The organism is Polaribacter sp. 11A2H, from assembly GCF_011379025.1.
Taxonomy (GTDB): domain Bacteria; phylum Bacteroidota; class Bacteroidia; order Flavobacteriales; family Flavobacteriaceae; genus Polaribacter.
This window is the reverse complement of record NZ_WTLD01000003.1, coordinates 173015-230685: the sequence shown is the minus strand read 5'-3', so window position 1 is coordinate 230685 and position 57671 is coordinate 173015. Positions and strand designations below refer to the sequence as shown.

General features: G+C 31.2%; 45 protein-coding genes (2 of these 45 running past the window's edge). 30 read left to right on the top strand and 15 right to left on the bottom strand.

All coding sequences use genetic code 11. The annotated features are described in order from the left end of the window. The 3 genes from sprA to GQS58_RS05325 form a co-directional block, all read right to left on the bottom strand. Positions 1 to 2239: the 5' end (the start) of a cell surface protein SprA gene (gene sprA / locus GQS58_RS05335; protein WP_205860388.1), read on the bottom strand. 4877 nt of this gene lie to the left of the window's left edge; 2239 of the gene's 7116 nt are visible here — the first part of the coding sequence; the start codon lies at positions 2237 to 2239; its stop codon lies beyond the left edge, outside the window. A 5-nt stretch (positions 2240 to 2244) separates the two neighbouring features. After that, on the bottom strand, positions 2245 to 2826 hold the full coding sequence (gene ruvA, locus GQS58_RS05330) for a Holliday junction branch migration protein RuvA (RefSeq protein WP_166383627.1): 582 nt from the start codon (positions 2824 to 2826) through the stop codon (positions 2245 to 2247). Between the two features lie 161 nt (positions 2827 to 2987). Beyond that, on the bottom strand, positions 2988 to 5285 hold the full coding sequence (locus GQS58_RS05325) for an NADP-dependent malic enzyme (protein ID WP_166383625.1): 2298 nt from the start codon (positions 5283 to 5285) through the stop codon (positions 2988 to 2990). Positions 5286 to 5508: 223 nt separating this feature from the next. On the opposite strand from GQS58_RS05325, the gene GQS58_RS05320 reads away from it, so the two are divergent. Together GQS58_RS05320 and GQS58_RS05315 are read left to right on the top strand one after the other, a co-directional pair. Beyond that, positions 5509 to 7965 (top strand): DUF5686 and carboxypeptidase regulatory-like domain-containing protein, encoded by a 2457-nt coding sequence (locus tag GQS58_RS05320; protein ID WP_166383623.1) that lies wholly within the window; start codon positions 5509 to 5511, stop codon positions 7963 to 7965. A gap of 12 nt (positions 7966 to 7977) precedes the next feature. Next, positions 7978 to 8220, top strand: a complete 243-nt coding sequence (locus tag GQS58_RS05315) for a MoaD/ThiS family protein (RefSeq protein ID WP_166383621.1) — start codon at positions 7978 to 7980, stop codon at positions 8218 to 8220. A gap of 105 nt (positions 8221 to 8325) precedes the next feature. Here the strand turns inward: GQS58_RS05315 and GQS58_RS05310 are convergent, their stop codons facing one another. Continuing rightward, the gene (locus GQS58_RS05310) at positions 8326 to 8601 is read right to left on the bottom strand and encodes a DUF3817 domain-containing protein (protein ID WP_166383619.1); all 276 of its coding nucleotides are present in this window, start codon (positions 8599 to 8601) and stop codon (positions 8326 to 8328) included. A gap of 141 nt (positions 8602 to 8742) precedes the next feature. Between GQS58_RS05310 and GQS58_RS05305 the strand changes: the two genes are divergently transcribed. Then, positions 8743 to 9165 carry a molybdenum cofactor biosynthesis protein MoaE gene (locus GQS58_RS05305; RefSeq protein ID WP_166383617.1) on the top strand — a complete coding sequence of 141 codons (423 nt, stop codon included), beginning with the start codon at positions 8743 to 8745 and terminating at the stop codon, positions 9163 to 9165. Positions 9166 to 9440: 275 nt separating this feature from the next. Here GQS58_RS05305 and GQS58_RS05300 read toward each other — a convergent pair whose 3' ends face one another. Both GQS58_RS05300 and GQS58_RS05295 read right to left on the bottom strand, forming a co-directional pair. Beyond that, a complete protein-coding gene (locus tag GQS58_RS05300) occupies positions 9441 to 10457 on the bottom strand; it encodes a COX15/CtaA family protein (protein ID WP_166383615.1) in 1017 nt (338 codons plus the stop codon). Between the two features lie 249 nt (positions 10458 to 10706). After that, positions 10707 to 10898 carry a cold-shock protein gene (locus GQS58_RS05295; RefSeq protein WP_166383613.1) on the bottom strand — a complete coding sequence of 64 codons (192 nt, stop codon included), beginning with the start codon at positions 10896 to 10898 and terminating at the stop codon, positions 10707 to 10709. A 387-nt stretch (positions 10899 to 11285) separates the two neighbouring features. Between GQS58_RS05295 and GQS58_RS05290 the strand changes: the two genes are divergently transcribed. Together GQS58_RS05290 and GQS58_RS05285 are read left to right on the top strand one after the other, a co-directional pair. Next, positions 11286 to 12560, top strand: a complete 1275-nt coding sequence (locus tag GQS58_RS05290; RefSeq protein WP_166383936.1) for a ribonucleotide-diphosphate reductase subunit beta — start codon at positions 11286 to 11288, stop codon at positions 12558 to 12560. 3 nt (positions 12561 to 12563) lie between these two features. Beyond that, positions 12564 to 14342 (top strand): ribonucleoside-diphosphate reductase subunit alpha, encoded by a 1779-nt coding sequence (locus GQS58_RS05285; RefSeq protein ID WP_166383611.1) that lies wholly within the window; start codon positions 12564 to 12566, stop codon positions 14340 to 14342. 1162 nt (positions 14343 to 15504) lie between these two features. Here the strand turns inward: GQS58_RS05285 and nhaA are convergent. Both nhaA and GQS58_RS05275 read right to left on the bottom strand, forming a co-directional pair. Continuing rightward, a complete protein-coding gene (gene nhaA / locus GQS58_RS05280; RefSeq protein ID WP_166383609.1) occupies positions 15505 to 16815 on the bottom strand; it encodes a Na+/H+ antiporter NhaA in 1311 nt (436 codons plus the stop codon). Positions 16816 to 16863: 48 nt separating this feature from the next. After that, positions 16864 to 17295: an META domain-containing protein gene (locus GQS58_RS05275; protein ID WP_166383607.1), complete on the bottom strand. Its 432-nt coding sequence runs from the start codon at positions 17293 to 17295 to the stop codon at positions 16864 to 16866. A 159-nt stretch (positions 17296 to 17454) separates the two neighbouring features. Here GQS58_RS05275 and GQS58_RS05270 point away from each other — a divergent pair, with 159 nt between their 5' ends. The 3 genes from GQS58_RS05270 to GQS58_RS05260 all read left to right on the top strand — a co-directional run bounded on the left by GQS58_RS05270 (position 17455) and on the right by GQS58_RS05260 (position 22774). Then, positions 17455 to 18792: a deoxyguanosinetriphosphate triphosphohydrolase gene (locus tag GQS58_RS05270; RefSeq protein ID WP_166383605.1), complete on the top strand. Its 1338-nt coding sequence runs from the start codon at positions 17455 to 17457 to the stop codon at positions 18790 to 18792. A 152-nt stretch (positions 18793 to 18944) separates the two neighbouring features. Next, positions 18945 to 19277 (top strand): hypothetical protein, encoded by a 333-nt coding sequence (locus GQS58_RS05265; RefSeq protein ID WP_166383603.1) that lies wholly within the window; start codon positions 18945 to 18947, stop codon positions 19275 to 19277. Between the two features lie 14 nt (positions 19278 to 19291). Next, on the top strand, positions 19292 to 22774 hold the full coding sequence (locus GQS58_RS05260) for a T9SS type A sorting domain-containing protein (protein ID WP_166383601.1): 3483 nt from the start codon (positions 19292 to 19294) through the stop codon (positions 22772 to 22774). A gap of 50 nt (positions 22775 to 22824) precedes the next feature. Here the strand turns inward: GQS58_RS05260 and GQS58_RS05255 are convergent, their stop codons facing one another. Then, a complete protein-coding gene (locus GQS58_RS05255) occupies positions 22825 to 24594 on the bottom strand; it encodes a 1-deoxy-D-xylulose-5-phosphate synthase (protein ID WP_166383599.1) in 1770 nt (589 codons plus the stop codon). A gap of 60 nt (positions 24595 to 24654) precedes the next feature. On the opposite strand from GQS58_RS05255, the gene GQS58_RS17035 reads away from it, so the two are divergent. The 4 genes from GQS58_RS17035 to GQS58_RS05240 all read left to right on the top strand — a co-directional run bounded on the left by GQS58_RS17035 (position 24655) and on the right by GQS58_RS05240 (position 29120). Continuing rightward, on the top strand, positions 24655 to 24813 hold the full coding sequence (locus GQS58_RS17035) for a hypothetical protein (RefSeq protein ID WP_205860387.1): 159 nt from the start codon (positions 24655 to 24657) through the stop codon (positions 24811 to 24813). A gap of 15 nt (positions 24814 to 24828) precedes the next feature. Then, positions 24829 to 25278, top strand: a complete 450-nt coding sequence (locus GQS58_RS05250) for a nucleoside deaminase (protein WP_166383597.1) — start codon at positions 24829 to 24831, stop codon at positions 25276 to 25278. Between the two features lie 2 nt (positions 25279 to 25280). Then, positions 25281 to 26507 carry an NAD(P)/FAD-dependent oxidoreductase gene (locus tag GQS58_RS05245; RefSeq protein ID WP_205860386.1) on the top strand — a complete coding sequence of 409 codons (1227 nt, stop codon included), beginning with the start codon at positions 25281 to 25283 and terminating at the stop codon, positions 26505 to 26507. Between the two features lie 114 nt (positions 26508 to 26621). Further along, positions 26622 to 29120, top strand: a complete 2499-nt coding sequence (locus GQS58_RS05240; protein WP_166383593.1) for a S9 family peptidase — start codon at positions 26622 to 26624, stop codon at positions 29118 to 29120. A gap of 251 nt (positions 29121 to 29371) precedes the next feature. On the opposite strand, the gene GQS58_RS05235 is transcribed toward GQS58_RS05240, so the two are convergent. The 4 genes from GQS58_RS05235 to GQS58_RS05220 all read right to left on the bottom strand — a co-directional run bounded on the left by GQS58_RS05235 (position 29372) and on the right by GQS58_RS05220 (position 33366). After that, positions 29372 to 29806, bottom strand: coding sequence for a LexA family protein (locus GQS58_RS05235; protein WP_166383591.1), 435 nt, complete (start codon positions 29804 to 29806; stop codon positions 29372 to 29374). A 52-nt stretch (positions 29807 to 29858) separates the two neighbouring features. Beyond that, the gene (locus GQS58_RS05230; RefSeq protein WP_166383589.1) at positions 29859 to 30236 is read right to left on the bottom strand and encodes a DUF2007 domain-containing protein; all 378 of its coding nucleotides are present in this window, start codon (positions 30234 to 30236) and stop codon (positions 29859 to 29861) included. Between the two features lie 136 nt (positions 30237 to 30372). Continuing rightward, positions 30373 to 31629: a Y-family DNA polymerase gene (locus GQS58_RS05225; RefSeq protein WP_166383587.1), complete on the bottom strand. Its 1257-nt coding sequence runs from the start codon at positions 31627 to 31629 to the stop codon at positions 30373 to 30375. 237 nt (positions 31630 to 31866) lie between these two features. Beyond that, positions 31867 to 33366 (bottom strand): PLP-dependent aminotransferase family protein, encoded by a 1500-nt coding sequence (locus GQS58_RS05220; protein WP_166383585.1) that lies wholly within the window; start codon positions 33364 to 33366, stop codon positions 31867 to 31869. A gap of 67 nt (positions 33367 to 33433) precedes the next feature. On the opposite strand from GQS58_RS05220, the gene GQS58_RS05215 reads away from it, so the two are divergent. From GQS58_RS05215 to GQS58_RS05195, 5 genes are all read left to right on the top strand, one after another. Beyond that, positions 33434 to 35260 (top strand): TonB-dependent receptor, encoded by a 1827-nt coding sequence (locus GQS58_RS05215; protein WP_166383583.1) that lies wholly within the window; start codon positions 33434 to 33436, stop codon positions 35258 to 35260. A 13-nt stretch (positions 35261 to 35273) separates the two neighbouring features. Continuing rightward, a complete protein-coding gene (bioB, locus tag GQS58_RS05210) occupies positions 35274 to 36371 on the top strand; it encodes a biotin synthase BioB (RefSeq protein ID WP_166383581.1) in 1098 nt (365 codons plus the stop codon). A 392-nt stretch (positions 36372 to 36763) separates the two neighbouring features. Beyond that, the gene (locus tag GQS58_RS05205; RefSeq protein WP_166383579.1) at positions 36764 to 37336 is read left to right on the top strand and encodes a hypothetical protein; all 573 of its coding nucleotides are present in this window, start codon (positions 36764 to 36766) and stop codon (positions 37334 to 37336) included. 21 nt (positions 37337 to 37357) lie between these two features. Continuing rightward, on the top strand, positions 37358 to 38761 hold the full coding sequence (locus tag GQS58_RS05200) for a flotillin family protein (RefSeq protein ID WP_166383577.1): 1404 nt from the start codon (positions 37358 to 37360) through the stop codon (positions 38759 to 38761). A gap of 181 nt (positions 38762 to 38942) precedes the next feature. Beyond that, the gene (locus GQS58_RS05195) at positions 38943 to 39098 is read left to right on the top strand and encodes a hypothetical protein (RefSeq protein ID WP_166383575.1); all 156 of its coding nucleotides are present in this window, start codon (positions 38943 to 38945) and stop codon (positions 39096 to 39098) included. A 431-nt stretch (positions 39099 to 39529) separates the two neighbouring features. Here the strand turns inward: GQS58_RS05195 and rseP are convergent, their stop codons facing one another. Then, positions 39530 to 40876, bottom strand: coding sequence for an RIP metalloprotease RseP (gene rseP, locus GQS58_RS05190; RefSeq protein ID WP_166383573.1), 1347 nt, complete (start codon positions 40874 to 40876; stop codon positions 39530 to 39532). Between the two features lie 171 nt (positions 40877 to 41047). On the opposite strand from rseP, the gene GQS58_RS05185 reads away from it, so the two are divergent. The 4 genes from GQS58_RS05185 (at position 41048) to GQS58_RS05165 (ending at position 45029) form a co-directional block, all read left to right on the top strand. Continuing rightward, positions 41048 to 41728, top strand: a complete 681-nt coding sequence (locus GQS58_RS05185) for an SCO family protein (RefSeq protein ID WP_166383571.1) — start codon at positions 41048 to 41050, stop codon at positions 41726 to 41728. A gap of 51 nt (positions 41729 to 41779) precedes the next feature. Then, complete coding sequence (locus GQS58_RS05180; RefSeq protein ID WP_166383569.1) at positions 41780 to 42010, top strand: ferrous iron transport protein A; 231 nt, start codon at positions 41780 to 41782, stop codon at positions 42008 to 42010. Next, complete coding sequence (feoB, locus tag GQS58_RS05175) at positions 42010 to 44121, top strand: ferrous iron transport protein B (protein ID WP_166383567.1); 2112 nt, start codon at positions 42010 to 42012, stop codon at positions 44119 to 44121. The genes GQS58_RS05180 and feoB overlap by 1 nt, the downstream gene beginning before the upstream one ends. Positions 44122 to 44459: 338 nt before the next feature. Then, entirely contained in the window at positions 44460 to 45029 is a 570-nt protein-coding gene (locus GQS58_RS05165) for a DUF2911 domain-containing protein (protein WP_166383565.1), read from the top strand. A 191-nt stretch (positions 45030 to 45220) separates the two neighbouring features. Here the strand turns inward: GQS58_RS05165 and GQS58_RS05160 are convergent, their stop codons facing one another. Next, entirely contained in the window at positions 45221 to 45589 is a 369-nt protein-coding gene (locus GQS58_RS05160) for an SPOR domain-containing protein (RefSeq protein WP_166383563.1), read from the bottom strand. Between the two features lie 194 nt (positions 45590 to 45783). Here GQS58_RS05160 and GQS58_RS05155 point away from each other — a divergent pair, with 194 nt between their 5' ends. The 9 genes from GQS58_RS05155 to GQS58_RS05115 form a co-directional block, all read left to right on the top strand. Continuing rightward, complete coding sequence (locus GQS58_RS05155; RefSeq protein WP_166383561.1) at positions 45784 to 47091, top strand: cytochrome c3 family protein; 1308 nt, start codon at positions 45784 to 45786, stop codon at positions 47089 to 47091. 85 nt (positions 47092 to 47176) lie between these two features. Further along, complete coding sequence (locus tag GQS58_RS05150; protein WP_166383559.1) at positions 47177 to 50239, top strand: TAT-variant-translocated molybdopterin oxidoreductase; 3063 nt, start codon at positions 47177 to 47179, stop codon at positions 50237 to 50239. A 77-nt stretch (positions 50240 to 50316) separates the two neighbouring features. Beyond that, positions 50317 to 51771, top strand: a complete 1455-nt coding sequence (gene nrfD, locus GQS58_RS05145; RefSeq protein WP_166383557.1) for an NrfD/PsrC family molybdoenzyme membrane anchor subunit — start codon at positions 50317 to 50319, stop codon at positions 51769 to 51771. A 2-nt stretch (positions 51772 to 51773) separates the two neighbouring features. Continuing rightward, a complete protein-coding gene (locus GQS58_RS05140; protein WP_166383555.1) occupies positions 51774 to 52301 on the top strand; it encodes a DUF3341 domain-containing protein in 528 nt (175 codons plus the stop codon). A 10-nt stretch (positions 52302 to 52311) separates the two neighbouring features. Beyond that, entirely contained in the window at positions 52312 to 52854 is a 543-nt protein-coding gene (locus GQS58_RS05135; RefSeq protein ID WP_205860385.1) for a c-type cytochrome, read from the top strand. A gap of 28 nt (positions 52855 to 52882) precedes the next feature. Further along, complete coding sequence (locus GQS58_RS05130; protein ID WP_166383553.1) at positions 52883 to 54289, top strand: quinol:cytochrome C oxidoreductase; 1407 nt, start codon at positions 52883 to 52885, stop codon at positions 54287 to 54289. A gap of 38 nt (positions 54290 to 54327) precedes the next feature. Next, entirely contained in the window at positions 54328 to 55344 is a 1017-nt protein-coding gene (locus tag GQS58_RS05125; RefSeq protein ID WP_166383551.1) for a cytochrome c oxidase subunit II, read from the top strand. A 25-nt stretch (positions 55345 to 55369) separates the two neighbouring features. Next, on the top strand, positions 55370 to 57151 hold the full coding sequence (locus GQS58_RS05120) for a cbb3-type cytochrome c oxidase subunit I (RefSeq protein WP_166383549.1): 1782 nt from the start codon (positions 55370 to 55372) through the stop codon (positions 57149 to 57151). Positions 57152 to 57583: 432 nt separating this feature from the next. Continuing rightward, positions 57584 to 57671: the beginning of a hypothetical protein gene (locus tag GQS58_RS05115; protein WP_166383547.1), read on the top strand. 92 nt of this gene lie beyond the right edge of the window; the window shows 88 of its 180 coding nt (coding positions 1–88); its start codon is at positions 57584 to 57586; its stop codon lies off the right edge, out of view.

Below are 57671 nucleotides of genomic sequence, written 5' to 3'. Positions count from 1 at the left end.
TAAAGGTTTTACGTTGTTGATTAAAGACTGCATTGTTCTCTGTAGAAACACTAATTGGTGTGCCAGAAGCTTGCAAACCAGTGTCTATAATTTGTACTCGACCTAGTTGATAATCTACCACATAATCTACACCTTCTACCAATTGTCTACCTCCTGCTGTTACGGTTACAGATCCTCTTGGTACGTTAAAAGCACCAATGGGTATTCCTCCAGAATTTTCTGATTTAAAATATCCTTTTAAGAAATACTTGTCTTTATTTTGATAATTGTTTTGTGCGTTTACTTTTGTGTTTAAATAAAGTTCTTTAAATAAATAGTTATTGTCTACCGTTTCATTTAAACCAATATCATTGTTGTTTTTTTGTACTAAATCATTTCCAAAAGGTTCTGGTTCTGGAAAAAATATAAATCCGTTTTGAGAATTTACGGTAATACCTTCTACGTAATCAAAATATCCGTCTGGACTTCTATATTGACTTTGGTCTAATTGGTCTAATTTAAAAACTTGTATTAGTGGCAAGTTAGGAATACCTGCTGTATTTGCATTTTGTAACACGTTAGAAGAAATACCTGTTTGGTCATCTCTATATTGAATTTCGAAATAAAAACCATCTTGCGATAAAGGGAAAGTACCTAAAGCATACACGTTTTTCATCATTAAACGCCATGTAGGAAAAGATTCTGTAATGGTAGCACCATTAACAACTCGATCTCTTTTGGTTTTTAAAATTTCACTGCGTAATAATTTTACAGCCAAAGTTTGTGGAGATAGAATACCATCATTAGAAAATTCACCAACTTTAAAAGAAGTTTTTGTACTCCCAGAAACGCCACCTGCAATTGTATATTCATAAGCAACGGCTAAAACCTCACCATCATTTAACCTTCTGTTTAAAGAAATAAAACCTAATTGAGAATTTAACGTAAACTCATTAGTGCTTAATTTTCTTGCATTTTCTAATACAGAATAATCTGTACCCTCACTCATGTTGTAAGGTTGCAAAGTGCTATTTACGGTAGAAATATTTCTAATACCACTAGTTGTAGTTAGTAAATTAGATAAATTATTCGATTCGTTTGTAGGTATATTTCCACCAGTAGTTGTTGGCGGATTTGTGGGCTGTACTTCTCCTGTTTGGTTTACCAAAACATCTGTATCAGATTCTCCAATATCAGCTAAAGCTACAATACTTCTATAATCTTCTGTACTTGCGTTTCTGTTGGTTATCCAAACTTCTACTCTTGTAATACTAACTTGACTGTTAATTAAAGGATAGTTTTTAAGAGAGTTTGCGTAATTGTCTATAAAATATTGTGATAAGAAAAAGTGACGATCATTATCGTAATCCGTCGCCTTTAATTGAAATTCTTGTATAGAAGCACCACCTTCTGCAACAGTTGTGGTACTTTCTGAGTTTTGTTGAGAGAAAACAGCAGTTATATTAGTGTTCCCAAATTTTAATTGTGTTTTTACCCCAAAAAGACTTTGAGCTCCGTTTATTAAGGAGTTTTTAATGGGCATAGAAACATTACCTGCTTCTATTCCTTGTAAAATATCATCTTCCGTTGGTTCGTAACCAATTTTCACTAAATTCTGAAAATCGAAAGTAGATTGTGTGTCGTAATTTGCCGTAAAATCTAATCGAGTACCTACTTGTGCACGAATACTTGCATTAATTTGTTGATCAAAATCAAATGTAAAACTGCTTCTGTTTTCTTCGGATAATTGCGGGTTTTCTGTATTCTGATAAATAAAACCCAATTTTAAATTTAAACTTCCGGTAGGTGTTACTTTAATTTCACTTCCTCCAAAAATAGTTTTAAATAAGTCAGATTTTACATAGTAGGTTGGTAGTAGATCTTTTTGAGCTTCTATAGAACCTTTTTTCTTAGAGTTTGTAGCGCTAACTTTGTTTTTGTAATACTGCGTCATATCTCGTTTTAAACGATAATCTGCATATTCTTTTTGGGTTAGATATATTGGTGTTTTGGTATAATAGTCACCTATTTTTTCTACAATTACATATCTATTTAAATCTTTATCAAAAATAATTTCTTTCTCTGCCAGATAATCTAAAAACAAACCACCAGTTTGCTCTTTTTTAAAGTTATATCTTAATTTTAGAGTGTCATTTTTTACAGTTATAGAATCTGTATCTCTATCGGTTTGCGCATAAGAGGTGTTTGCTATAAAAGCAAAAGCAAGAAATAAAAATATTTTTTTAAAAAAATTTCTCAAAATTCTTATAAATTTTTTAAGGCTAGTTTTATTAAGTTTTCTACGGTGGCTTCTGGGTTTTCTTTTAAAATAGTAGAGATAACTTTCTCGGACTGTTTTTTATTAAACCCTAAAACTTCTAAAGCAGATAACGCTTCATCCTTATTGGTATTGCTTGTAAAGGTAGAAACTTCATCCATGTTAAAGGTTTTTAAAATTTTATCCTTTAAATCTACAATTACTCTTTGCGCTGTTTTTGCACCAATTCCTTTTACAGATTGTATGAGTGGTACATTTTCAGATGCAATTGCATGTTGTATTTCTTCTGCTGTCATTGATGAGCACATAGTTCTTGCAATACTTGGCCCAACGCCAGAAACAGAAATTAATAGCTTAAAAACTTCTCTCTCTGTTTTTGTAAAAAATCCAAAAAGGGTGTGTGCATCTTCTCTTATAGATAAATGGGTGTATAAAACAACAGCTTCATCATCGGGTAAGCTAGAGAAGGTGTTTAGAGAAATATGTAATAAATAACCAACTCCATTGCAATCTACTACAACCTCTGTTGGGTTTTTTTCTACCAATCTTCCTCTAACTTGTGTAATCATATATTTCTTTTTCTAAGCCTCTAAAGTAAGAATTTATTTTAGGTTTGGTGTGAGTGCAATTTATATTTTATAAATTATAGAGACTAGACTTTAAATGATAATAAATAAATGTCTAATCTCTATTTTATTTAAACTTAATTGATTCTCACATCAAATTAATCTTACACTAAATTATTGTTAATTTTAGTTCTCTTCTCTTTTTCTTGAGCATCTACGGCAGCCAATGCAGCCATATTTACCATTTCATCTACACTAGAACCTAATTGTAAAATATGTACAGGTTTACTCAATCCTAAAATTATTGGACCAATAGATTCTGCGTGGTTTAATTGTTTCATTAGTTTGTAAGTAATGTTTGCTGACTCTAAATTAGGGAAAATTAAAACATTTACTTTTTTACCATTTAATTTAGAAAACGGAAATTCTTTAGCTAACATTTCTGGGTTTAAAGCAAAATCTGCTTGCAATTCTCCATCAATAACAGTGTCTGGAAAATGACGGTGTAAATAAGAAACGGCTTCACTAATTTTCTTAGAAGTTTCAGAATTTGAAGATCCAAAGTTAGAAAAAGATACCATTGCCATATTTGGTTTCATACCAAACATTTTTACAAAATTACCAGTCATTTGAGAAATTTTTACCAATTCTTTAGCCGTAGGGTTTATGTTAATTGTGGTGTCTGCTAAAAATAACGGACCTTGTTTGGTTAACATTAAGTTGGTGGCAGCAATTTTAGTAACTCCTTTATCTTTTTCAATTAGTTCTAAAATTGGTTTTAAAACTGTTGGGTAAGGTCTAGAATATCCTGTAATTAATGCATCTGCTTCTTCTTCATTTACCATCATTGCAGCAAAATAATTACGTTCTCGCATTAATTTTGTTGCTTCAGATAAGGTACGTCCTTTACGTCGTCTATTTTGCCAATAAATTTTACCAAAACGTTCTCTGCGTTCTGTTTCTTCATCGGTTTTTGGATCTATAATTGGCACAATTTCAGTAAAACCTATTTCTGCTTTTAGAGCTAAGATTACTTCTTTTCGTCCTAATAATATTGGGTCACCAATCTTTTCATCATGTACTCTTTGTGCAGCTTTTAAAACATCTATATGGTCTGCTTCTGCAAATACAATACGTTTTCTATTACTTTTTGCTCTGTTGTGTAAAAGTCTAATTTCTTTATTTCCAGAACCAGAACGCTCCATTAATTCTTCTCTATATTTATCCCAATCTTCAATTGGTTCTAGAGCAACACCAGAATCCATTGCAGCTTTTGCAATAGCTGGTGGAATTTCATAAATTAATCTTGGATCAAATGGTTTTGGAATAATATATTCTCTTCCGTACGCTAAACTTACTTCATCATAAACAATATTTACTTGTTCTGGTACCGATTTTTTAGCCAAATCTGCTAAAGCATGAACGGCTGCCATTTTCATTTCCTCATTAATTTTGGTAGCTCTAACATCTAAAGCTCCTCTAAAAATAAATGGAAATCCAAGTACATTATTCACTTGGTTAGGATGGTCAGATCTTCCCGTAGCCATTATAATATCTTTTCTTGTAGCAACTGCTAAATCGTAGTCTATTTCAGCCACAGGGTTTGCCATTGCAAAAACAATTGGGTCTTTAGCCATGGTTAAAAGCATCTGTGGAGTAACTACATTTCCTTTAGATAAACCAATAAATACATCTGCATCATGCATTGCTTCATCTAGCGTGTGTAAATCTCTATCAGTTGCAAATTCTGCTTTTTGAGATGTAAGGTCGTCTCTATCACTTCTAATAACACCTTTACTATCGCACATTACTACGTTTTCTTTCTTTGCACCTAGTTTTAAATATAAAAGTGTACAAGAAATTGCAGCAGCTCCAGCGCCATTAACAACAATTTTTACTTTGCTAATATCTTTATTAGTAATGTCTATGGCGTTTTTTAAGGCTGCAGCAGAAATAATTGCAGTTCCGTGTTGGTCGTCGTGCATTACCGGAATGTCTAATTCCTCTTTTAATCGTCTTTCAATTTCAAAAGCTTCGGGTGCTTTAATATCTTCTAAGTTAATTCCACCAAAGGTAGGTGCAATAGCTTTTACAGTTTGTATAAAAAGTTCTACATCGGTAGCATCTACTTCAATGTCAAAAACATCAATATCTGCAAATATTTTAAATAGTAACCCTTTTCCTTCCATTACTGGTTTAGAAGCTTCCGGACCAATGTCTCCTAAGCCTAAAACTGCAGTTCCATTAGAAATTACAGCAACTAAGTTTCCTTTAGCAGTGTATTTGTATGCATTGTTTTTGTCTTTTGCTATTTCTAAACAAGGTTCTGCAACACCTGGTGAATATGCCAACGCTAAATCGTGTTGAGTGGCGTATTTTTTGGTAGGAACAACCTCAATTTTTCCTGGTTTTGGTTTTGCGTGATATAATAAAGCTTCGTGTCTTTTTCTAGAATCGCTCATATAATAAGTCTTTACTTGTTTAAGCTTACAAATATATGATTTTCAGCGAAAGAGAGAATTTATTTTCTAATCTTCTTAATAAGTGCTATTTTAAGTAAATATTACCTTTGTATTGCTCTAAATAGCTTGATGTTAGATTTCTGTTTTTACTTTGTTTAACATATTTTATATCTTTGATTGTAACTTAAGTCTTAAGTTTACGTCTATATACCAAAGCAATGCTATGCAAAAAAATACTTTTCTTATCCTTTTTTTTACTTCATTTTCATTTTTTGCACAAGTAAAAGGAAAGATAACAGACACCACAAACAGCCCTTTATCTTTTGTAAGTGTTTATTTAGATAATACGGTTACAGGAACCACGTCTAATGACAATGGAGATTACATTTTAAATATGACCCAAAAAGGAAAGCATACCATCGTTTTTCAAATTTTAGGTTACATAACGTTAAAAAAAGAAGTAAATATTACTTCTTTTCCATTTGAATTAAATATTGAATTACAGGAAGAGAATGTGCAATTGGCGGAAATCTCTATCTCTACAAAAGACAATCCTGCAAATAGAATTATTAGAAATGTAATAGCAAATAAGGATAAAAATACAGATAAGTATGCAAAATATACGGCTAAATTTTATTCTCGCGGGCTTTATAAAATCAAAGATGCTCCAGAGAAATTTTTAGGTCAGAATCTGGGAGATTTTGGTGGTGCATTAGATTCTACAAGAAGTGGAATTATTTATCTTTCTGAAACGGTTTCTGAAATTCATTTTCAGAAAAAACCGAAGAAGTTTAAAGAGAAAATTATTGCATCTAAAGTAAGCGGCACAGATAATGGTATTAGTTTTAATAGAGCAGAAGATGCAAATATTAATTTTTATGATGATAGTGTAAACTTTGGAGGTGATTTAATTTCACCAATTTCTACCAATGCTTTTAGTTATTATAAATTTAATTTAGAAGGAAGTTTTTATAATAAGAATGATAAACTTATTAATAAGATAAAAATAATTCCGAAGCGTAAAAATGATCGTGTTTTTAATGGGTATTTATATATAGTAGAAGATGATTGGGCTATTTACGGTGCAGATGTTTCTGTTACTGGAGCGCAAATAAATGTACCTGTTGTAGATGTTTTGTATTTAAAACAAAACTACAATTACTCGGCAGAAAATGATGCTTGGGTGTTAATTAGCCAGAGTATAGACTTTAAGGTAGATGCTTTTGGTTTTAATTTAGACGGACGCTTTTCATCTGCATATTCAGCCTATAATTTTACACCAGAATATAATGAAAATACATTTACCAATGAAGTTTTAACGTTTGAGAAGGAGGCTACAGAAAAAGACACCGTTTATTGGGGTAATTTAAGACCCGTTCCATTAACCATAGAAGAAACTACAGATTATAAATTTAAAGACAGTTTAAAACTTGTTAGAAAATCTAAAAAATATTTAGATTCTGTAAATAAGAAGCAAAATAAGTTTAATTTACTTTCGCCTATAATGGGTCATACACATAGAAATTCCTACGAAAAATGGGCTATTTCTTACAATGGATTAATAAATAATTTTAATTATAATACAGTACAAGGTTTTAATGCTTCTTTAGGTTTTAGTTTTTTTAAAAAACAAAATGAAACAGGCAAATGGTGGAATACCGGAGCAAAAGTAAATTATGGTTTTTCTGATAAACGTATAAGGCCAACCTTCTTTTTCACTAAAAAATGGAATGATATTTCTAGACCAACAATGACAATTTCTGGAGGAGTTGAAACGGCTCAGTTTAACGATAGAAAACCTATCATGAAATTAAATAACACCATTGGATCTTTAGTGAGAAGGTTAAATTATTTAAAAATTTACGATAAAACTTTTGGTAAAATAAGTTATTCAGAAGAAATTAAGAATGGAATTTACTTTTCATCATCGTTAGAGTATGCAAACAGAAAACCACTTTTTAATACTACAGATTATTCCTTTGCAAAGCAAGGGCATAATGGCGGATATACTTCTAATAATCCTTCAAATGTAATTGATGTATTTAAAGAACATGAAATTGCTACTTTAAATGTAGGTGCTACTTTTGTTTTTGGGCAAAAATATTTGTCTTACCCAGATAGAAAAGAAAATATTGGCAATGAGAAATATCCGTCATTAAATATTAATTATAGAAAACGATTTGGTGCTTCTAATTCTGAGTTAAATTCTGATGTGTTTACTGCAATTTTAAAACAAGATATTAATGCCGGAAATTATGGAAACCTAAGTTATTATTTAAGAGGAGGGATGTTTCTAAAAAAGAAAAACATAGCTTTTATGGATTTTTTACAAGCTAATGGAAACCAATTATTATTTCCTTTAAATGGCGAATTAAATAGTTTTGGTATTTTAGAGTATTATAAGTTTTATACCAACGATAAATATGCAGAAGCACATATTGAGCATAATTTTAAAGGAGCTGTTTTAGGGAAGATTCCATTATTAAATAAATTGAATTTTCATTTAGTTGGAGGGGCAAAAACCTTATTTATGGCAAATAAAAAGCCTTATACAGAATATTCTATCGGTTTAGATAATATTGGTTATGGTAAATGGCGCTTTCTAAGAGTAGATTATGTGAGGTCTTTTCATGGAGGTATTAAAAATGATGGTTTATTGTTTAGATTAAGTTTGTTTTAATATTTTTGAAATATGAAAATTCAAGTACTTTTTTTTGGAATTACTACAGATTTAGTAGGTGCTTCTAATTTAGATTTAGAGGTTGCTGATACTTTAAGTGTTTTAGGTTTTAAAAATTTATTAAAAGAAAAACATCCGCAGTTAAAAAACATCAACTCTTATGCGATTGCAGTAAATGAAAGTTATGCAACTGATGAATTGGTGTTAAAAGAAGGTGATGTTATTGCTATAATTCCACCAGTTAGTGGAGGATAAAAGAAGCTCATCTTAACCTTCTAAAAGGCAAGAAACACCCTTTTGTTCTCTTCTTTATGTACTTTTAGTTTCTTCTCTGTGTATCTACGCGTAATAACCAACAACCTATTTCTGACAATACTTTTTATCAATATAAAAAGTGCCAAAAGGAATCACAGAAGCAATTAAAACAATACCTAACGTTTTATTGTTCCAATTCATTTCTTTTTTAATTACAAAAGCTAATACTACGTATAGCATAAAAAGAATTCCATGAGGCATTCCTAACATTTTTACGTAAGTGGCGTCATCCTGTAAATATTTTATAGGTGTAGCAATAAATAATAATAATAGATAAGAAATCCCTTCCAATACACTTACAATTCTAAAAATATTTTTCATAAAGATAACTTTTGGTCAATGCAGCTTATGTCGGTAATCTCTTTTAGAACCATTGTCTTTTAATCAACAGAATACCTCTTGTAATGACGATTTATTTATTTTTGCAAAAATACAACTTTGTTTTCCTATTTTTGTTTAACAATGAAAAGAACTTCAATAAAAATTACTTTAGAAAAATTAGATTTACAAGAATGTTACCGTTTTGTAGAAGATGATTCTTGTGGCGGAATTTCAGCATTTATAGGAACTGTAAGAAATGATACACAAGGAAAAGAAGTTACCCAATTAGACTTTTCTACCTATAAACCAATGGCAATTAAAGAAATGCAAAAGATTGCAGATTTGGCTTTAGAAAAATTTGATATAAAAAAAATAGCCATTCACCACGCAGAAGGAATGTTACAAATCGGAGAAGTTCCTGTAATTATAACCACCTCTTCTAAACATAGAAAAGCTGCTTTTGAAGCTTGTGAATTTGCAATAGATACCTTAAAAGAAACTGTTCCAATCTGGAAAAAAGAATATTTTTCAGACGGGGAGGTTTGGGTGAATGCGCATCCTTAATTTTAGTTTTCGGCTCTTAGTTACAATCTCAATGCTGGTGCGAGCATCTCGCTCGTATCTTTTCTTTAATTATTGTTGAGTAAGTTTGTGGAAATTACTCCATGTGTTATTGGTGTTTGCACGAGCGGGACGCTCGCGCTAGCGGATATCAGATGTCGGCTAAAACAAATTTTAAAGTTTAAAAAACACTGTGTTTTCTATATTGCTATGTCGTCAATCTTGTATTATTCAGCTTACACAACAGTGAGCCACTGAATACTGAGGCTGAATACTGTTTACTTAGTAAGTCTACTTTGCAGCCATAAATAATACTGTAGTCCAAATAATATTGCACCACCCAATAAATGTGTTGCTTGTGTGCCTAAAGGAAACTCTGCGTAATACATTAACATACCAGAAATGGTTTCTAAGAAAATTAATGCAACCACCCAATTTACCAATTTGTAATCTAATTTTTTTACTTGGTTTATATAAAACAAGCCAAAGTTTATTAGCACAATTGCAATGGTAAAAGATCTATGAAAGTAGAATTTAAAACTCGGGTTCATTAAACTATAATCTTTGTTTTCGAAACCATAAAGCTTTACTTGCTCATCTATAAATTGCCTTACTTGGGTTCCTACTGCTATTTGAATTAAAGAAAGTACAGCGGAAACAATAAGTAGTTTACTAAACAGTGAATTGTAATTGTAGTTTTTCTTTTTATCTGAAGCAATAAATTTTACCTGTAATAGAAGCGCTATAATAATTAAACCAATAACCATGTGAATGGTAATTATAGATGGTTTTAAATTACTGTCAACCACTGTTTTTCCTAACCAAGCCTCTACCAACATTAAAAAGAAAGCGGTGTAGGCAAGTATAGGTATTCTCTTGTCTATTTTCCAGAATTTTGAAGCTCCGTAAATTAAAAATAAGAAAACAAAACCTGCTAAAACAGAAGATAATCTGTTAATGTATTCTGTCCAGGAGTGGTATTTGTTAAATTTTGCGTAATCGTGTTTTGTATAAGCAGCCCAATTGCTTTTATTAAATTGTTCTGCTGTTTTAATATCGTGTTCTGCAACAAACAGCGCTTCATCTTTAATAATGATAAAACCTTTTTTAAATTCAGAATTTGGTTTCCAAGTAATTTGTTCTTCCGCTGTAGGCGGAATATAATAACCAAAACATTTTGGCCAATCAGGACATCCCATTCCAGAGCCAGTCATTCTAACAACAGAGCCTGCTAAAAAAATTAAGTAGACAGATATAATGGCAATTTGTACAGTTTTGGTGAAGCTACTTTTCATTATAAATAAATGTTTTTACAAAAATAAGGCAAAAAAAATTCGTTTAAAATAAATTAAACGACTTGTTCTTATAAAAAAGGAAATACTTGCCAATAAGTTTTTAAAAGAGCTTCTTTTTCTAAATAATTAGACTCAATTAATTAAAATAATCGTTTACTTTTTATGTAGGCTTTATCTTATCAAAAAAAATAAGACAAAAAAAAGCCGCTTAAAAAATTAAGCGACTTGTTCTTTTCAAAAAATTTAAAATTATAGAACTCTAACGTCTACTGCATTTAAACCTTTTCTACCTTCTTTAAGGTCGAACTCTACTGCGTCACCTTCTCTTACTTCGTCAATTAATCCTGATACATGTACAAAGTACTCTGTGTTTGAATCATCTTCTGTTACAAATCCAAATCCTTTAGATTCGTTGAAGAATTTTACTGTTCCTTTTTTCAAAATAATATAATATAAATGTTAATAATACTGCAAATATAAGATTATATTAATTGATATTACCAAAATGCGGTTTTAAATAATTGTTTTCTTTTTGTTCGTATAAAGTGACAGATTGTAAGTGAAAAAAAAGCAAATAATTGTTGCAAAAATTATTTAATAGAGGTCTTTTAAGAAACCCAATACCGATAGTAGTTACAGCGGTTTTAGATTGATAATTGTTTGGGAATGAAGTTTTTAAAAAATCATTTTTTTAACCTTAAAATCAGTAAAACTGTTAATTTGTTAAAAACTTCAAGGGTTTTGTGAATAAGTATAACTTTTATTTTGGAGCAAAAAATCCAATCTTTGTTAACACTAAAAATAACACTTAAACACCCTTCATTTACCTTGGAAATTACGCATATTATAAAAAGAGACTCGGAAACAACAATATTTGAGTTAGAGAAAATTATTAATGCTATAGAAAAAGCTATGCTTACCGTTAACAACGGTTCTAGAAATGATGCAATTGCAATTTCTAACATTGTACATGGTACTTTATTAGAGAGAAGGTTAAATGAACCAGATTATATTCCTACAGTAGAACAGGTGCAAGATATTGTAGAGTATAAATTAATGGACAGCCCTTTTCATGACGTTGCAAAGGCTTATATTTTATATAGAGACGAACAAACAAGAAGTAGAAAACCAAATATTTTTGAAAAGAGAATTAACTTAAAACCTTACGATTATCCTGCTTTGGGAGAATATGTAGATGCTATTAGACATTCTTATTGGATTCATACAGAGTTTAATTATACCAGTGATATTCAAGATTTTAAGACTTCTCTTACAGAGATAGAAAAAAATGCGATAAAAAATACTATGTTGGCAATTTCTCAAATAGAAGTTGCTGTTAAAACTTTTTGGGGAGATATTTATAAAAAGATGCCAAAACCAGAAATTGGTTCTGTTGGAGCTACATTTTCAGAAAGTGAAGTACGTCATCATGATGCGTATTCTCATTTATTAGAGATTTTAGGGTTAAACAATGAGTTTAAAAACTTAAAGAAAAACCCTGTTATAATGAAACGTGTTAACTATTTAGAAGCTGCGTTAAAAAATGTAAATAGTGAAGACAATCAAGAGTTTTCTGAGTCTATAATATTGTTCTCTTTATTTATAGAGCACGTATCTTTATTTTCTCAGTTTTTGATTATTATGGCTTTTAATAAGCATAAAAATGTACTAAAAGGAATTTCTAATGTGGTAGAAGCAACTTCTAAAGAAGAGCAGATTCATGGAGATTTTGGTATCGATTTAATTAAAATTATAAAAGAAGAAAATCCAGATTGGTTTAGCGAAGAGCATAATTTATTGGTTCAAGAAACTTGTAAAGAAGCGTTTCTTTCTGAAAGCAAACTAATCGATTGGATTTTTGAAAAAGGAGAATTAGATTTTTTACCTAAAAATGTAATCAAAGAATTTATTAAAAACAGATTTAATAATTCTTTAGAAAGTATTGGTATTGCAAAAATATTTGAGGTAGATCAAAAATTATTAGCAGAAACAGATTGGTTTGATGATGAAATTATTGGAACCAAACATGGAGATTTCTTTGTGAAAAGATCAATCAACTATAGTAAAAGAACAAAAAGTATAACTAGTGACGACTTATTTTAAAATATGAACTTGAACGAAACAAAAACAACAGAACTTACAGAACACGAACAGTTAATTCAAGTTAGAAACGCTGCTAGGAAAGAAATGCTTAAAGGTAAAAACCAACCAGAAATTACATGGTTAACAGAAAATAGTCGTAAATTTTTAGAGTCTGGTTATTTAACAGGAGATACCACACCAGAAGAAAGAATACGTGAAATTGCAGACAATGCAGAACGTATTTTAAAAATGGATGGTTTTTCTGATAAGTTTTATAAATATATGGCAGAGGGTTATTACTCTTTAGCGTCACCAATTTGGTCTAATTTCGGTAAAAAGAGAGGTTTACCAATTAGCTGTTTTGGATCGCATGTGGCAGATGATATGGGAGATATTTTGTTCTCTCAATCAGAAGTTGGTATGATGTCTAAATTAGGAGGAGGAACTTCTGGATACTTTGGTAAGTTGCGTAAAAGAGGTGCCGATGTAAAAAACAACGGTTCATCTTCTGGTTCTGTACACATTATGCAGTTGTTCGAAAAAATGGTAGATGTTGTGAGTCAAGGTTCTGTAAGACGTGGACGTTTTTCTCCATATTTACCAGTAGATCACCCGGATATTAAAGAGTTTTTAGAGATAGGAACAGAAGGAAACCCAATTCAAGAATTAACGCATGGTGTTACCGTTGGTGACGAGTGGATGCAAGCAATGATTGATGGTGATGTAGAAAAAAGAGGTATTTGGGCTAAAATATTACAAAGAAGAGGAGAAATAGGATATCCTTATATACTTTTTAGAGACAACGCAAATAATGGAACGGTAGATGTTTATAAAGACAAAAACCACGAAATTTATGCAAGTAACTTGTGTACAGAAATCATGTTGCCTTCTAATGAAGATTGGTCTTTTGTATGTTGTTTATCATCAGTAAACTTATTACATTATGATAAGTGGAAAGATACCGATGCAGTAGAAACACTTACCTATTTCTTAGATGCAGTAATGCAAGAATTTATCACTAAGTTAGAAGTATATAAAGATTCAGAAGACAGAGACGACCAGTTTACGTTTCGTTTTATGGAAAAAGCGTATAATTTTGCCAAAGAAAATAGAGCTTTAGGTTTAGGTGCGTTAGGATGGCACTCTTTATTACAATCTAAAATGCATGCTTTTGACAGTGCAGAAGCGTATGCTTTAAACAGTGAAATCTTTAAGGTAATTAAAGAAAAATCTTACAAAGCGTCAGAAGAAATGGCTAAGTTGTATGGTGAGCCAGAAGTGTTAAAAGGATACGGAAGACGTAACACCACTTTAAATGCAATTGCACCAACAACATCATCAGCATTTATTTTAGGACAAGTATCTCAAGGAATTGAGCCAATTTGGTCTAATATCTATGTAAAAGATATTGCAAAAATTAAAACAACGATTAAGAACCCAATTTTAGAAGCATTATTGGAAGAAAAAGGACACAATACATCAGATATTTGGAAAAGTATTAGAGATAATGATGGTTCTGTACAACATTTAAGTGTTTTAACAGAAGCAGAAAAAGAGGTGTTTAAAACCTATTCAGAAATTGATCAAAATGTAATTGTATATCAGGCAGCTAATAGACAAAATCATATAGATCAAGGACAGTCTATCAATATTATGGTGCATCCAGATATGCCAATTAAAGAGGTGAATTCGGTTTATATTAATGCTTGGAAATTAGGTGTAAAATCTATGTATTACCAACACAGTATGAATGCTGCACAGAAGTTTAAGCAAAAGAAAGAATGTGCTAGTTGCGAAGGGTAATTAGTAAGAAAATAAATTAGGAGAGAAGTCGAAAGGCTTCTCTTTATTATGAATGATTAAAATATTTTATTTGAGATAAAAACAATAAGCATAAAAAAAAGCGATACTAGACATATCGCTTCTTGGTAATATTTTTTAAATTTTTGCTTCCTAGGGCCAAAATTTTAATCTAAAGAAATGAATTTTGAGATTACTCAATCTCCTTCCCTTTTGTTTTTCAAAATTACAAAATACGATTCTCTTCGCCAAGTTTTATTAATGATTTTTTTAGAGTAAAAAGTGTTTTTAAAACACCTGTGTCTATTACTCTTAAATGAGAACTTATTAACAAAAAAAAATAAAAGTTGATAAGTCTACTAATCCAAATTACATGAATAGAGAATTTTTTAGATTAATCGAGAATAAATTAATAATTAATATTAATTTAAAAATCATAAAAGTAAAGAGTATTTTTTATAGTCTTATCCTTTTAGATATAATACGTGGATTAACAGTAAATATAAACCGTGTTGATATAGATTTTTGGTTATAAACATTTATTAAAAATAAAATTGGGGAGTTTATTCTTGATTTTAAATGAATTATTTAACACAAAGAGAAGTCGAAAAGGCTTCTCTTTTTTTTTGAAGCTATTTCCAGCTTTGTGTTTATCTTGAGCATAGTCGAAAGACAATCGTTTTTTTTTGCTAGAAAAAGACAAAAAAGTACTCAAACAAATGCTTCAATCTGATTTAAACATGTTTGTGTGCTATTTGAGTATAAAGGTTTCTCTTTTAAATCTTCATAGAGATGCTTTAAAATATCACTAAATCTCTAGTATTTTTAAGTGAACTGAGATAAGAAGAAGTGATAAGTTAAAATAAAGCCCATAAGAGGTTTTAAAATTAAAAATCAATAGAGTCTTGTAAAGGTAATAAAAACTTATCTATACATCTAAAATCGCTTTAAAATACAGTTTTATATGCCTGTTGAGGTTTGGTAAGTGTGATTTTTGTGCTACAGAAGTCCATTTGCTTTAATAAACGGCAATAGGAGTGTAAATGCCTTACTGAATTATTACAATCAGAAAAAAGAATCCGTTTTAGAAAACAAGATATAATTTTATAAAAAAAGAGAAGCTTTTAAGCTTCTCTTTTTTTATAAATAATATTTTAAATACTTACTAAATTTTAATAAAGTCTTTAACTGGTGCAAATCTTAAAATAAGATAACCAATTATCGCAGAAATAAGCGAGCCTAAAAGAATACCTATTTTTGCAGAGCTAATAAACTCTGGTGATGTTGAAAAAGCCAAACCAGCAATAAAAATAGCCATAGTAAACCCAATACCAGCAATAAATGAAACTCCTAAAATTTGTATAAAGTGAATGTCTCCAGGTATTTGAATTAAATTTAATTTTTTTGCAACCAATATAACTAGTGGTATACCTAGTCCTTTACCTAATACTAAACAGAGTATAATATGGAATACCAAAGCTGTGTCTATATGTACAGAGCTATCTATTAACACACCTGCATTGGCAAGTGCAAAAACAGGGATTATAAAATAAGCCGACCAATTGTGTAGGTTATGTTCTAAATGCTGTAAAGGAGATTGAAATTTTTTACTCCAATGCGTTAAGTTATTTACCAATTTTAATTGTTCATTAGACAATATAGGTTCCTTTAATACAGGTGCACTTTTAATGCTATTGTAAATACCTTCTAGTTGAGAAAGAAAAGTAGTTGTTTTTATTTCTTGTCTAATTGGTACAGAAAATGCTATTAAAATACCTGCAACAGTAGGGTGTACTCCAGATTTTAAGAACAATACCCAAACAATAATACCTACAACAATCATTACAAATTTAGAGTAATACCCTTTATGAGTTAACACATATAATAGTGCTATTAATGCTAAGCCTATTAATAATAATGTAACTTGAATAGATTCACTGTAAAAAACAGCAATTACTAAAACAGCCTCAATATCATCTACAATTGCAAATGCAGTTAAAAATATTTTTAAACTAAGCGGTATACGTTTTCCTAATGTGTTTAATACAGCTAAAGAGAAAGCAATATCTGTTGCCATAGGAATTCCCCAACCCTTAAATGTTTCTGGGTTTTGATTTAAAAGCATAAATATACCAACCGGAATAAGCGCTCCACCAACAGCTCCAAATAATGGGAAAGCTAATTTTTTAACGGTGTTTAGTTCTCCAATTAAAATTTCACGTTTAATTTCTAATCCTATTAAGAAAAAGAAAATAGCCATTAAACCATCATTAATCCAAAATAAGACAGATTTCTTTAATTCAAAACTTTCTCCAGAAAACCCAACTTTATAATCTAAAATAGAAGAGTAGCTTTCATGTAGAGGAGAATTTGCCCAAAATAAAGCAATTAATGTACATAGTAATAATAGAATTCCGCTAAAACTTTCAATTTTTACAAACTTTTGAAATGGGGTAATAAATAATTTTTTTATCATGAATAATGGGTTAATTTATAAACTGAATAAAATGGTCACGAACATTTTTTAATTCATGGACACTGCTTTAAAAACTGCTAAAGGTGTTCTTTTTCCAAGATTTAAAGATAATATATTATTTTTAATAGTATAATTATCTGTTAAATTTATAGCTTCTAATAATTTAGATTCATCGGTATTATTACAAAACATTCTAGTTGAAATAATTTTGGTGAATTTAATTCTATTTCCTTCTTCTAAAATGTACTCGCCATTTATGGTATTACAACCTGCAAAACTGGTAAATCTATTCTCTTTAGTATTTAAAGTAATAAATATTTCACGTTTTTTCGTGTCTTCCATTTTAATATCGTTTCCATCTAAAGATGTAAGTTTCCAATACTTTTCTGTAATTGCATTGTCGTGGTCTTTTCCACTTACTGACTTACAGTTCATTATGGTAGTCGAAATTATAATAATGAATAATATTTTCGTTTTCATCCAAAAAATTTTTATAAAAATAAGTTAAGTTGAGAACATTTTGAACTTTTTTACATTAAATTTCTCTTAATTTTTTCGTAAAAAATGTTTTTATAATCAGAACATCTCCACAAAATAATAGTTTGTATTTTTACACATTAAACTTTATTATAAAAATAAATGAACTGGGAACAACTTCTTTCTTTAAAACGTTTTGGCGATACACAAAAACGCCCAAGAGCTACTCAAGACGAAACTCGTTTGGGTTTTGATGTAGATTTTGATAGAATTATATTTTCTTCAGCATTTAGAAGTTTACAAGACAAAACACAGGTAATACCATTATCTCAAACAGATTTTGTACACACACGTTTAACGCATAGTTTAGAGGTTTCTGTTGTGGGGAGAACTTTGGGCAGAAGAGTCGGTAAGGTGTTGTTAGAGCGTCATCCTAAATTAGAAGAATTAGGCTACACGTTTAATGATTTTGGTGCCATTGTTGGTACGGCTTCTTTAATGCATGATATTGGAAACCCTCCTTTTGGTCATTCTGGAGAAAAAGCGATCGGCGAGTATTTTAAAACAGGAAAAGGTGTAAAATACAAAGCGGAATTATCTGATAAAGAATATCAAGATTTAATCGATTTTGAAGGTAATGCAAACGGATTTAAAATTTTAACAGAAAGTAGAGAGGGTATTTCTGGAGGTCTGCGTTTAAGTTATGCAACCTTGGGGGCTTTTTTAAAATACCCAAAAGAAAGTCTTCCTAAAAAACCAACAAACCATATTGTAGATAAAAAGTATGGTTTTTTTCAATCAGAAAAAGATGCTTTTTTAGAAATTGTAGATAACTTAGGAATGAAACAAAAGTCTACGTCGGCAATTTCCTTTTATAGACATCCGTTGGCGTATTTAGTAGAAGCGGCAGATGATATTTGCTATACAATAATCGATTTTGAAGACGGAATTAATTTAGGTTTAATTGAAGAAGAATTTGCTTTAGAATACATGATTAAGTTGGTAAAAGATACCATCGATATTAAAAAGTATCATTCTTTAAAACATAAAACGGACAGGATAAGTTATTTAAGAGCTTTAGCAATTGGTGTATTAATTAATGAAGCTGTTGCTATTTTCTTAGCAAATGAAGAAGCTATTTTAAACGGAACTTTTGAGAAATCTTTATTAGACAGATGTAAATATGAGGCACAAATAAAAGACATTATAAAACTAAGTGTTGCAAAAATTTACAAAAGCAAAGATGTTGTAGAAAAAGAAATTGCTGGTTATAGAATTATTGCAGATTTATTAGACGTTTTTGTAACTGCTTTAAACAATAAGTTTGATGGTTGTGAATCTAATTTTGATGATTTGGTATTAAATTTATTACCAGAAGAATACCAAACAGAATCTATTAGTTTGTATCAACGAATTATGCAAATATGTAGTTATGTTTCTAGAATGTCTGATAGTTATGCGATTAGAACACATAAGAAATTAACAGGTAATATCATTTAATTGATACCAATAGTACCTATATTTAGATTTCATTTTTAAACAATATGTTAAACTTAACTTTTAAACGATGATACTTTATGTTAAATAAAACCATTCAATTATTTTTTTTAATGCTAGTTTCTAGTCTTTTTTTCTTTTGTAAATCAAATAACGTGAGTAAACAAAATACTAAAAACAACCAAATTATAACTTTTCAGGATAAAGAAATTACAGATAAAGTTTATAATCAAGATAAGTCTAAAGTATTAATGTTGCAATATACATCTACCAAAAACCCTGTAATTACTTTTAAGTATCAGGTAGTTGATGTAAAAACAAATAAGGAATTAAAGAAAGGAGTATTTACTGGCGAAAAAATGGAATGGTTAGATAATACCACTTTAAAATGCACACCACATATTGGCATGGTCCAAAAACAAAGTGACGAAGTACTTCTTGAAAGCGTACCAACTAAAAAGAAATATATTTTTATAAAAATAGATTAACTTAATATATACGTATGAATAACAACTACCTAACTACTATTACCTGTGCTCTTTTATCAACTTTTTTTTTTATTGGTTGTCAGACAAAAGCAAAAGAAACCGAAATTGTTTTAAAGAATAACTTTAATCAAATAAAGAAACAAAAAAAGAAAAAAGGTGTTCATAAAAAAGGAATAGAACAGATTGCAGATTATCAGAAACAGATAAGAAAAGGAATTGAAGAAGAAAACTCCACTTATAAAAAAGGATATCTTGTAGAAGAATTTAACAAAGCTAAAAGTAAAAAATTTAAAAAAAGTGGTAAAAGTGCAATTAGCCCTGTTTTTAAAGAAAGAGGTCCTAATAATGTGCCTGGTCGTGCTAGAGGAATTGCTATAGATCCTAATGATACAAAAAGATGGTTTGTAGGTAGTGTTGGTGGAGGTGTTTGGCTTACAGAAGACTCCGGAGCAACTTGGGAAACATTAACAGATTTTAAGGTGCCTAATTTAGCAACTTCTACTGTTGTAATTAGTCAAATAAATTCTAATATATTATATGCAGGTACCGGAGAACCTTTTGGTAATTTAGGTGCAATTGGTGGTTCTGGCGTATTCAAAACAATAAATGGTGGTGCTACTTGGCAACATTTAACAGCTACAGCATCTTTAGGAGATGTTGGTAGAATGATTATTAATCCCCTAGACGACAATAATGTTCTTATAGGAACTACTTCTGGTATTTATAGAACTATTGATGGTGGTGCAACTTGGACTAAAACTTATAATTCAACAGGCAGAGTTCAAGATTTAGATGCTTCTTCATCTGATTTTAATATTCAATTTGGTTCTGTAAATGGAGTAGGATTGGTAAAAAGTATTGATGGTGGTATTACATGGAGTGTTGCTTTAGATAAAGCAGCTGTTAATGTAAACCATAGCAGGTTTGAAACAGCTGTATCAGAAGTAAATACATCGGTGGTTATTGTTTGTGCGTATTCTGGTTCTGATGGTACTGTTAGTACTAATACAGATTTATATATATCAAGAGATGCGGGGGCTACTTTTACAAATTTAACAGCTCCAATTGATGCTAGCGTAGATAGATTAGATTTGGTAAACGGACAAGGATGGTATGATAATATTGTTTTAACGCATCCTTTTGATGAGAATATTTTTTATGTTGGAGGTGTGGAGCTTTTTAAAGTTACTGTTAATAATGATGATACTTTTACAGCTTTAGAGATTGCAGCTACTGGTCAAAATGGTAATCTTACTCAAATTAATACAGATGTTCATGTAGATCAGCACGGGCTTGCAGCTATAAAAGGAGTTGATAATGCTTTTCAATTAATTTTAGCAAATGATGGAGGTATTTATTCTAGTAATTTAGCTTTAGACCCAGGAGTAAATGAAGGCGATTGGTCTAGTGCAGCCTTAGGAAAAAATAGTACACAATTTTACGGAGCAACAAAACAAAATGGAGAAGATAATTATTTAACAGGCGCACAAGATAATGGTTGTTGGATATCATTAGGAAATGATGCTAATAAAGACAAAGAGTATTTAGAAGCATTTGGTGGTGACGGCTTTGAAGTTATTTGGCATTATGACAATCCTCAAGATTTTATTGTTTCTTCTCAGAACAATAGAATTGGAAGGTATGTTAATTTTGCGTTTGCAGGTCAAGAAAGTTTAGAAGGAGAAGAAATATTTTACACAAAATTAGCAAATGCTAATAACAACCCAAATGCTGTTTTTTCTGTTTCTGGTAATGGCGTTTGGCGTTCAGCCGATTTTGCAGCAACTTGGAATTTAGTGCCAATTACTTCTAAATTTATAACAAGTAGTTCAAGTACCTCTAGTGCTTTAAATGTAAAAGTATCTACAGCAGACCCAAATATTGTTTGGGCTGGAGCATTAATGACAGAAAGTGGTAGTTATGTTTTACATGTTTCTAAAGATAATGGACAAACTTTTACAGATGCAGGTGTTTATAACAATCCAAATGATAACCATAATCTATTTATTTCAGGTTTAGGAACTTCTTATATTGAAAAAAATAGGGCTTATGCTCTTTTTTCTTCACAAGGTAGACCTAAAATTTTAAAAACAGAAGATTTAGGTGCTACTTGGTCTGATATAACAGGATTTGAAGCTAGTATAGATACAGGTTTCCCCGATGTAGCAGTACACAGTATTTTAGAAATGCCTTTTAACAAAGATATTATTTGGGCAGGTACAGATATTGGTCTTTTTCAAACAGAAGATGGAGGTACAAGTTGGAGTATGATTACAGATTTACCTTCTGTAGCTGTTTATGACTTAAAAGTAGTAAACGATCAAGTTGTAATTGCAACTTATGGTAGAGGTGTATGGTCTGCAACGATACCAGAATTAAGTACATATACACTTCCAGGATATTTAAAGTTTCCAAATGCTACTGCACAACAAAAAGAAATTGAAAGTTTAAAAACAACCGTAAGTTATAACGTACCTTCAGATGATGTAAGTAGAGTTAAAATATTTATAGACGGATTAGAGCAAACAGAGATTGTACAAGATTTTAGTACAGAAGTAACTTATTCTTATGAAACAATAGATGTGGCAGAAGGGTATCATCAACTAGGTATTCAGGTTTTTGATGATGTTAATAATCTAGAAACACCAATAAATAACCAAGAGTTTTTAGTAATTGATTATAAGGATGCAGGTACTTCAATTGAAATTTCAGAATTTCAGGATACAGATGTCTTTACTTATAAATCTAATTTTGTTATAGATAACTTAGACGGCAATGTAGCTAGTGTTGTCTTAAATAATTCGGAACATCCTTATAATAATAATAAAACATATTCGGTAACATTAAAACAACCATTAACAATATCAGAAGACAATAAGGTTTTTACGTATGAAGACTTTGCGCTTGTAGAGCCTTATACAGATGATTTAACCGATTTGACTCAGTTTTATGATTTTGTTTTAATTGAAGCTTCTACCGATTTAATTACATGGAAAACATTAGATAAGTATGATGCAAGAAGGTTTCCAGAATGGTTAACAGAATATAATAAAGGAGACAATGCAATTGGTAATGATGCTTTATTTAAAGAACAAAATATAACGTTAACAGATAAAGGTTTTGCTATTGGAGAAACAATTGTTTTTAAATTAAGTTTAGTTTCAGATCCAGGAGCATCTTCTTATGGTTGGGCTATTAAATCTATAAATAAGAATACAGCAACTGCTTCTGTAGAAGATGTTTTAGCAGGTACACAGGTATTTGCAATTTATCCTACTGTTTCTAAAGGAGACTTTACTTTACAAGCAAAAAGTACCTTAGGGAAAACTAAAATGACTGTTTTTAGTCTTACAGGAAAACAAGTTTTTGCTAAAGAAGTAGATTTTACATCAAATGGAAAACAAGCGGTTTCTGTGAGTTTAAATGCTGGAGTTTATATTGTAAACATTATTGATGAAAACAATAAAAAATCTTCTAGTAAAATAATTATTGAATAATTAAAATTCAATTATACAAACATAAAAAAGACGCCATTTGGCGTCTTTTTTTATATGAATGTATTAAATGTGTTTGCTAAACTATCTGCGTCTAAACCAAGTGCGTGTTGGAGCTTTAAAATATTTCCATGTTCAATAAAATGATCGGGTATTCCTAACGTTTTTATTTTATGTTGATAATTATTTTGTGAAGCAAATTCTAAAATAGCAGTTCCAAAACCACCTTTTATGGTTCCGTCTTCTATAGTTATAATGGTTTTTGCTGTTTTAAAAATAGCATGTAATAAGTTTTTATCTAAAGGTTTTACAAAACGCATGTCGTAATGAGAAAAATTATCTATATTTTCTACGAATTCTAATGCCTCAGCAACATTTTTAGCAATGGTTCCAATGGATAAAATAGCGGTTTTAGTTCCCTTTTGTAAACAAACCCCTTTTCCTATTGCTATTTTTTCAAAAGGTTTTTTCCAGTCTATAATAGTCCCAGTTCCTCTAGGATATCGAATGGCTATTGGGTTCTTTAAACCTAATTGAGCAGTGTATAAAATATTACGCAATTCAATTTCATTTCTTGGTGCAAAAACAATTAAATTCGGAATTAAACGTAAATATGCTAAATCGAAAACACCATGATGCGTTGCGCCATCTTCACCAACCAAACCAGCTCTGTCTAAACAGAAAATAACAGGCAAATTTTGCAAAGCAACATCATGAATAACTTGATCAAAAGCACGTTGTAAAAAAGTAGAATAGATATTACAAAAAGGCATTAAACCTTGCGTTGCCATACCTGCAGCTAAAGTTACTGCATGTTGTTCTGCAATACCAACATCAAAAGTTCTTTTTGGATGCTTTTCTAACATCAGTTTTAAAGAACTTCCTGTTAACATTGCTGGTGTAATACCTACAATTTTATCATTTTTATCAGCTAATTCTACAATTGTTTTTCCAAAAACATCTTGATATTTTGTATATAAACTTTTTGCTATCTTTAATCTTTCACCAGAAATTTTATCAAATTTACCAGGTGCATGATAGGTTACTTGGTCTTCTTCAGCTTGCTGTAAACCTTTTCCTTTTGTAGTAATTACATGTAGAAATTTTGGTCCTTTTACGTCTTTTAACCTTTCTAATTCCAATAAAACTTTCGGTAAATCATGTCCGTCAATAGGCCCTGAATAATCAAAATTTAAAGCTTTTATAATATTGTTTTGAGCCGCAAGTCTTTTATCAGTTTTAACCTTTGTTAAATACTCTTTTAAAGCACCAACAGAAGGATCAATTCCAATCGCATTGTCATTTAAAATAATTAATAAATTTGCCTTAGAAACCCCTGCGTGGTTTAAGGCTTCAAAAGCCATTCCGCTTGCAATAGAAGCATCGCCAATAACTGCAATATGATGTTTTTCTGTAGCTCCTTTAATATTAGATGCAATTGCCATACCTAAAGCTGCAGAAATAGAAGTAGAAGAATGACCGACACCAAAAGCATCATATTCACTTTCTTTTCTTGACGGAAAACCAGCAATTCCTCCCAACTGTCTGTTGGTATGAAAAACGTCTTTTCTTCCTGTTAAAATTTTATGTCCGTATGCTTGATGGCCAACATCCCAAACTAATAAATCATTTGGGGTGTCAAATAGATAATGCAAAGCGATCGTTAATTCTACAACGCCTAAACTTGCACCTAAATGACCTTCTTTTGTAGATACAATATCAATAATAAAATATCTCAATTCTTTTGCAAGTTGAGGTAGTTGATCTTGATTTAGTTTCCGTAAATCTTCTGGATTTGATATATTGTCTAACAAGTTCTTCATCTAAAGGCAAAAATACAATTTAACTTTTTGTAATATTGATTTGTAAAAAGAATAGTTATTATGAATAATAAAAACATAGCAATATTAGTAGCAAGTTGTATTCTTATTATTTTAAATATAGTAACCAGTAATAAATATAATTTGGGTTTTTGGTTTCGAATAATAGCAATTGTTTTTGTAATGTTGGCAATTGTTAAAGGATCTAAAATAAAAAAGTAATTTAATTTTAAACGTATGATACAACCTTTTGACGACACCTATTTTATGAAAAAAGCCTTACAAGAAGCAGAATCTGCTTTTGATAAAGGCGAAGTACCTGTAGGAGCCATTATTGTTTTTAAAGATCAAATTATTGCAAGAGCGCATAATTTAACGGAGACATTAAACGATGTAACGGCTCATGCAGAAATGCAGGCATTTACAGCCGCTGCAGATTTTTTAGGAGGTAAGTATTTAAAAGATTGTGTATTATATGTAACGCTAGAGCCTTGCCAAATGTGTGCAGGTGCGAGTTATTGGGCGCAAATTGGTAAAATTGTTTATGGAGCAACAGAGCCAGATAGAGGTTTTGTAAATTTAAAAACCACACTACATCCAAAGACAAAAGTTGTGAGCGGAATTTTAGAGAACGAATGTTCTTTGCTTTTAAAACGTTTTTTTGCTGAAAAGCGAAATCTAAATTAATTATGATGATAGAAAAGAAATACGATGTTGTAATTATTGGCGGAGGACCTGCTGGAGGACAAACAGCTAGAAATTTATCTAAAAAAGGATATAAAACACTTTTGGTAGAGCGTTATAAAAGTTTTTATGATAATAATTTTTCTAGTGGAGGAATGACCTTAGAGCCTATGAAAGAATTTAATTTACCAGATAAGGTAGTTGGGGCTTATTGGAAAGACATTACCATAAAATGTACAGAAAAAGAGTATGACTGGTTTGGTGAAAAGCCAAAAGGAGTTGTATTAGACTTTGGTAAGTTGCGAGAGTTTTTAGCAGAAGAATCTGTTGCTAATGGGGGTGAGGTTTTATTAGGTCATAAATATGTAGAAAAAAGAGTTGTAAATACCGAAGTAGAAGTAGATCTTCTAGAAGCTGAGACCTCTAAAATAAAAACGGTAAAAACGAAACTTTTAATAGATGCAACAGGACCATTACGAAAAGTAATGTATGATTCTAAAGAAGAACAACCTAAAATGAATTTGGGTAGTGGAACAGAATATTTAATAGAAGTAGATCAGAAAACGTACAATAAATATAAAGAGAAGTTAGTTTTTTTCTTAGGACATAAGTGGGCTTTGAAGGGGTATTCTTGGGTTTTTCCTATGGAAAATAGAATTTTAAAAGTTGGTTCGGGTAGAACTCATTTAAAATCTAAAGATCAAGAAAACACAGATAAATCAACCAAAAAAATTACAGAAAAAATTATTAAAGAGTATATTAAACCAGAAAGTTACACATTATTAGACATTCATGGTGGTATTTTAAGATACTGTGAAGGCTTAAATGATACTTATTATAAAAACAATGTAATTGCTGTTGGTGATGCAATTTCTGCAATAAACCCAAGAGGAGGCGAGGGTATAAGGTATGCAATGCAAAGTGCTAATTTAGCATGCGATTATATCGATATTTATCTTAAAACAGGAAAAGAAAATTTTAAAGAGTACGAGAAGGAATGGAAAAAGAAAAAACTTTTAAAATGGAGATTAAGTGAAGTTTCCGCCAGAAGAATGTACAATAGATATTCTGATTTACAAGTAGAGAACAGGCTAAAGTTTTTACATAAACACTTTTCTATAGATGTTCTTATAGATAGTTTATTTAATTTTAATTATAATAAAATGTTCTCAAGAGTTTTTAGTTATTTATGGATGAAATTAAAATATAAATTTAATAATAAGGAGTTTTAACTTAGATTTTATATTTTTTTCAGTGTTAAATTTTTTATAAATAAATCTTAAAAATTTGTGAGATAGTTTGATTTAGAGAAACTTTACGTCAACTAATTCAAATTATTTTACTTCATGAAAAAATTTTTACTTTTATTCTTGCCATTTATTGTTGTTTCAACAATTTCTGCACAAGAAACTCCAACCCCCAATTACAGAGCTGCTGCTAAGTATTCGCCAACAAATTTGGCGAAAATGGTACACTCAACAAGTGTAAGTCCTCATTGGTTAAAAAAAGGAAACCGTTTTTGGTATGCTTATAAAACATCTGAAGGAGCTAATTATTATTTAGTGGATGCAGATAAAAAATCTAAAAAAACACTTTTTGATAATGTAAAGATGGCAAAGTGGTTAACAGAAATCACTAAAGATCCTTATGATGCAAAACACTTACCTCGTTTCGATTTTAAATTTAACGAAGCAGAAGATGCTATTCGTTTTAGAGTAACATCAACAGAAGAAGTTAAAGTTATTGATGATAAAAAGGAAGTAGAAAAAGACTCTGTATCATCAAAAAATGAAAAAAGTAAGAAGCCTAAAATGGAGAAAAAAGTCTACCATTTAGAATATAAATTAGGTGGAAATGAAGTAACAATTATTGATACGATTAAGAAAGAAAAAGAAGATTGGAAAAAATGGGCAAATATTGCGCCAGACAGTTCTATTGTACTGTATTCTAAAAAGTACAACTTGTATTGGATGGATAAAGTAAACTTTAAAAAGTTTATTAAAGACGAAAAAGATAGTACAGTTGTAGAAAACCAATGGACAAAAGATGGTGAAGAAAACTATGCGTATGGGCGTGGTTCTAGAGGAGATAATGTAGATAAAGAAAAAAATAAAGACAAAAGAAACGGTGTTGGAGGAATCTGGTCTCACGATTCTAAAAAGTTTGTTTTTCAAAAATCTGATTCTAGACATATTAAAGATTTATGGGTAATTAATTCTACAGGTAAAAAAAGACCAACGTTAGAAACCTATAAATATCACATGCCAGGTGAACAAGAATATTATAAATCTGAATTATTAATTTTTGATATTCCTACAAAAACGCATGTAAAAGTGCCTTTAGATACTATTAAACAACAAAGTGTTTCTGTTTTTAGAGCACCAAGAAAACAATCTAATAGAGATGATGATTTTAAACCTTCTTTGCTTTTATCAAAAAAAGGGAAAATATATTTTAGTGTAATTTCTAGAGATCGTAAAAAGTACGATATTAATGTTGCTGATATTAATACCGGTGAATATAAAACCTTAATTGAAGAACGTTTTAACACCTATATAGAAGCACGTCCGTTAATTTTATTGAATGATGAAAAGGAAATGTTGCATTGGGCAGAACGTGATGGTTGGGCACATTTTTATTTATATGATACGAATGGAAATTTAAAAAACCAAGTTACAGAAGGCGATTATCATGTGGCTAATTTTGAAGGTTTAGACGAAAAAAACCGCACCTTATATTTTTCTGCAAACGGAGTTAATAAAAAGCAAGATCCTTACTATGCACATTCTTATAAAATTAATTTGAATGGAACAGGAATGAAAACTTTAAACCCTGGAGATTTTACAGCAACTTCTTCTATGGCAGATTCTAATCAATATTTTGTAACGAATTTCTCTAGAGTAAATACCGTACCAAAATCGGAACTTAGAAATGCGAACGGACGTAAAGTAATGGATTTAGAAACGGCTGATTTGTCCCAACTATTTGCATCTGGTTACAAGTTTCCAGAAACCTTTAAAGTAAAAGCAGATGATGGAATTACCGATATTTACGGAGTAATGTATAAGCCTTTTGATATGGATTCTACAAAGGTTTATCCTTTATTAGAATACGTTTATCCTGGTCCACAGACAGAGGCAGTTAACAAATCTTTTTCTTATTCTATGGACCGTGTAGATAGAATGGCACAGGTTGGTTTTATAGTAATTACCTTAGGAAACAGAGGTGGGCACCCAGACAGATCTAAATGGTATCATAATTATGGTTACGGTAATTTACGTGATTATGGTTTGGCAGATAAAAAGTATGTAGCACAACAATTGGCAAACAAACATAGTTTTATCGATATAGAAAAAGTAGGAATTTACGGTCATTCTGGTGGTGGATTTATGTCTACAGCAGCCATGTTAGTCTATCCAGATTTCTTTAAAGCCGCAGTTTCATCTGCAGGAAATCATGACAATAATGTGTACAATTCTTGGTGGAGTGAAACGCATCATGGAGTTAAAGAAGAAATTGATGAAAAAGGTAAAAGTTCTTATAAATATAAAATTGATACCAACCCTTCTTTGGCTAAAAACCTAAAAGGACATTTAATGTTGATTCATGGAGATATGGATAACAACGTAAATCCGGCAGGAACTATTAGAATGGCAAACGAATTAATTAAAGCACACAAACGTTTTAAATATATGATTATGCCAGGACAGAGACATGGTTTTGGTAATATGACAGAATATTCTTTCTGGCTAAGAGCAGATCATTTTAGTAAATATTTATTAGGTAAAGAAGCTACCGATGTAGATTTTATGTATATGAATTTAGACAAACCAATGAATAAATAATATTTGTCTGTTTGAGCGTAATTGAGAACTAAACATAAAAAAACTCCGAATGAAAATTCGGAGCTTTTTTATGTTTAATTTTGGGTAATATTTTTTTTCTAAAAAAGTAAATAAGAATTCCAATTGTCACTTTTCCCTTTGTTGGAAATGACAAAACTGAATGCCTTCAGTTCGTCTGTCACATGGAGTGATTTTGCTTTTTCAGCAAAATTGTATCGAGATGTTATGTTTTTAATTTTTGAAAAAATAATTTACACCTTTTTAATAACGCTCGTTACAATTCCCCAAATCATAAAATCATTCTCTTCTGTGATTTTTATAATAGGATAATTAGGGTTTTCTGGTTGTAACCAAACTTCGTTTTTTTCTACACGTAAACGTTTCACAGTGAAATCACCATCTAAAAAACAAACAGCAATTTTATTGTTGGCAGGTTCTAAACTTCTGTCAATAACTAATAAATCATTGTCATCTAAACCTGCATCAATCATAGACTGACCTTTTACTTTTGCAAAAAAAGTAGCGTCTTTGTTGTGGATTAATTCATCATCTAAAGAAATTCTAGTTTCTCTAAAATCATCTGCAGGAGAAGGAAAACCGGCAGAAATACCAACATCAACCAAAATAGCTCCGTTACCAGAAGAAGCTTTAGGTGTAAAAAAAGTAAGGTTTTTAGTTCCGTTCATAATGTTTGCAAATTATAACTTTTCTTTAAATGTTTGAGATATTATTTTGCAATTAAAATACGGTCTTACAATTATTGCAAATGCGTCTTGTTTTTTCGAAAAATGGGAATAACATATAGAATATATTTTTCCTTTTAAGAGGTGCAATTAATATTTGAGTAGCGTTGCAATTCGGACAAAAAATATCATTTCCATTTTCATCCTTTTGATAAACTCTAATCTCATTATAAATAGTTGCTGCTTTTTCAAAATCATCTTTATGAACCAACAATTTTACACCCCCAATTGCATTACTCACTAAAGGGTCGGTATCTATGGTTTTCTCATCCATTAATAAGGTTTTGAAACCTTCGGAATCTAATTTCGTTTTTGTTATATGCGCTTCTGTAGAATATTCAAAAACGGCTAAAATTTTGTAATTATCATTCATGAAAATATTATCAATTTAAAGGTTAAAACCTTATAATTATGAGATTCCTCCTCGTTCCTCGTTCGAGATGACAAACTGAATTTAAAAAGAATTTTTTTCTTTTATTAAAAATTATGGAGTTCTAATCCAACGAGGTTTATTTAACGATCAAAACATCATTAATATTTGTGGTAAATCTAGCGGATAATCGTTCTTGACGCATTTTCCAAGTGCGGTTTAAATCTTGATTTCCTAATTTAATTTTGTCTGCCTTAAATTTACGATTTAATTTGTCTATTGCGGACATTAAAGGTTTGTGTTTTGGGTTTTCGTTTGAAAATAAATTCAACTGAAAATTATCATTAGGTACTAAACCAGTAACAATTACACCTGCTCTTTTATATTTAATACCTGCTTTAAAAATGGTTTTTACAGCTTCTACAGCTGCATTAGCAATGGTTAAAGTAGAGTCTGTAGGGGAGGAAAAAACAACTGTTGTACTTTCTCTATGTTGTTGAAATTCTTTTTTATGTCGATCGCTAGAAAGTTGCACAATAAGCATGTGACAACTAGATTCTTGATTGCGTAATTTTTCTGCACAACTAGCTGCAAAGGTAGAAATGCGTTCTTTTATATTGTCAATATCAGAGTAAGTATATTCAAAACTACGTGTGGTAGCAATCATTTTTTTTGATGAAACTTCTTCTAACGGAATTTTAGAAATACCTTGTAGGTCTTTTTGCAAACGCCATGCTACAATAGAAAATTCTTTTAAAACCCAATCACTAGAAAGTTGTGTAAAATCGTATGCGGTAATACAACCTTTTTCTTCCAATCTTTTTTTTAAACGACTCCCAATTCCCCAAACATTGCCAATTTTTGTCCATTTTAAGGCTTTGATTCTTTTTTCGTCAGAATCTATAATACAAATTCCTTTCGATTGTTTTAGGTTAGAGCGCGCAATTTTATTGGCGACTTTTGTCAATGCTTTGGTTGGCGCAATTCCAACGCAAGTTGGTATGCCTGTCCATTTTAAAATACGACTTCTCATTTTTGTAGCGTATTCTTCTAAATTGTAGTTCTCAAAACCTTTTAATTCTAAAAAAGATTCATCAATAGAATAGACTTCTACATCCGGAGAAAAATCTGCTAAAATATTCATTACTCTGGCACTCATATCTCCGTATAAAGGATAATTAGAAGACAAAACAGTAATATTATTTGCTTTACAAAAAGCATCCCATTTAAAAATAGGCGCACCAAAAGGCAGTTGTAATTTCTTAGCTTCGTCGCTCATAGAAATAACACAACCATCATTATTACTTAAAATAGCAACGGGTTTTCCTTGTAAGTTTGGGTTAAAAACCCGCTCGCAAGAAGCATAAAAATTATTACAATCTACTAGTGCAAACATGCTATAAAAGTACCTAAAAATAGTAGGCAAAATAGCGTTGTTAATATCTTAATTTATTGGATAAATTTTAAAGAAAAGAGGATTGAAATAAGTGATGTTTTTGATACTCGACAAAATTCACCTAAAATTAAACGAAATAAATAAAATAGACATTGTCATGCTGAACTTGTTTCAGCATCTCATTAAAGTGATCGATATAGCTAAGAGAATCTGAAATAAATTCAGATTGACAAAATTTTATTTTAAAGACACTTTACTGTAAGCATTTTTTAATTTCTGAATAACAATCTCAATTTCTTCTATAGCCAAATGACCAAAACCAAAACGGATTGCACACGTGTTTTTATCTTGATACAGAATTGTTTTGGGTAGAAATAAATCGTTTTTTTCTGCTTCTTCAGCTAGTTTTACCAAAGAAATTTGTTGTGAAAATTGCAACCAAAGTGCTAATCCGCCAGCAGGAATTTCCCATTTCGCCGTTTCAGAAAAATAGTGCGTTAAGAGTTTACACAAACAATCTCGTCTTTGTTTATAGACAACAATGTTTTTTTTCATGAGACGATAAATTTCACCTTCATTAATTAATTCAGACAACATTTGTTCTTGAATTAAATCGCCTTGTTTGTCTAGTAGCTGTAAATAATTGTTAGCTTCCGAAATTAAATTTTCTGGCGCAACTACAAATCCTGTTTGAAAACTAGGGAATAAGGATTGGCCCAATTTTCCTAAATAAATAACCATTCCGTTAGTATCTGCACTTGCCATGGGTAACATTGCAGAACCAGTAAACTGAAAATCGTAATCATAATCATCTTCAATAATAGCAAAACCATATTCTTTTGCCAATTGCAATAAAGCCAAACGGCGTTCTGCACTTAAGGTTACTGTTGTTGGGTAATCTCTATGTGCACATACATACACACATCTAATACTTCCTTTTATAAAATGTTTTTTAATATAATCTACATCTAAACCATCTGCATCTACAGGGATTGTTTTAATGGTTGCGTGGGCTTGTTGAAAAATCATATTAGCTGCATAATTACTTAAATTACCAACTAAAACAAGGTCGTTTTGTTTTATCAATAGTTGAGAAACAATATACAAACTCATTTCTGTACTACGTGTATTAATTAAATTATTTGGGGTTATATGAAAACCTCTCGTTGCATTTAAATAATTACAAAGTTGTGTTTGAAATAAAGAATAGGAAGATTCATTGGGTTTGTTCCATTTTTTTATCAGCGTTTTTCGCTTCATAGCAGCGCTGTACCATCTTGTAAATTCATGTACAGGATGTAGACGTAAATCTGGTTTACCATCATTAATGGTATACTTTGCTGTTGTTAATTGAGTTGTGGATGCTAAATGAAATGATTTTTGAAAAGGAAACCCTGTAGATTTTGCATACGTATATGCCTGATTTATTTTTTGAGAAGGTGCTTTTATTTTTGATGATTTCTGCTCTGGCTCTAAGACAAACGTACCTTTATTAGGTATAATTTCTACCCAACCTTGTGACGCCAACTCCTCGTAAATAGCAACGGCTGTATTTCTATGAATTTTTAAGGTCTGCCCCAATATGCGTGTTCCTGGTAAAATGGTACCTTTAACTAAAAACCTACGTTGTATTGCATTTATAATTTGCTGAGACACTTGTATGTAAACAGGCTGAGGTATTGATTTATCAAAATTAATTAACTGTTTAAAAAGTGCAATAACCGGACTATCTATCATTTTAAAACTGGACTAGTTTAATCGTCCGGAAAGTTACGAGTTTTGCAGCGTATTTAAATGATTATTTATGAAAATTAAAATTACCTTAATAGCAACTTTGTTATTATCAGCGATACATACAAAAGCACAAGTAGATCCTATAAAAAGAGATACTTTAAAAGAAGTAGTAATTACGTCTACAAGAATAGATTTACCTTTTAAAGAGAACTCTAGAACTATAGATGTTATTTCATCTGAAGCAATTAAAAATAGTGCGGCTACAAATGTTGCAGATTTATTACAGCAAGTTGCGGGTGTAGATATTAGAAGAAGGGGAACTGCTGGTAGTCAGGCAGATTTATATATTAGAGGAGGAGGTTTCGACCAGACTTTATTATTGGTTGATGGTATTAAAATGGATGATTCTCAAACCGGTCATCATACATTAAATGCCGCTTTACCTATAGAGGTTATCGAAAGAATAGAAATTATTAAAGGTCCTGCAGCAAGAGTTTTCGGTCAGAATGCATTTACAGGAGCTATAAATATTGTTACTAAAAAGAGGTTAGCAAGCAGTGCTAGTATAAATGTAGAAGGTGGTTCTTTCGGACAATTAAATAGTTCTGTAACTTTTGGAGAAGAATACGAGAACGCTTCTTTTATGGTGCATGTTGGTGCATTAACTTCAGATGGTTATAGAACTAATTCTGATTATGAAAATAAGAATTATGTACTAAAAGGGATTTTTAATAAGAAGAAACAGCCTATTGAGGTTTTAGGTACTTTTTTCGATAAAAAATATGGTGCAGAGAATTTTTATACAACAAATCCAGATTGGCATGAGTATGAAGAAACTCAGAATAGCGTAATAGGAGTTTCTACAGTTTTTAGAACTGAAAAATTTAAGATTACACCAAGAGTTTATTGGAGAAGAGGGCAAGATATTTTCTTATTAAAAAGAGAGGATCCTAGTTTTTTTAGAAATTTACATATTACCAACAAAGTGGGTGCAGAGGCTAATGCTTCATATACTTCTAATTTAGGAATTACTGGTTTTGGTATAGATCTTTCTAGAGTTTCTATAAGTAGTAATAATTTAGGAAAAAGAAATAGAACAATGGCAAATCTATTTTTAGAACATCGTTTTAAATTGGCTAATGAAAAGTTAGATATTACTCCGGGAGTTGCAGTTACTTATTTTTCTGATTTTAAATTTCATGCTTTTCCAGGAGTAGATATTGGGTATCAGGTTTCTGAAAACTTAAAAGCTTATGGGAATTTAGGAGTTACCTATAGAATACCTACTTATACCGATTTATTTTATAATGATCCTAGAACTATTGGAAATGAAAATTTAGACCCAGAAGAAGCATTTGCACAAGAAATTGGTTTAAAGTATAACTCTGGAAAATTTACAGCTTCTATGGCAGTTTTTAATAGAGATGCAGATAATTTAATAGATTTTATTAGACCAGATACAGATGCTACCTCTAAATATACAGCAACAAATATTGCCAAAGTAAATACCCAAGGTTTTGAGTTAAATGCAGATTATCGTTTTATGTTAAATGAGTTTAATCAGACTTTATCTTTTGGATATAATTTTTTAGAAGATGACATTTTAGATCAAAATAAAGAGTTATCTCGCTATTCTTTAAACACTTTAAAACATCAATTTATAACTCGTTTTACAAGTAAATTCTTTAAAAACGTAAGACAAAATATTATTTACAAACACGCTCAAAGAACTATTGGTACAAGTTATAATGTTTGGGATGCTTCTATAATTGTAGATTTTAATAAATTTAGTTTTACGGCAACTGCTAATAATATTTTTGATGCAGATTATATAGAATCTGGTTTTGTACCAATGCCATCAAGTAATGTGTTATTTGGGTTGCGTTATAGCTACTAATAAAAAAATAGAGATGAGCGAAGTAAGACATAATTGGACAAAAGAAGAGGTTCTAGAAATTTATAATAAACCATTAATGGAGTTGTTGTACAACGCAGCAACAGTTCATAGAGAACAACATGATCCTAATGTGGTGCAGGTATCTACTTTATTATCAATAAAAACAGGTGGTTGTTCAGAAGATTGTGGCTATTGCCCACAAGCAGCAAGATATCATACCAATGTAGAGGGTAATGATTTAATGACTGTAAACCAAGTAAAGGCACAAGCATTAAGAGCAAAAGAAAGCGGAAGTTCTCGTGTTTGTATGGGAGCTGCATGGAGAAACGTAAAAGATGGGCCAGAGTTTGACCAAGTTTTAGATATGGTTAGAACCGTAAATAAGTTAGATATGGAGGTTTGTTGTACCTTGGGTATGGTAACCGAAAATCAGGCTAAAAGATTGGCAGAAGCTGGTTTGTATGCATATAATCATAATTTAGATTCATCAGAAGAATATTATAAAGAAGTAATTTCTACAAGAGGTTACCAAGATAGATTAGATACTATAAGTAATGTGCGTAAAACAAATGTTACAGTTTGTTCTGGCGGAATTATTGGTATGGGAGAATCTGCAGCAGATAGAGCAGGTATGTTAGTTGCCTTGTCTACTTTAAATCCGCAGCCAGAATCTACACCAATTAATGCTTTAGTAGCGGTTGAAGGAACGCCTTTAGAAGATGAAAAACCCGTGGAAATTTGGGACATGATTAGAATGGTTGCTACCACTAGAATTGTTTTACCAGAAACACAGGTTCGTTTATCTGCAGGTAGAACTCAAATGAGTAGAGAAGGGCAAGCAATGTGTTTCTTTGCTGGGGCAAATTCTATTTTTGCTGGAGATAAATTATTAACAACTCCAAACCCAGATGTAAATGAAGATATGAAGATGTTTAAATTATTAGGTTTAAACCCTCAAAAACCATTTACTAAAAAAGTTCAACCAGAAACAGTTGCAGCAGCAGATTCTAAATATCAATCTTTAGAAGAAAAACCAAAATGGACGAGACCAAACCATAAAATTGACAGAAATGAAGCAGCCAAACAAAAAGGTAAAATTATAAAAGGTTAAAAGTAGTACTCTTCTTTTAATTGATTTAAAGTATTTGAAAAAGGGAAATTGTATGTTTAATTTAGGTGCTATAGCAGCTATTTTTTGCCTATATAATTTGAAAAGGTCTTGATTTGCTATATCAAGGCCTTTTTTTTTATTAATTTTTTTTAAAAAAATGTAACAAAATAGATTCTTTAACTACTTATAAGAGAAGCTTAATTATACAACTCACTTTAATTTTATTATTTCTAGAATTAAAAAGTGTTTATTAAAGTTTAAAGTCAATTTAAAAAGAGCGCTCTTAAAAATTGATGACATTCAAATGGTATTGTGGTGCTTTATATTGATGGAATAAACCTCTTTATTCAGTCAAAAACATTTATCTTTAATCTCTTCTAAAACAAACTACTATGATGGAATGGTTTCAAGAATTAACTTCTTTTCAAAAGACCTATTGGGTAATTACAGGAATTTCTACCTTTATGTTTTTGTTGGTTTTAATCACCACAGTAATTGGTGCTGAAACAGATGATATTGGCGATGTAGATGCAGAAATTGATGCAGATACGGGTGCAGGATTTCAATTTTTTACGTTGAAGAACTTAGTCGCTTTTTTTGCCATTTTTGGTTGGAGCGGTATTGCAAGTATAGATGCAGGAAACGCTAAAGTGGTTACTGTAATTATTTCTGTGTTTTGTGGGTTGGTAATGATGTTTGTAATGGCAGCATTGTTTTATTACATTAGTAAATTAACCTCTAGCGGAACTTTAAAAATGAAAAATGCTTTAAACGCTATTGGCGAAGTCTATTTAACTGTAGGTGCAAATAGATCTAAAACAGGTAAAATTCAAATTAAAATTCAGGGAGCTTTAAGAGAATTAGAAGCTTTAACAGACCATAATGAAGATTTAAAACAAGGAAAAATTATTAAAGTAATAGAAGTAACTAACAACGGATTATTAATTATAGAACCTCAAAATTAAAAAAAAGCTATGCTAAACTTTATGATATTACAAGCCAGTCAATATGCCGGATTAATAGGAATCGGAATTGCAATTCTCTTTGTTTTTATCTTGCTAATTGCAATGATAAAACGATATAAAAGATGTCCGTCGGATAGAATTTTAGTGGTTTATGGAAAAGTTGGTGGAGGAGAATCTGCGAAATGTATTCATGGTGGAGCCGCTTTTATTTGGCCTGTAATTCAAGATTATGAATTTTTAGATTTAACACCAATTTCTATCGAAGTAAACTTGGTAAACGCACTTTCTAAACAAAATATTCGTGTAAATGTTCCTTCAAGATTTACAATTGGAGTTTCTACAGAACCAGGAATCATGCAAAATGCTGCAGAAAGATTGTTAGGTTTAGACCAAGACAGCATTCAAGATTTAGCACAAGAAATTATATTTGGTCAGTTACGTTTGGTCGTTGCATCGATGGATATTGAAGAAATTAACAATGATCGTGATAAGTTTTTAACCAATATTTCTCAATCTGTAGAAACAGAATTAAAGAAAGTAGGTTTAAAATTAATCAACGTAAATATTACAGATATTGTTGATGAATCTGGTTATATAGAAGCTTTAGGAAAAGAAGCAGCAGCGCACGCAATTAACGCGGCAAGAAAATCGGTTGCAGAAAAAAATAGAGATGGTTCTATTGGAGAAGCAAACGCAGTACAAGACGAAAGAACACAAGTTGCTGCAGCAAATGCACAAGCAGTAGCTGGGGAAAATACAGCAAAAATTAATGTCGCAAATTCAGACTCTTTAAGAAGACAAAGAGAGGCAGAAGCAGAACGTACAGCAATTGCATCAGAAAAAGTACAAACAGCAAATGCGTTAAAAGAATCGTATGCAGCAGAGCAAGAAGCAGAGGTTGCAAGAGCAGAAAGAGAACGTTCTTCTCAATTAGCAGATATTATTGTACCTGCAGAAATAGACAAACGTAAAGTAGAAATAGATGCTGAAGCAAAGGCAGAAAATATTAGAAGAATTGCAAGAGGAGAAGCTGATGCAATTTTATTTAAAGCACAAGCAGAAGCACAAGGTTTGTATGAGGTTTTAACAAAACAAGCACAAGGTTTAGATCAAATAGTAAAAGCTGCCGGAAACGATTCTCAAAATGCAGCCTTATTATTAATTGCTGATAAATTACCGGAATTAGTAAAAATACAAGCCGAAGCTATTAAAAACATTAAAATTGATAAAGTTACTGTTTGGGAAAACGGAGGAGGAGCAGATGGAAAAACATCAACTTCTAACTTTATTTCGGGAATGTATAAAGCGGTACCGCCATTGCAAGAAATGTTTAACATGGCAGGTATGGAGTTGCCAAGTTATTTAAAAGGAAAAGATATTCCTGCAGAGTTACCTGTAGAGGTTGTTGATACTAAAGATAACTAATCTATTAAAAATACAAGTTTTAATGTAAGCCATCATTTAATTTTTAAATGATGGCTTTTTTTTGATGAATAGTTTGTGATTGTAAGTTTGAGTTAGAAGGCTATTAAATAGGTATTAATACGGGGTAAATACATTGCTTGTATTTAGTACATTGCTGCTTAAAATAAATATCCCCTAGCTTATGAAATCTTGTCCGAAATGTAAATCTGAATCTAGACACAGAATGAGAAGAAAAGGAATTGTAAAGATGATTCCAGGAACAAGAGGTTATGCTTGTGATAAGTGTAATACGGAGTACGCATGGTTTTCTTTTATCAATTGTACTTTTAAAGTATAGAAAAAGAGTTTGTCTAAAAAGTAATAAATCTTTCTATGCCGAACTTGTTTCTATATACCTGTTTACTGAAATACAATATTTGCATGAATTTAGATTGACAAAAAATTTCTTTGTAATTAGTCTTTTTTTGCAACCTAATTTTTACTATATAAATCAGGTAATTTAGAATAGAATTAGCTTGTTTTAACTTGCTAAATTTCAGGTGTAAACCAAACAGCGTCAATTATGAAAGCTTGTCCGAGATGTAAATCTAAATCTAACCATAGAATGAAGAGGGGTATATTGGTTAAATTGATACCAGGTACTAAAGCGTATGCTTGCGATAAGTGTAATACTCAGTACACATGGTTTTCTTTTATCAACCGTTCTTTTTGGGTATAAAAAAAGCCTCACTTTATAAAAGTGAGGCTTTTTAATAGCTTATATTTTGTTTAGTTAAACAATCTAAAAATATCATTTCCGTTTGCAAAAAGTAATAAAGCTATTAAAAGAATAAAACCAGTTACTTGTGCGTATTCTAAAAATTTATCTCCTGGTTTTTTACCAGTAATCATTTCCCAAAGGGTAAAAACAACATGTCCACCATCTAAAGCAGGTATTGGTAAAAGGTTCATAAACCCTAACATAATAGATAAGAATGCTGTAATGTTCCAGAATGATTCTGCGCTAAACTCAGAAGGGAAAATACTTCCAATAGAAATAAAACCACCTAAACCTTTATAAGCACCAGTGCTTGGGTTAAAGATCTTCTTTAATTGTTTAATATAGTCTGTAAGTGTTTTTACAGATTTGTTCCATCCTGCAGGAATTGCTTCTGCAAAAGAGTATTCTATGTTTGCTAATTTGTAATAACCTAACCTTTCTAAATCTTTAGCAGGTAATTGACCTAAACTAACACCTAGTTTTCCTTCATTAGTAACTTTAACAGGGATATCTTTTGTTTCGATTCCTCTTTTTACAGTAACTTTTATATCTTGATTTTTAAACCTATCTAAAGGAGACTTTGCTTCATCAAAATATTTTATTGCATTTCCATTAATAGAAACAACAATATCATTTGGTTTTAAATTAGAATTTACATTCGGTGAATCTGCAGAAACAGCACCAATAACAAAAGGATATCTTGGTAGTAAAATTACTCCAGCATCTTTACCTCTGTCTACTAATTGAGAGATAAAATCTTCTGGAATTACTTTATCAATAACTTGTCCTTCTCTTTCAATCTGAAAATTATTACCGTTTACAAACCCTAACGTTAATTCATTAAATTTTTTAATTTTCTCTCCATCAATAGTTAAAACTTTATCTCCAGTTTTTAAGCCTAAATTCATAGCCAAAGAATCTTGTACCCAAACTCCGTCTTTTACATTTTCATTTGGTAAAAATGTTTCTCCGTAAGAATACATTAACATAATGTAGATAAAAATACCTAACACAAAGTTTACAAAAACACCACCTAGCATAATTATTAAACGTTGCCACGCGGGTTTAGAACGGAATTCCCAAGGTTGTGGCGGCAATGCCATTTGTTCAGTATCCATGCTTTCATCTATCATACCAGATATTTTTACATATCCACCTAAAGGAATCCAACCAATACCGTATACAGTATCACCAATTTTTTTCTTGAAAATTGAAAATTTATAATCAAAGAATAAGTAGAATTTTTCTACTCTAGTTTTAAAGAGTTTTGCAGGGATAAAGTGCCCTAGCTCGTGCAATACAATTAATAAAGATAAACTTAAAATAAATTGCGATGCTTTTATTAATATTTCCATTCAGCGTTAAATCATAATTAAAATAGTCGCAAATGTACGTTTTTAAAGATAGTTGCAAAAGAACAAATTGAGGTACCTTTTTAATTTAACAAAGATTTTGTATACTATTCCCTTTTGTTTTTTTTTCTAAGGTTTTATTAAGTCGTAAATTTGTTGTTACAAAACTATCTTATGGAGTTTAAAATCTTTAAAAAGTCTCTTCCTTTACTTATCTTTTTTGCGGTTTTTTCTGCAATTTCACTTACCGTTTATTATCATTTATTAAAGGTAGATAAACACCTTAAAATTTATAACCCTATTGATGTAAACCCGAGGTTGGTAGATGATAGCATGGTGCACATTCAAAACAACCATACCGTTGCAGATTTTAAACTCATCAATCAAAATGGAGAAACGATTACGAACAATGATTATAAAGATAAAATTTACATAGCAGATTTCTTTTTTACTCGTTGCCAAACAATTTGTATTGCCATGGCGTATAATATGGGTGAGTTGCAAGAGTATTATAAAGAAGACAATGATATTATGTTTTTGTCTCACTCCGTTACTCCGGTTATAGATAGTGTTTCTGTTCTAAGAGAATATGCAGACAGAAAAGGTGTTATTGATGGAAAATGGAATGTAACTACGGGGCCTAAAAAACATATTTATGAGTTGGCTAGAAAAAGTTATTTTGCAGTTTTAGATGAAGGAAATGGTGATGAAAGTGATTTTATACACACAGAGCAATTTGTTTTAGTTGATAAAGTCAGACGTATTCGTGGCTATTATGATGGGACGGAGAAAGAGGATATGGAGAAACTTAAAAATGATATTGTTTTGTTAAAAGAAGAATATGCATCTGAATAACTTGTTTAGAATCATTCTAAATGATTATATTTGCCTTCCAAATAAAATTCATTGAGCACAATAGCTACATTACGTAAGGGAGAGATAGGGTATATTTCTGAAGAGTCTTTAGATTTTATTCCTTTAAAATTATTAGAAATGGGCTGTTTGCCTGGAGCTGAGGTTCAGTTAGTTCAAATAGCGCCCTTAAAAGACCCTCTATATATTTGCGTAAACGGAAGTCATTTGGCAATAAGAATAGAAACAGCTTCTAAAATTCGAATACTTAAAGCACAGTTATAATGTCTAAAAATGATATAAAGGTTGCTTTAATAGGGAACCCTAATACCGGAAAAACATCACTATTTAACCAACTTACTGGTTTAAACCAAAAAGTTGGAAATTACCCTGGAATTACTGTTGATAAAAAAAATGGGGTTAGTAAACTTTCTGCTACTCAGAATGCAATTATTACAGATTTACCAGGTACATATAGTATAAACCCTACTTCTTTAGATGAGAGTATTGTTTTAAAAACTTTATTAAAAAAAGATATTAAAGAATCTCCAGATGTTATCTTAGTGGTTGCAGATGTAGAGAATTTAAAAAGAAACTTACTGCTTTTTTCTCAAATTAAAGATTTAGAAATTCCAACAGTTTTGGCAATCAATATGGTTGACCAAATGAACAGAAAAGGAATTACTATTGATTTATCTTTACTAAAAAAAGAATTAAATACAGAAGTAATTTTAATAAGTGCCAGAAAAAATGAAGGTATAAATGACGTAAAAGCAGCAATTATTCGTTGTCATGTTGCTGCAAAAGCATCTCCTTTATGTGGCATTAATCATCAGATTGATCCAGATTATTTTGATAAGTTAAAAGAAATTAGCCCTAATTATTCTTTGTATGAATTATGGTTGATGGTAACTCAGAATAATTATCCAGACACAATTTCATCAGAAGAAAAACAAAAATTACTTAGCTTTAAAAAAGATGTTTCTAAGTTGAAGAAATATCAACATAAAGAAACTATTTATCGTTATCAAGAAATAAATAAAATACTTAAAAAAACATATATAGTTGATAAAACCAAAGCAAAAGACCTTCGTGGTAGGTTAGATAGAGTTTTTACACATAAGTTTTTTGGGTACTTTTTCTTTGTTTTTTTATTGTTAATTATCTTTCAATCTGTTTTCGATTGGGCTTCAGTACCTATGGATTTTATAGATGTTAGCTTTGCTCAAATTGCAGATTTTGCAAAAAGTAATCTGCCAAATGGAGTGCTAACAGACCTGTTAACGGAAGGGATAATACCAGGAATTGGAGGTGTCATTATATTTATTCCACAAATTGCCATTCTATTTTTATTTATCTCTGTTTTAGAAGAAACGGGTTATATGAGTCGTGTAGTATTTTTAATGGACAAAATTATGCGACGTTTTGGTATGAATGGTAAAAGTGTAATTCCGTTAATTTCGGGTACAGCATGTGCAATACCTGCAATTATGGCAACTAGAACAATTGCTAGTTGGAAAGAGCGTTTAATTACCATTTTGGTGGTGCCTTTTACAACTTGTTCTGCACGTTTACCTATATATGCAATTTTAATTTCTTTGATTATTCCTGATACAAAAATTTTAGGTTTTTTAAATTTACAAGGCCTGGTTTTGTTATTGTTGTACGGGTTGGGGTTTGTAACAGCTGTTATTGCTGCCTATATTTTACATAGAACTTTAAAGATAAAAACGAAGTCGTTTTTTGTGGTAGAAATGCCAAATTATAAATTACCATCTGTTAAAAATGTATTTTTTGAAGTGATTGAAAAAACAAAATCATTTGTTTTAGAAGCTGGAAAAATCATTTTAGCTTTGTCTATCGTGTTGTGGTTTTTAGCATCAAACGGACCGACTTCTTATGAGAATGCAGAGAAAAACACGATTGAAAACAGTGCAAATCAGAACTTAACAGATCAAGAATTACAACAAAAAGTAGCATCTGCAAAACTAGAGAATTCTTATATTGGTATTTTAGGAAAAACAATAGAACCAGCCATAAGACCTTTAGGGTATGATTGGAAAATAGGAATTGCTTTAATTACATCTTTTGCCGCACGAGAAGTGTTTGTAGGTACGTTAGCAACCATTTATAGTGTAGAAGCAGATGATGAAAATACATCTACTATTAAAGAAAAGATGAGGTCGGAGATAAACCCAGATACTGGAGAAAGAAGATTTAATTTTCCTGTTGGGATGTCTTTAATGATTTTTTATGCCTTTGCAATGCAGTGTATGGCTACTTTGGCTATTGTAAAACGTGAAACGAAGACTTGGAAATGGCCATTAATCCAATTGTTTGGAATGGGCTTATTGGCGTATGTTGCTTCATTTATAACCTATCAAATTTTAAGTTAATGCAAGAAATTATAGCATATATATTAGTTGTTCTAGCCGTTGCTTTTTTATTGAGAAAATACGTTTTCCCTTCTAAGAAAAAGAAAGGATGTAGCGCTGGTTGTGGGTGTTAATTCGTTTTCTCATAAATCTGTAGTTCACTTTTTTTAGTTATTTAAGGGGTTTTAACATGCGAAAAATAGGATAAAACAAGATTAAAAAGAGCAATCTGTTGCTTTTTTAATCTTGTAAATATTTTTTTGAATCTTAAATATGTTTAACACAAAATTAGTAAAATAACGCAAGAAGGTTTTTTATTTTTGATGACGGATCTTTATATCACGTCCTAAATTATAAAAATGAAAAAGACAATTCTATTATTTGCTGTTTTTGCACTCTCAATTATTTCATCAACAGATATTTTTGCCCAAAAATTTCCAAGATTAGATGTGAGCCCTCTTGATGTTGCTTCGTATCCAAGTGATTGGAGGAACTCAGATAAGTTAGTAAGAGTTATTTACGGAAGACCACAACTAAAAGGAAGAGCATTGTCTTCTTTGGCAGAGGTTTCAGATAAAGGTGTTTGGAGAACCGGTGCTAATGAAGCTTCTGAGATTACTTTTTTTAAGGATGTTTTATTTGGAGGAGAAAGTGTAAAAGCGGGTACATATACTTTGTTTTCTATACCTGGTGATAAAGAATGGACGCTGATTCTTAGTAATGTTAGAAATGTTTGGGGTCATTATACCTATGATAAAAAAGATGACGTTATTAGAGTTTCTGGTAAAGTTTCTGAAGCAAAAAAATCTATAGAAGCTTTTTCAATAGTTTTTAATGAAGAAGAGGATGATTTAGTTACCATGCATTTAGGCTGGGGAAATACAATAGTTTCGGTTTCTTTGCAAGAAGAAGTTGACTTAAAAGAATAATTTTTTTGTTGATTTTTTATCAAGCTTATAACACAATTTGGTTATTTATCTAATTATGTAGTGTTTTAGTTAAAAAAAACGCACTTAAATATACGGTACTAAAAAGCTTCATTTTTATGTTTTCTATTCAGAAAGCAAAAAAATGAAGCTTTTTTAATTACTTGTATGGTTGTTTTAATTCTTTAGGTAATTTATTTACCCATCGGAATCACAATAATTCCAGAGAACTTATCTTGAAACTTTATTAAATCTTTATCTGCTTCTAACTTGGTTTTGTAATTACCCACTTGCACTTTCCATTCCGGAGCATAATAAACTAGTTTAGAGAAAATTCCGGGGAACTCTACTTTAAAACGAGCCATAAATTGTCTTGCTTTTTGCTCATTACCGTTATAGAGTTGAATTCTGTAACCAAAGCCATAAGTGCTATTGAAACTTCTTTTTTTAGAAACAATATCTTTTATTTCTGTAGATTCATTAGTCTTGTTTTGTGAGAAAGAATTGTAACTTGTTGTTAGTAAAACAAACAAAAACGAGAGTACTGTTAATTTACTTTTCATGCTTAATTTAATTTTGTACAAAAATAACGACTAGTTTAGTAATAAATTAGATTTAACTCTTATTTAGAATAATTATAAATTAAGTTTTAGATTCTTTTAGCTTTTCAAACCTTAGGAAGAAGTATTACTTTTGTCAAACGAAAAAAAATGACTTTTGTCATTTTATATTAGATATTTTTAATCAAAGTTTAAATATGAAAAGTGTAGAACTGCACAATAGACTAGCCACATTACTTCTTAAAAGTATTACTTTTCTCCTAATTTTTGCATTCAGTGTATCTGCTTATTCACAAGATATTGATGAGGCACGACAAAAAGAAGGGAAAAAATTATTTAAATCGTTATGTGCTTCTTGTCACAAGTTAGATAAGAAATTAATTGGACCAGCTTTAAGTGGTGTTGAGGAGAGAAGAGAGAATGATTGGTTGCATGCTTGGATTAAAAATAATGCAGAATTTAGAGCAACTGGAGATTCAGATGCTAATGCAATTTTTGACGAGTACAATGGGGCAGCAATGTCTGCTTTCCCTCAATTAACAGATCAAAATGTAGATGATATTTTATATTATACTACAGTAGGTGAGCTTAAAAAAGTAGGAGAAGTAGCGGCAGGTGATGCTTCTGCAAATGTTTCTTCTGCAGATGCTCCGGGTTGGTTAATATATGTGCTTTCTGGTGCTATTATTGTTGCTTTTTTAATGATTGCAAGCTTGTTAAAACAGGTAAGTGAGTTAAAAGGCGATTCTGCTCCTGGAGAAGACTCTAATCTTAAAAGAGATTTACATGAGCTTTGGGCAGGTATAATGAAAAACACATTCTTAAAAGTATTAACTACAATATTTTTAGTATTGATTGGTATTTATGTCCTATTCGGATTCTTATTTCAAGTAGGGGTAGATGAAGGGTATCAGCCAATTCAACCAATTGCGTTTTCACACAAAATACATGCTGGAGATAATAAGATAGATTGTCAATATTGTCACTCATCAGCAAAACATAGTAAAACATCTGGTATACCTTCTGTTAATGTTTGTATGAATTGTCATAAAAATATTTCTGAAGTTGCAGATGATACTGTTGTAGAATTAGAAGATGGAGTTGTTCTTGGAAAAGAAGAGTTAGATCTTGAAATTGCAAAAGTATACACGGCAGCAGGTTGGGATGCAGATAACTTAGAGTATACAGGTGAAACGGCTCCGATTAAATGGGTGAGAGTTCATAATTTACCAGATTTCGTTTATTATAATCACTCACAACACGTAACGGTTGCTGGTATCGATTGTCAAAAATGTCACGGACCTGTAGAGGAAATGGATGAACTGTATCAGTACTCTCCATTAACAATGGGTTGGTGTATAAATTGTCATAAAGAAACTAAAGTGGATTTAAAAGGTAATGATTATTACAAGAAAATTCATGAAGATTTGGCAAAGAAATACAATGTAGATCAAGTTACCATTTCACAGTTGGGTGGTAAAGAGTGTGGTAAATGTCACTACTAATAAAAAAGAATTAAAAATTAAAAGATTAAAAGACTGAATGTTTTTTTCAATTTTAAATCTTTCAATCATTAAATAAAAAGTATAAATGGCTTCAGACAAAAAATACTGGCAAAGTGTTGAGGAACTTAAAGGTAGTTCTATTGTTGAAACGTTAAGTAAAAACGAATTTGTAGAAGAACTTCCTACAGATGAGTTTTTAGGTGATAAAGAAACTCTAGAAAATTCTTCTACTTCGCGTAGAGACTTTTTAAAATATGTTGGTTTTACTACAGCTGCAGCTTCATTAGCAGCTTGTCAGGGACCCGTTAGAAAGGCTATTCCTTATGTTGTAAAACCAGATGATATCATTGCTGGTATTGCAGATTGGTACGCAACTTCTATGGCAGATGGTTACGATTTTGCAAATGTGTTGGTTAAAACACGCGAAGGTCGTCCTATTCAAATAATGCCTAATAAAGAAGCAAACGGAACTACAAGTGCGAGAGTACAAGCTTCTGTTTTATCTTTATATGATGAAAAATTACGTTTAAAAGAGCCTCAAGATAAAGAAGCTTTTTTAACTTGGGCAGATGCTGATGCGAAAATTGGTGCAAAATTAAACCAATTAAAAGAAGCTAATAAACCTGTTGTTTTATTAACAGGAACTATGGCAAGTCCATCAACAGATAAAATTATTGAAGGCTTTATTGCTGCTAACCCTAATGTAAAACATGTTGTTTATGATGCGGTTTCAGAATCTGGAGCAGCAGATGCTTTTATGGCAATGTACGGTAAACGTGTGTTACCAAATTATCATTTAGAAAATGCAAAAACAATTGTTTCTTTTGGTGCAGATTTTCTTGGAGATTTTCACGCAGGTTTAGAGAAGAAATACATTGCTGGTAGAAAACCAGAGAAAGGATACATGTCTTACCATGTACAGATAGAAAGTAATATGTCTTTAACAGGTGCTAATGCTGATAAAAGAGTGGTTGTAAAACCATCTGATCAGGTTTTTGCATTGTTAAATTTATACAACGCTATTACAGGAGCTAATGTTCCTTCTAAAGCAACTTCTGTAGATGCAACAATTAAAAAATTAGCTTCAGATTTAAAGAAAGCTGGTTCTAAAGGTGTTGTTTTAACTGGGTTGAATGATAAAAATGCACAATTAATTTCGTTAGCAATTAATAAAGCATTGAATAGTGAAATTATTGATACAAAAAATACGCTAAACATCCGTAAAGGAAATGATGCTGAAGTTGCTCAATTAGTTTCAGATATGAAAGCTGGTAAAGTATCAGGATTAATTGCATACAATGTAGATCCTGTGTATTCATTATCAAATGCATCAGATTTTTCTGAAGGATTAGGTAAACTAGAAATTTCAGTAGCATTGTCTACAGAACATAACAGCACTACTGCTTTAATGGATTATGCATTACCAACTCCACACTTTTTGGAGTCTTGGGGAGATGCGCAGTTCGATTCTGTGACGTATGGTTTAATGCAACCAACAATTCAACCATTATTTAATACACGTCAGGTTCAAGACACGTTATTAAAATGGTCTGGAGATACTACAAAATATTACGATTATTTAAAAACATACGCAGCTACCAATGTTTTAGGTGGTGCTTCATGGAACAAAGCCTTACATAATGGTTTTTTCAAAAAAGACCTTTCTTTAGAAGAAGAGGGAGAAGTTTTTGAATCTACTGTTGTAATTTCTGATATTGCATCAAAATTAGCAAGTTCAGCGAAGAAAGCTTCTGGTTTTGAATTAAACTTATATACTAAAACAGGTTTAGGAGACGGTAAACAAGCAAACAATCCTTGGTTACAAGAATTTCCAGACCCTATTACAAGAGCTTCTTGGGATAATTACTTAATGATGTCTATGGCAGATGCCAGAGAATTAGGTTTTTCTAATCCTGTAAAAGATAACGGTGCTATTAATGGTGATTATGCCAAAGTATCTGTTAATGGTGTTGATGTTGTTGTTCCAGTAATGGTACAACCGGGTCAGGCTATTGGTTCTGTCGGTTTAGCATTAGGTTACGGTAAAACTTTTGGTTTAAAAGACGAAATGAAAGTTGGTGTTAATGGATATCCATTATACATTAACGGAAACAATATTCAGTACGGAGTTACAATAGAAAAAGTATCTGGTACCCATAAATTTGCTTGTACACAAGTACAAAAAACAATTGCAGGTCGTCATGATATTTTAAAAGTAGCTTCTTTAAAAGAGGTAGTAAGTAGTGTAGATCCAAAACATTCTTGGAACAAGCCTGCTTTTGTATCTTATGACCATAAAGAAGTTGAAGCAAAATCTATAGATTTATGGGGAGAGCACAACAGAGAAGTTGGTCATCACTTTAACTTATCAATAGATTTATCATCTTGTACAGGTTGTGGTGCGTGTGTTATTGCATGTCATGCAGAAAACAATGTACCAGTTGTAGGTAAAAATGAGGTTAGAGTTGGTAGAGATATGCACTGGTTGCGTATCGATAGATATTACTCTTCTGAAGTTGCAACAAGAGAAGAAGCGAAAGCAATGGGCTTAAGCGGTGGAGACTTGTATAAAGCTATAGAAACTGAAGCAGAAAACCCAGAGGTTACTTTTCAACCAATGATGTGTCAGCACTGTAACCATGCTCCTTGTGAGACTGTGTGTCCAGTTGCAGCAACATCACATGGTCGCCAAGGTCAAAACCAAATGGCATATAATAGATGTGTAGGTACAAGATATTGTGCAAACAACTGTCCTTATAGAGTGCGTCGTTTTAACTGGTTTCAGTATTCTAACAACAAAGATTTTGACTTCAACATGAATAATGACTACGGTAAAATGGTTTTAAACCCAGATGTTGTAGTTCGTTCTAGAGGAGTTATGGAAAAATGTTCTATGTGTATTCAAATGACACAAGCAACAATTTTACAAGCTAAAAAAGAAGGAAGACCTGTTAACACAGATGAGTTTTCAACAGCTTGTTCATCAGCTTGTACAACAGGAGCTATGGTTTTTGGAGATGTTAATAACGAAAAAGACGAAGTAGCTACATTAGCAGAAGACAAGAGAGCCTATCACGTATTAGATTACTTGCAGACGAAGCCGAATGTAGTATATCAAGTGAAAGTTAGAAATACAAACGAAGCGTAAGAAAATTTTAAATTTAAAACTCAAAGTTGAAGGACTTTGAAAGTTTAAAAACTATAATTAAACTAAGTAATAAAAATATGTCTCATTACGAAGCACCCATAAGGGAACCTTTAGTACTAGGTGATAAAAGTTATCACGATATTACAGAAGACATTGCAAAACCTATTGAAGGGGTTGCAAATAAAAATTGGTATATAGCATTTTACATTTCTTTGGCTGCAACGCTTTGGGGATTTGGATGTATTTTTTATACCATAGGTACTGGTATTGGAGTTTGGGGATTGAACAAGAACATTGGTTGGGCTTGGGATATTACAAACTTTGTATGGTGGGTTGGTATTGGTCACGCAGGAACGTTAATTTCTGCAGTACTTTTATTATTCCGTCAAAAATGGAGAATGGCAATTAACCGTTCTGCAGAAGCAATGACAATTTTTGCCGTTTTTCAAGCAGGGTTGTTTCCATTGATTCACATGGGTAGACCATGGAACGGATACTGGGTATTGCCAATGCCAAATCAATTTGGTTCATTATGGGTAAACTTTAACTCACCATTATTATGGGATGTTTTTGCAATATCAACGTATTTATCTGTGTCATTGGTTTTCTGGTGGACAGGTTTATTACCAGATTTTGCAATGATTAGAGATAGAGCTGTGAAGCCTTTCCAAAAGAAAATATATGCTTTATTATCATTTGGTTGGTCTGGTAGAGCAAAAGACTGGCAACGTTTTGAAGAAGTATCTTTGGTACTTGCAGGTTTAGCAACACCATTAGTACTTTCTGTACATACAATTGTATCTATGGATTTTGCTACTTCTATTAACCCAGGTTGGCACTCAACAATTTTCCCTCCTTATTTCGTGGCAGGAGCAATCTTTTCTGGATTTGCAATGGTACAAACGTTATTAGGAATCATGAGAAAGGTTACTAACTTAGAAGATTACATTACCCGTATGCATATTGAATATATGAATATGGTAATTATCTTAACAGGTGGTATTGTAGCTGTAGCATACGCAACAGAATTCTTTATTGCATGGTATACAGGTTCACCTTATGAAAACTATACATACTTATCTGTAGGTGCTGCAACAGGACCTTATGCTTGGGCATTTTGGTCATTAATAGGATTCAATATTGTTACACCTCAATTATTGTGGTTTAAGAAAATTAGAAGAAGTTTTATTATGACTTTCATCATATCTATTGCTATTAATATTGGTATGTGGTTTGAGCGTTTCGATATTATTGCAATTGTATTAAGTAAAGGACATTTACCATCTACATGGTGGCGTTTTGAACCTACGTTTGTAGATGTTGGAATCTTTGTAGGTACTATTGGGTTTTTCTTTGTATTATTCTTATTATATGCAAGAACCTTCCCTGTAATTGCACAAGCAGAGGTAAAAACAATTTTAAAATCTTCTGGAGAATTTTACAAGAAGAGAAGAGAACAAGGTATACCAACTAAGCCAGCTATTAATGTAGCTAACGTAGCAGGTACAACTGATAAATCTAATAAAGAATAATTATGGAATCAGCAAAAGTTATTCACGCATTTTATAATGATGACGAAGTTCTAATGGATGCAGTGAAAGCTGTAAAAGCAGAACATCTTCATATAGAGGAAGTATTTTGTCCTTTTCCAGTACATGGATTAGACAAAGCCATGGGATTAGCACCAACAAGATTAGCAATAACTGCATTTCTTTACGGAATTACAGGATTATCATTTGCTATTTGGATGACTAATTACATGATGATTCAAGATTGGCCACAAGATATTGGTGGTAAGCCAAATTTTTCTTGGTGGACAAACATGCCAGCATTTGTGCCAATTATGTTTGAATTAACAGTGTTTTTTGCAGCCCATTTAATGGTAATTACTTTTTACATGAGAAGTAGATTATGGCCATTTAAAGATGCAGAAAATCCAGACCCAAGAACTACGGATGATCATTTTTTAATGGAAATACCTGTAAACAATAATGAAGCTAAAATTATTGCTTTATTAACCAATACAGGAGCTGTAGAAATTAATGTAGTAGACAAGCACTAATATATAGAAAATGAAGAATTTTAAATTAATTATCGCTTTATTTACGCTTACAAGTATTATTTCTTGTAATGATAAACGTACGCCTCAATTACAATTTATGCCAGATATGTATGTATCTGTGCCTTATGATGTAAATGGAGCTAATGGTCTTAATGGAGAACCAGTAAACATTAAACCTGTTGCAGGTACAATTGCAAGAGGTGGGCATGCAGCTTATGATATCCCTAACACAAATGAAGGATATGAATTAGCTAAACTTAGAGTAACTAACCCGTTAGAAACTACAGAAGAAAGTTTAGCAAACGGTAAAGCTATGTATGAGATATACTGTGCAAGTTGCCATGGTAAAGCTGGTGATGGAAATGGAGTTTTATCTCAAAGAGATAAGTTTTCAGGTATTCCTAACTATAAAGATAGAGACATTAACACAGGGAGTATTTATCATGTAATTATGCACGGTAAAAACTTAATGGGTTCACATGCATCTCAAACAACGTATACAGAGCGTTGGCAGATAGTACAATACGTAGAAAAATTACGTTCAGAATTATAATTTCAATAAGAAAGAATACGAAAAAGATATGTATCAATTCTCAGGTAAATTAAAAACATTCTCATTAGCACTAATACTTATTGGTTTAGTGGGAATTGGTTATGGTTTTTACTCAGCTCCTAAAACAGTTGAAGAAGCTAAAGAAATTATTGCACAACAGGCAGCACATGGCGAAAGTCATGCTACTTCTCATGAAGAAGTAAGTGCTGATGGGCATAAAAGTGAAGCACATGGTGAAAGCCATGCTTCAGTAGATGGATCTCATGATGACGCGCATGCTGAACATGTTTTGCATCAATTAAAAAATAAACCTTGGTCTGCGGTATATGTAGCATTGTTTTTCTTTTTAGGAATTACTTTATTAGTATTAACTTTTTATGCAATTCAAAGAGTTGCACAAGCTGGTTGGTCTATTCTTCTATTTAGAGTAATGGAAGCTATTACGGCTAATTTAGTACCAACATCAATAGTAATGGTGCTTATAATACTTTCTGCTGTAATGCATTGGAACCACATGTTCCCTTGGATGGCAGAAGGAGTATTTGATCCTACAAGTCCTAACTACGATCCTATTGTAGATGGTAAATCTTGGTGGATAAATTTACCTGGTTGGGCTATTAGAAGTATTATTTATTTAGCAATTTGGAATGCCTATAGATGGTTTATCCGTAGAAATTCTATAAAAGAGGATACTGCAAATGATGGTTATAAAACTTACAAATTAAGCTTTAATGTTTCTATCGGTTTTATTTTCTTATTTATGATTACTGAAACATTAATGTCTTGGGATTGGATTATGGGGTTAGATCCTCACTGGTTCTCTACTTTATTTGGATGGTATGTATTATCTAGTTTATTAGTAAGTGCGTTAACTGTAATAGCTCTTGTAACTATTTACTTACGTTCTAAAGGTGCTTTACCAGCAGTAAATGATAGTCACATTCATGATTTAGCTAAATATATGTTTGGTTTTTCTATCTTTTGGACGTACCTATGGTTTTCTCAATTTATGTTAATCTGGTACGCAGATATCCCAGAGGAGACTACTTACTTTGCTATGAGATTTAATGAATATAACTTTCCTTTCTTAGCAATGGTAGTAATGAACTTTGCTTTTCCTGTATTGTTATTATTAAATAGTGACTTTAAAAGTGTTCCTTGGTTTATCGTTATAGGTGGTGTCGCAATCCTTATTGGACATTATATTGATATTTTTGTAATGGTTATGCCTGGTACTGTTGGTGCACAATGGTCATTCGGTATCCCTGAAATTGGTGCTATATTGTTCTTCTTAGGAGTCTTTATATATGCTACTTTTAGTTCTTTTGCAAAAGCAATTGCAATACCAACTGGTAATCCTTTCTTAGAAGAAAGTAAACATTATCATTATTATAATATTGAACACAGAGGTGAAGGTTCAGGAGATCATCATTAATAAATAATTTAAACTAAAATAATTAAGACGAGATAAATATGCTAGCTCTATTTTATATTTTTATAGTCGTTGCAATCGGTGTAAGTTTTTGGCAAATAACCAGAATATTAAACTTAAGAAGCGTAATTGCTACTGATAAAGACAATGCAACCCAAGGTAGGAATGCCATTTACTTTATGGTTTTTTTATACGCAATGATGATTTATTGTTTAATCTTCATGAATGTTGTAATGTTACCAGAATCTGCTTCTTATGAAGGAGAACATGATGATAACCTTTTTGATATTACATTTTGGTTAATTGGTATTGTTCAATTTTTAATGCAATTCTTTATTTTCTATTTTACCTTTAAGTATAAAGGCGAGAAAGGAAAGAAAGCAAAATTCTATTCAGACAGTCATAAATTAGAGGCTATTTGGACCATTACTCCAGCTGTTGTTTTAGTTGTTTTAATTGGTTACGGATTATGGCAATGGAATAATATCATGGATTTATCTGATTTAGAAGATCCTGTTGTGATAGAAGTGTATGCTCAGCAATTTAGATGGGATGCTCGTTATGCAGGTGATGATAATACCTTAGGTTTAGGAAACGTTAACTATATTAAAGGTATGAACACTATAGGTGTTGATATGGATGATAAAAATGCGCAAGATGATAAACAAGTAACTGAATTGTATTTACCAAAAGGTAGAAAAGTTCATTTCAAGTTTCGTTCTCAAGACGTTTTGCACTCCGCTTATATGCCTCACTTTAGAGCGCAAATGAACTGTGTACCAGGTATGGTTACTCAATTTGGTTTTACTCCAAAGTATACTACTGCAGAGATGAGACAACAATCTGAAGTAATTGAAAAAACTGCAGGGATCAACAAAATAAGAAAAGCTAAAGGAGAAGATCCTTATGAGTTTGATTATTTATTGTTATGTAATAAAATTTGTGGAGCTTCTCACTATAACATGCAAATGAAAATTACGGTTGTAGAACAAGAAGAGTATGACAAATGGATTGCAGAGCAACCAACATTAGCATCAGTATTAAATAATAATAATTAAAAAGACACTACAAATAAATAAGATTATGTCAGAACATCATCATAAAGAAACATTTGTAACAAAATATATTTTTAGCCAAGATCATAAAATGATTTCTAAGCAGTTCTTAGTAACTGGTATGTTTATGGGAATCATTGGCGTATTTATGTCTATGTTATTTCGTATGCAAATAGCATGGCCAGAAAAGTCATTTTCTCTAATAGAAGCATTTTTAGGAGATCACCAAACAGACGGTGTAATGAACCCAGATATGTACTTAGCTTTGGTTACAATACATGGTACTATAATGGTATTCTTTGTATTAACGGCTGGTTTAAGTGGTACATTTTCTAACTTATTAATACCATTGCAAATTGGAGCGAGAGATATGGCTTCTGGTTTTTTAAACATGGTGTCATACTGGATGTTTTTTGTTTCATGTATCATCATGGTGTGCTCTTTGTTTGTTGAAGCAGGTCCAGCAGCAGCAGGATGGACAATCTATCCTCCATTAAGTGCTTTACCACAAGCAATTCCAGGTTCTGGAATGGGTATGACTTTATGGTTAGTTTCTATGGCTATTTTTATTGCTTCTTCTTTAATAGGATCTTTAAATTATATAGCAACTGTTTTTAACTTAAGAACAAAAGGAATGAAAATGACAAGATTGCCTTTAACTATTTGGGCTTTCTTTGTAACTGCAATTATTGGTGTAGTTTCTTTCCCAGTATTATTATCTGCTTGTTTATTATTAATATTTGATAGAAGTTTTGGAACTTCTTTCTATTTATCAGATATTTTTATTGCTGGTGAAGTTTTACATTATCAAGGTGGTTCTCCAGTATTATTTGAGCACTTATTTTGGTTCTTAGGTCACCCGGAGGTATATATTGTAATTTTACCTGCCATGGGTATTGTTTCTGAAGTTTTAGCAATTAATTCACGTAAACCTATCTTTGGTTACCGCGCAATGATTGGTTCTATTATAGGAATTGCGTTTTTATCTACAATTGTTTGGGGACACCACATGTTTGTATCTGGTATGAATCCTTTCTTAGGTTCTGTATTTACATTTACAACGTTACTAATTGCAATTCCATCTGCAGTAAAATCATTTAACTGGTTAACTACATTGTGGAAGGGTAATCTTCAATTAAATCCTGCCATGTTATTCTCTATCGGATTGGTTTCTACATTCGTTACAGGAGGTTTAACAGGTATTGTTTTAGGAGATTCAGCTTTAGATATTAATGTGCATGATACTTACTTTGTTGTAGCGCATTTCCACTTAGTAATGGGGGTTTCTGCTATTTTTGGAATGTTTGCTGGTGTGTATCACTGGTTTCCTAAAATGTATGGTAGAATGATGAATAAAACATTAGGTTATTGGCATTTCTGGTTAAGCATCATTTGTGCTTACGGAGTTTTCTGGCCAATGCACTTTATAGGTTTAGCAGGTTTACCAAGAAGATATTATTCTAACACAGCATTTCCTATGTTCGATGATTTATCTGATATTAATATAGTAATTACATTATTTGCTTTAGTTGGTGGTTTTGCTCAAATATTTTTTATTGCAAACTTCTTTATATCTATTTATAGAGGACAAAAAGCAACAATGAATCCTTGGAATGCAACTACTTTAGAATGGACTACTCCTGTAGAGCATGTACATGGAAACTGGCCAGGTAAATTACCAGAAGTACACAGATGGGCGTATGATTACAGTAAACGTGTAGATCCAGAAGATGATGATAGTGACTATTTACATGGTGAAGACTTTGTGTTACAAACTGTGCCTTTATTAGAGGGTGAAGAACCTTCTTAGATTTTAAAAAGACATCATTTAATTATAAATGATATTTAATATACAAAACCAGTGAAATTTTTTCACTGGTTTTTTTTGTTTAACAATATACAGATTTTCACCTTTTTTAAATAGTACTATAGTATATGTGCAGCTAATAAATGTGATTATCTTTTAGTTTGAAAGTTCAAGTTTAAGTCATACAATTATGTTGTATTCTTTTTGATTTCAACCTTCGGTTGATGACGTAATGGATGATAAAATTAACCGTAATAACAACAGAATATTTGATTGGTTTATAAAAGTTACTAGGTTTTTTAAGGAATATTAAAACATTCAGCAGTAGAAATATTTCTTTCTAAAGTGATGAAAAGGATTTATCCTAATTATTTGTAAAAGTCAAGTTACGTGCTTTATAAAATGTTGTTATCGGCTATAAAAAGGATATAACGAGTGTTTACATATAGTTTCTTGTATCCATTTAATACTACACCAAGTGATTCTTCTTACCTTACTTCTTTTAATTCTATTAGATATCTAT

Coding starts and splice junctions, on each gene's coding strand:
- ruvA (WP_166383627.1), bottom strand. CDS start 2,826: ATGATTACACAAGTTAGAGGAAGATTGGTAGAAAAAAACCCAACAGAG.
- GQS58_RS05325 (WP_166383625.1), bottom strand. CDS start 5,285: ATGAGCGATTCTAGAAAAAGACACGAAGCTTTATTATATCACGCAAAA.
- GQS58_RS05320 (WP_166383623.1), top strand. CDS start 5,509: ATGCAAAAAAATACTTTTCTTATCCTTTTTTTTACTTCATTTTCATTT.
- GQS58_RS05315 (WP_166383621.1), top strand. CDS start 7,978: ATGAAAATTCAAGTACTTTTTTTTGGAATTACTACAGATTTAGTAGGT.
- GQS58_RS05310 (WP_166383619.1), bottom strand. CDS start 8,601: ATGAAAAATATTTTTAGAATTGTAAGTGTATTGGAAGGGATTTCTTAT.
- GQS58_RS05305 (WP_166383617.1), top strand. CDS start 8,743: ATGAAAAGAACTTCAATAAAAATTACTTTAGAAAAATTAGATTTACAA.
- GQS58_RS05300 (WP_166383615.1), bottom strand. CDS start 10,457: ATGAAAAGTAGCTTCACCAAAACTGTACAAATTGCCATTATATCTGTC.
- GQS58_RS05285 (WP_166383611.1), top strand. CDS start 12,564: ATGAACTTGAACGAAACAAAAACAACAGAACTTACAGAACACGAACAG.
- nhaA (WP_166383609.1), bottom strand. CDS start 16,815: ATGATAAAAAAATTATTTATTACCCCATTTCAAAAGTTTGTAAAAATT.
- GQS58_RS05275 (WP_166383607.1), bottom strand. CDS start 17,295: ATGAAAACGAAAATATTATTCATTATTATAATTTCGACTACCATAATG.
- GQS58_RS05270 (WP_166383605.1), top strand. CDS start 17,455: ATGAACTGGGAACAACTTCTTTCTTTAAAACGTTTTGGCGATACACAA.
- GQS58_RS05260 (WP_166383601.1), top strand. CDS start 19,292: ATGAATAACAACTACCTAACTACTATTACCTGTGCTCTTTTATCAACT.
- GQS58_RS05255 (WP_166383599.1), bottom strand. CDS start 24,594: ATGAAGAACTTGTTAGACAATATATCAAATCCAGAAGATTTACGGAAA.
- GQS58_RS17035 (WP_205860387.1), top strand. CDS start 24,655: ATGAATAATAAAAACATAGCAATATTAGTAGCAAGTTGTATTCTTATT.
- GQS58_RS05250 (WP_166383597.1), top strand. CDS start 24,829: ATGATACAACCTTTTGACGACACCTATTTTATGAAAAAAGCCTTACAA.
- GQS58_RS05245 (WP_205860386.1), top strand. CDS start 25,281: ATGATGATAGAAAAGAAATACGATGTTGTAATTATTGGCGGAGGACCT.
- GQS58_RS05240 (WP_166383593.1), top strand. CDS start 26,622: ATGAAAAAATTTTTACTTTTATTCTTGCCATTTATTGTTGTTTCAACA.
- GQS58_RS05235 (WP_166383591.1), bottom strand. CDS start 29,806: ATGAACGGAACTAAAAACCTTACTTTTTTTACACCTAAAGCTTCTTCT.
- GQS58_RS05230 (WP_166383589.1), bottom strand. CDS start 30,236: ATGAATGATAATTACAAAATTTTAGCCGTTTTTGAATATTCTACAGAA.
- GQS58_RS05225 (WP_166383587.1), bottom strand. CDS start 31,629: ATGTTTGCACTAGTAGATTGTAATAATTTTTATGCTTCTTGCGAGCGG.
- GQS58_RS05220 (WP_166383585.1), bottom strand. CDS start 33,366: ATGATAGATAGTCCGGTTATTGCACTTTTTAAACAGTTAATTAATTTT.
- GQS58_RS05215 (WP_166383583.1), top strand. CDS start 33,434: ATGAAAATTAAAATTACCTTAATAGCAACTTTGTTATTATCAGCGATA.
- bioB (WP_166383581.1), top strand. CDS start 35,274: ATGAGCGAAGTAAGACATAATTGGACAAAAGAAGAGGTTCTAGAAATT.
- GQS58_RS05205 (WP_166383579.1), top strand. CDS start 36,764: ATGATGGAATGGTTTCAAGAATTAACTTCTTTTCAAAAGACCTATTGG.
- GQS58_RS05200 (WP_166383577.1), top strand. CDS start 37,358: ATGATATTACAAGCCAGTCAATATGCCGGATTAATAGGAATCGGAATT.
- GQS58_RS05195 (WP_166383575.1), top strand. CDS start 38,943: ATGAAATCTTGTCCGAAATGTAAATCTGAATCTAGACACAGAATGAGA.
- rseP (WP_166383573.1), bottom strand. CDS start 40,876: ATGGAAATATTAATAAAAGCATCGCAATTTATTTTAAGTTTATCTTTA.
- GQS58_RS05185 (WP_166383571.1), top strand. CDS start 41,048: ATGGAGTTTAAAATCTTTAAAAAGTCTCTTCCTTTACTTATCTTTTTT.
- feoB (WP_166383567.1), top strand. CDS start 42,010: ATGTCTAAAAATGATATAAAGGTTGCTTTAATAGGGAACCCTAATACC.
- GQS58_RS05165 (WP_166383565.1), top strand. CDS start 44,460: ATGAAAAAGACAATTCTATTATTTGCTGTTTTTGCACTCTCAATTATT.
- GQS58_RS05160 (WP_166383563.1), bottom strand. CDS start 45,589: ATGAAAAGTAAATTAACAGTACTCTCGTTTTTGTTTGTTTTACTAACA.
- GQS58_RS05155 (WP_166383561.1), top strand. CDS start 45,784: ATGAAAAGTGTAGAACTGCACAATAGACTAGCCACATTACTTCTTAAA.
- GQS58_RS05150 (WP_166383559.1), top strand. CDS start 47,177: ATGGCTTCAGACAAAAAATACTGGCAAAGTGTTGAGGAACTTAAAGGT.
- nrfD (WP_166383557.1), top strand. CDS start 50,317: ATGTCTCATTACGAAGCACCCATAAGGGAACCTTTAGTACTAGGTGAT.
- GQS58_RS05140 (WP_166383555.1), top strand. CDS start 51,774: ATGGAATCAGCAAAAGTTATTCACGCATTTTATAATGATGACGAAGTT.
- GQS58_RS05135 (WP_205860385.1), top strand. CDS start 52,312: ATGAAGAATTTTAAATTAATTATCGCTTTATTTACGCTTACAAGTATT.
- GQS58_RS05130 (WP_166383553.1), top strand. CDS start 52,883: ATGTATCAATTCTCAGGTAAATTAAAAACATTCTCATTAGCACTAATA.
- GQS58_RS05125 (WP_166383551.1), top strand. CDS start 54,328: ATGCTAGCTCTATTTTATATTTTTATAGTCGTTGCAATCGGTGTAAGT.
- GQS58_RS05120 (WP_166383549.1), top strand. CDS start 55,370: ATGTCAGAACATCATCATAAAGAAACATTTGTAACAAAATATATTTTT.